The sequence below is a fragment of the Salmonella sp. SAL00653 genome (assembly GCF_046552515.1).
GTDB classification, from domain to species: domain Bacteria; phylum Pseudomonadota; class Gammaproteobacteria; order Enterobacterales; family Enterobacteriaceae; genus Salmonella; species Salmonella enterica.
Genome location: NZ_JBGDTY010000005.1, coordinates 1 through 56762 on the forward strand (window position 1 = coordinate 1; position 56762 = coordinate 56762).

61 protein-coding genes and 1 pseudogene (1 of these 62 running past the window's edge) are annotated in these 56762 nt (G+C 51.8%); 52 read left to right on the plus strand and 10 right to left on the minus strand.

The features are described from left to right. From ACLJRU_RS07745 to ACLJRU_RS07860, 24 genes are all read left to right on the plus strand, one after another. On the plus strand, positions 1–221 hold a 221-nt coding region (locus tag ACLJRU_RS07745), incomplete at its 5' end, for a lysozyme (RefSeq protein ID WP_269042260.1). Between the two features lie 17 nt (positions 222–238). Continuing rightward, positions 239–688, plus strand: a complete 450-nt coding sequence (locus ACLJRU_RS07750) for a lysis protein (protein WP_001540671.1) — start codon at positions 239–241, stop codon at positions 686–688. 217 nt (positions 689–905) lie between these two features. Then, positions 906–1430: a Rha family transcriptional regulator gene (locus ACLJRU_RS07755; RefSeq protein WP_001064345.1), complete on the plus strand. Its 525-nt coding sequence runs from the start codon at positions 906–908 to the stop codon at positions 1428–1430. 62 nt (positions 1431–1492) lie between these two features. Further along, positions 1493–2122, plus strand: a complete 630-nt coding sequence (locus ACLJRU_RS07760) for a hypothetical protein (protein ID WP_023235155.1) — start codon at positions 1493–1495, stop codon at positions 2120–2122. Positions 2123–2124: 2 nt separating this feature from the next. Then, positions 2125–3747, plus strand: a complete 1623-nt coding sequence (locus tag ACLJRU_RS07765) for a hypothetical protein (protein WP_001130808.1) — start codon at positions 2125–2127, stop codon at positions 3745–3747. Next, complete coding sequence (locus tag ACLJRU_RS07770) at positions 3747–5216, plus strand: DUF1073 domain-containing protein (protein WP_000113509.1); 1470 nt, start codon at positions 3747–3749, stop codon at positions 5214–5216. Before ACLJRU_RS07765 ends, ACLJRU_RS07770 begins: the two co-directional genes overlap by 1 nt. A gap of 13 nt (positions 5217–5229) precedes the next feature. Beyond that, entirely contained in the window at positions 5230–5838 is a 609-nt protein-coding gene (locus tag ACLJRU_RS07775; RefSeq protein ID WP_001540665.1) for a phage head morphogenesis protein, read from the plus strand. Positions 5839–5852: 14 nt separating this feature from the next. Further along, positions 5853–7085 (plus strand): DUF2213 domain-containing protein, encoded by a 1233-nt coding sequence (locus tag ACLJRU_RS07780; protein WP_001540664.1) that lies wholly within the window; start codon positions 5853–5855, stop codon positions 7083–7085. 4 nt (positions 7086–7089) lie between these two features. Continuing rightward, positions 7090–7587, plus strand: coding sequence for a hypothetical protein (locus ACLJRU_RS07785; protein WP_011264354.1), 498 nt, complete (start codon positions 7090–7092; stop codon positions 7585–7587). 11 nt (positions 7588–7598) lie between these two features. Next, positions 7599–8540 (plus strand): DUF2184 domain-containing protein, encoded by a 942-nt coding sequence (locus ACLJRU_RS07790; protein ID WP_001540662.1) that lies wholly within the window; start codon positions 7599–7601, stop codon positions 8538–8540. Between the two features lie 41 nt (positions 8541–8581). Further along, entirely contained in the window at positions 8582–8950 is a 369-nt protein-coding gene (locus ACLJRU_RS07795; RefSeq protein ID WP_001040692.1) for an STY1053 family phage-associated protein, read from the plus strand. Then, on the plus strand, positions 8916–9323 hold the full coding sequence (locus ACLJRU_RS07800; RefSeq protein WP_001125676.1) for a DUF4054 domain-containing protein: 408 nt from the start codon (positions 8916–8918) through the stop codon (positions 9321–9323). The genes ACLJRU_RS07795 and ACLJRU_RS07800 overlap by 35 nt, the downstream gene beginning before the upstream one ends. Then, the gene (locus ACLJRU_RS07805) at positions 9320–9874 is read left to right on the plus strand and encodes a hypothetical protein (RefSeq protein WP_000008736.1); all 555 of its coding nucleotides are present in this window, start codon (positions 9320–9322) and stop codon (positions 9872–9874) included. The genes ACLJRU_RS07800 and ACLJRU_RS07805 overlap by 4 nt, the downstream gene beginning before the upstream one ends. After that, positions 9861–10250, plus strand: coding sequence for a hypothetical protein (locus ACLJRU_RS07810; protein ID WP_001540659.1), 390 nt, complete (start codon positions 9861–9863; stop codon positions 10248–10250). The genes ACLJRU_RS07805 and ACLJRU_RS07810 overlap by 14 nt, the downstream gene beginning before the upstream one ends. Next, positions 10225–10788 carry a hypothetical protein gene (locus ACLJRU_RS07815; protein WP_000389380.1) on the plus strand — a complete coding sequence of 188 codons (564 nt, stop codon included), beginning with the start codon at positions 10225–10227 and terminating at the stop codon, positions 10786–10788. Before ACLJRU_RS07810 ends, ACLJRU_RS07815 begins: the two co-directional genes overlap by 26 nt. Positions 10789–10791: 3 nt before the next feature. After that, entirely contained in the window at positions 10792–11937 is a 1146-nt protein-coding gene (locus tag ACLJRU_RS07820; RefSeq protein WP_001540658.1) for a DUF3383 family protein, read from the plus strand. Positions 11938–11949: 12 nt separating this feature from the next. Next, a complete protein-coding gene (locus ACLJRU_RS07825) occupies positions 11950–12393 on the plus strand; it encodes a DUF3277 family protein (RefSeq protein ID WP_000535993.1) in 444 nt (147 codons plus the stop codon). Positions 12394–12396: 3 nt separating this feature from the next. Beyond that, on the plus strand, positions 12397–12849 hold the full coding sequence (locus ACLJRU_RS07830) for a phage tail assembly chaperone (protein ID WP_001540657.1): 453 nt from the start codon (positions 12397–12399) through the stop codon (positions 12847–12849). A 104-nt stretch (positions 12850–12953) separates the two neighbouring features. Next, a complete protein-coding gene (locus ACLJRU_RS07835) occupies positions 12954–13037 on the plus strand; it encodes a DUF6889 family protein (protein ID WP_374215427.1) in 84 nt (27 codons plus the stop codon). Beyond that, the gene (locus tag ACLJRU_RS07840) at positions 13027–14979 is read left to right on the plus strand and encodes a hypothetical protein (protein ID WP_001540656.1); all 1953 of its coding nucleotides are present in this window, start codon (positions 13027–13029) and stop codon (positions 14977–14979) included. The genes ACLJRU_RS07835 and ACLJRU_RS07840 overlap by 11 nt, the downstream gene beginning before the upstream one ends. Further along, entirely contained in the window at positions 14979–15629 is a 651-nt protein-coding gene (locus ACLJRU_RS07845) for a phage baseplate protein (protein WP_000346977.1), read from the plus strand. The genes ACLJRU_RS07840 and ACLJRU_RS07845 overlap by 1 nt, the downstream gene beginning before the upstream one ends. Before the next feature lie 3 nt (positions 15630–15632). Then, positions 15633–15935, plus strand: a complete 303-nt coding sequence (locus tag ACLJRU_RS07850) for a phage baseplate plug protein (RefSeq protein WP_000388505.1) — start codon at positions 15633–15635, stop codon at positions 15933–15935. Positions 15936–15937: 2 nt separating this feature from the next. Continuing rightward, positions 15938–16969, plus strand: a complete 1032-nt coding sequence (locus ACLJRU_RS07855; protein ID WP_000042299.1) for a baseplate hub protein — start codon at positions 15938–15940, stop codon at positions 16967–16969. Continuing rightward, positions 16966–17301, plus strand: coding sequence for a hypothetical protein (locus ACLJRU_RS07860; protein ID WP_000826019.1), 336 nt, complete (start codon positions 16966–16968; stop codon positions 17299–17301). Before ACLJRU_RS07855 ends, ACLJRU_RS07860 begins: the two co-directional genes overlap by 4 nt. A 6-nt stretch (positions 17302–17307) precedes the next feature. Here ACLJRU_RS07860 and ACLJRU_RS07865 read toward each other — a convergent pair whose 3' ends face one another. After that, a complete protein-coding gene (locus ACLJRU_RS07865; protein WP_000818611.1) occupies positions 17308–17685 on the minus strand; it encodes an Arc family DNA-binding protein in 378 nt (125 codons plus the stop codon). A gap of 100 nt (positions 17686–17785) precedes the next feature. Here ACLJRU_RS07865 and ACLJRU_RS07870 point away from each other — a divergent pair, with 100 nt between their 5' ends. The 10 genes and pseudogenes from ACLJRU_RS07870 to ACLJRU_RS07915 all read left to right on the plus strand — a co-directional run. Further along, the gene (locus ACLJRU_RS07870) at positions 17786–17944 is read left to right on the plus strand and encodes an Arc family DNA-binding protein (RefSeq protein WP_000414162.1); all 159 of its coding nucleotides are present in this window, start codon (positions 17786–17788) and stop codon (positions 17942–17944) included. 73 nt (positions 17945–18017) lie between these two features. Further along, positions 18018–18581: a Bro-N domain-containing protein gene (locus tag ACLJRU_RS07875; protein WP_001028071.1), complete on the plus strand. Its 564-nt coding sequence runs from the start codon at positions 18018–18020 to the stop codon at positions 18579–18581. Positions 18582–18645: 64 nt separating this feature from the next. Then, entirely contained in the window at positions 18646–19431 is a 786-nt protein-coding gene (locus ACLJRU_RS07880) for a phage repressor protein (protein ID WP_001540655.1), read from the plus strand. 63 nt (positions 19432–19494) lie between these two features. Beyond that, positions 19495–20250 (plus strand): Gp138 family membrane-puncturing spike protein, encoded by a 756-nt coding sequence (locus ACLJRU_RS07885; RefSeq protein WP_001540654.1) that lies wholly within the window; start codon positions 19495–19497, stop codon positions 20248–20250. A gap of 135 nt (positions 20251–20385) precedes the next feature. Next, positions 20386–20739 (plus strand): bacteriophage protein, encoded by a 354-nt coding sequence (locus ACLJRU_RS07890; RefSeq protein WP_023235152.1) that lies wholly within the window; start codon positions 20386–20388, stop codon positions 20737–20739. After that, positions 20740–21939, plus strand: coding sequence for a baseplate J/gp47 family protein (locus ACLJRU_RS07895; RefSeq protein ID WP_023235151.1), 1200 nt, complete (start codon positions 20740–20742; stop codon positions 21937–21939). Continuing rightward, entirely contained in the window at positions 21936–22616 is a 681-nt protein-coding gene (locus ACLJRU_RS07900; protein ID WP_023235150.1) for a DUF2612 domain-containing protein, read from the plus strand. Before ACLJRU_RS07895 ends, ACLJRU_RS07900 begins: the two co-directional genes overlap by 4 nt. A 389-nt stretch (positions 22617–23005) precedes the next feature. Further along, positions 23006–24028: a gp53-like domain-containing protein gene (locus tag ACLJRU_RS07905; protein ID WP_223557568.1), complete on the plus strand. Its 1023-nt coding sequence runs from the start codon at positions 23006–23008 to the stop codon at positions 24026–24028. 6 nt (positions 24029–24034) lie between these two features. Continuing rightward, the gene (locus tag ACLJRU_RS07910; RefSeq protein WP_001540650.1) at positions 24035–24451 is read left to right on the plus strand and encodes a tail fiber assembly protein; all 417 of its coding nucleotides are present in this window, start codon (positions 24035–24037) and stop codon (positions 24449–24451) included. Positions 24452–24839: 388 nt separating this feature from the next. Continuing rightward, a pseudogene (locus ACLJRU_RS07915) lies at positions 24840–24998 on the plus strand (hypothetical protein); the annotation flags it as partial. Between the two features lie 270 nt (positions 24999–25268). Here the strand turns inward: ACLJRU_RS07915 and gogB are convergent. After that, a complete protein-coding gene (gene gogB / locus ACLJRU_RS07920; RefSeq protein ID WP_071813888.1) occupies positions 25269–26759 on the minus strand; it encodes a type III secretion effector GogB in 1491 nt (496 codons plus the stop codon). Positions 26760–27163: 404 nt separating this feature from the next. Here gogB and lepA point away from each other — a divergent pair, with 404 nt between their 5' ends. The 7 genes from lepA to acpS all read left to right on the plus strand — a co-directional run bounded on the left by lepA (position 27164) and on the right by acpS (position 33673). Next, complete coding sequence (gene lepA, locus ACLJRU_RS07925) at positions 27164–28963, plus strand: translation elongation factor 4 (RefSeq protein ID WP_000790154.1); 1800 nt, start codon at positions 27164–27166, stop codon at positions 28961–28963. 16 nt (positions 28964–28979) lie between these two features. After that, a complete protein-coding gene (gene lepB, locus ACLJRU_RS07930) occupies positions 28980–29954 on the plus strand; it encodes a signal peptidase I (RefSeq protein ID WP_000002559.1) in 975 nt (324 codons plus the stop codon). Between the two features lie 273 nt (positions 29955–30227). Beyond that, the gene (gene rnc, locus ACLJRU_RS07935; protein ID WP_024131346.1) at positions 30228–30908 is read left to right on the plus strand and encodes a ribonuclease III; all 681 of its coding nucleotides are present in this window, start codon (positions 30228–30230) and stop codon (positions 30906–30908) included. Next, positions 30905–31810, plus strand: a complete 906-nt coding sequence (gene era / locus ACLJRU_RS07940; RefSeq protein ID WP_000102230.1) for a GTPase Era — start codon at positions 30905–30907, stop codon at positions 31808–31810. The genes rnc and era overlap by 4 nt, the downstream gene beginning before the upstream one ends. A gap of 11 nt (positions 31811–31821) precedes the next feature. Continuing rightward, on the plus strand, positions 31822–32550 hold the full coding sequence (recO, locus tag ACLJRU_RS07945) for a DNA repair protein RecO (protein WP_000399380.1): 729 nt from the start codon (positions 31822–31824) through the stop codon (positions 32548–32550). 11 nt (positions 32551–32561) lie between these two features. Then, positions 32562–33293: a pyridoxine 5'-phosphate synthase gene (pdxJ, locus tag ACLJRU_RS07950; protein WP_000818964.1), complete on the plus strand. Its 732-nt coding sequence runs from the start codon at positions 32562–32564 to the stop codon at positions 33291–33293. Beyond that, on the plus strand, positions 33293–33673 hold the full coding sequence (gene acpS, locus ACLJRU_RS07955) for a holo-ACP synthase (RefSeq protein WP_000986041.1): 381 nt from the start codon (positions 33293–33295) through the stop codon (positions 33671–33673). Before pdxJ ends, acpS begins: the two co-directional genes overlap by 1 nt. A gap of 111 nt (positions 33674–33784) precedes the next feature. On the opposite strand, the gene ACLJRU_RS07960 is transcribed toward acpS, so the two are convergent. Further along, positions 33785–34045, minus strand: coding sequence for a YfhL family 4Fe-4S dicluster ferredoxin (locus tag ACLJRU_RS07960; RefSeq protein ID WP_001196290.1), 261 nt, complete (start codon positions 34043–34045; stop codon positions 33785–33787). A gap of 37 nt (positions 34046–34082) precedes the next feature. Beyond that, entirely contained in the window at positions 34083–35009 is a 927-nt protein-coding gene (locus tag ACLJRU_RS07965; RefSeq protein ID WP_001540642.1) for a LysR family transcriptional regulator, read from the minus strand. Between the two features lie 115 nt (positions 35010–35124). On the opposite strand from ACLJRU_RS07965, the gene ACLJRU_RS07970 reads away from it, so the two are divergent. Both ACLJRU_RS07970 and ACLJRU_RS07975 read left to right on the plus strand, forming a co-directional pair. Beyond that, positions 35125–36321, plus strand: a complete 1197-nt coding sequence (locus ACLJRU_RS07970; RefSeq protein ID WP_023235149.1) for an OFA family MFS transporter — start codon at positions 35125–35127, stop codon at positions 36319–36321. Positions 36322–36342: 21 nt separating this feature from the next. Next, the gene (locus ACLJRU_RS07975) at positions 36343–37260 is read left to right on the plus strand and encodes an oxidoreductase (protein WP_001540640.1); all 918 of its coding nucleotides are present in this window, start codon (positions 36343–36345) and stop codon (positions 37258–37260) included. 38 nt (positions 37261–37298) lie between these two features. Here the strand turns inward: ACLJRU_RS07975 and ACLJRU_RS07980 are convergent, their stop codons facing one another. Beyond that, positions 37299–38147, minus strand: a complete 849-nt coding sequence (locus ACLJRU_RS07980; protein WP_000995694.1) for a MurR/RpiR family transcriptional regulator — start codon at positions 38145–38147, stop codon at positions 37299–37301. Between the two features lie 115 nt (positions 38148–38262). Here ACLJRU_RS07980 and murQ point away from each other — a divergent pair, with 115 nt between their 5' ends. From murQ to tadA, 4 genes are read left to right on the plus strand one after another with little or no spacing between them, the layout of a single operon-like run. Next, complete coding sequence (gene murQ / locus ACLJRU_RS07985; protein WP_023235148.1) at positions 38263–39156, plus strand: N-acetylmuramic acid 6-phosphate etherase; 894 nt, start codon at positions 38263–38265, stop codon at positions 39154–39156. A 10-nt stretch (positions 39157–39166) separates the two neighbouring features. Next, a complete protein-coding gene (locus ACLJRU_RS07990) occupies positions 39167–40528 on the plus strand; it encodes a PTS transporter subunit EIIC (protein WP_038394031.1) in 1362 nt (453 codons plus the stop codon). Positions 40529–40531: 3 nt separating this feature from the next. After that, positions 40532–41167 carry a phosphatidylglycerophosphatase C gene (yfhb, locus tag ACLJRU_RS07995; protein WP_000253558.1) on the plus strand — a complete coding sequence of 212 codons (636 nt, stop codon included), beginning with the start codon at positions 40532–40534 and terminating at the stop codon, positions 41165–41167. Between the two features lie 24 nt (positions 41168–41191). Beyond that, a complete protein-coding gene (tadA, locus tag ACLJRU_RS08000; protein WP_001134566.1) occupies positions 41192–41743 on the plus strand; it encodes a tRNA adenosine(34) deaminase TadA in 552 nt (183 codons plus the stop codon). Positions 41744–41793: 50 nt separating this feature from the next. Here the strand turns inward: tadA and mltF are convergent, their stop codons facing one another. Together mltF and ACLJRU_RS08010 are read right to left on the minus strand one after the other, a co-directional pair. Beyond that, on the minus strand, positions 41794–43338 hold the full coding sequence (gene mltF / locus ACLJRU_RS08005; protein ID WP_023235146.1) for a membrane-bound lytic murein transglycosylase MltF: 1545 nt from the start codon (positions 43336–43338) through the stop codon (positions 41794–41796). Continuing rightward, a complete protein-coding gene (locus tag ACLJRU_RS08010) occupies positions 43339–43569 on the minus strand; it encodes a hypothetical protein (protein WP_001667158.1) in 231 nt (76 codons plus the stop codon). 24 nt (positions 43570–43593) lie between these two features. Between ACLJRU_RS08010 and purL the strand changes: the two genes are divergently transcribed. The 5 genes from purL (at position 43594) to glnB (ending at position 51931) form a co-directional block, all read left to right on the plus strand. After that, positions 43594–47481 carry a phosphoribosylformylglycinamidine synthase gene (purL, locus tag ACLJRU_RS08015; RefSeq protein ID WP_000970037.1) on the plus strand — a complete coding sequence of 1296 codons (3888 nt, stop codon included), beginning with the start codon at positions 43594–43596 and terminating at the stop codon, positions 47479–47481. 504 nt (positions 47482–47985) lie between these two features. Continuing rightward, positions 47986–49416 (plus strand): two component system sensor histidine kinase QseE/GlrK, encoded by a 1431-nt coding sequence (gene qseE, locus ACLJRU_RS08020; protein ID WP_001670672.1) that lies wholly within the window; start codon positions 47986–47988, stop codon positions 49414–49416. 1 nt (position 49417) lies between these two features. After that, positions 49418–50182: a two-component system QseEF-associated lipoprotein QseG gene (qseG, locus tag ACLJRU_RS08025; RefSeq protein WP_001054243.1), complete on the plus strand. Its 765-nt coding sequence runs from the start codon at positions 49418–49420 to the stop codon at positions 50180–50182. Further along, the gene (gene glrR, locus ACLJRU_RS08030; RefSeq protein WP_024131115.1) at positions 50182–51516 is read left to right on the plus strand and encodes a two-component system response regulator GlrR; all 1335 of its coding nucleotides are present in this window, start codon (positions 50182–50184) and stop codon (positions 51514–51516) included. The genes qseG and glrR overlap by 1 nt, the downstream gene beginning before the upstream one ends. 76 nt (positions 51517–51592) lie before the next feature. Next, positions 51593–51931, plus strand: a complete 339-nt coding sequence (gene glnB, locus ACLJRU_RS08035) for a nitrogen regulatory protein P-II (RefSeq protein ID WP_000717694.1) — start codon at positions 51593–51595, stop codon at positions 51929–51931. Positions 51932–51979: 48 nt separating this feature from the next. On the opposite strand, the gene dtpD is transcribed toward glnB, so the two are convergent. The 3 genes from dtpD to cadB all read right to left on the minus strand — a co-directional run. Continuing rightward, on the minus strand, positions 51980–53440 hold the full coding sequence (gene dtpD, locus ACLJRU_RS08040) for a dipeptide permease DtpD (RefSeq protein WP_000856793.1): 1461 nt from the start codon (positions 53438–53440) through the stop codon (positions 51980–51982). 55 nt (positions 53441–53495) lie between these two features. Next, positions 53496–55640 carry a lysine decarboxylase CadA gene (gene cadA, locus ACLJRU_RS08045; RefSeq protein WP_023235145.1) on the minus strand — a complete coding sequence of 715 codons (2145 nt, stop codon included), beginning with the start codon at positions 55638–55640 and terminating at the stop codon, positions 53496–53498. Between the two features lie 82 nt (positions 55641–55722). Then, on the minus strand, positions 55723–56762 hold the 3' portion of the coding sequence (gene cadB, locus ACLJRU_RS08050; protein WP_000100008.1) for a cadaverine/lysine antiporter. The gene runs 292 nt beyond the window's last position; the window shows 1040 of its 1332 coding nt (coding positions 293–1332); the start codon falls outside the window, past its right edge; it ends in the stop codon at positions 55723–55725.

A 56762-nucleotide genomic window follows, 5' to 3' on the forward strand; every position in this document is an offset into this window, starting at 1 on the left:
TTAAGGTCAAGTTGACGCAAGGCCAGTTTGATGCGCTGGTGTCGTTCGCGTACAACCTCGGCGCCCGGACATTATCCTCATCAACTCTGCTGCGGAAGCTAAACGCTGGTGATTACGCTGGCGCCGCTGATGAGTTCCTGCGCTGGAATAAGGCTGGTGGCAAAGTACTGAACGGGCTTACCCGTCGGCGTGAGGCGGAGCGTGCTCTGTTCCTGTCATGATGTTCAACTGGAAAACGATGTTTGTTGGCCTGTTGCTCGTCTCGCTAATTGTTGCCGGTCGGCTGGCAAATCACTACCGCAATAACGCTATCACTTACAAGTACCAGCGTGATACTGCTACTCACAACCTGAAGCTGGCGAACGAGACAATTACCGACATGACGAAGCGCCAGCGTGACGTTGCCGCCCTCGATGCAAAATACACAAAGGAATTAGCTGATGCGAAATCTGAGAATGATGCTCTTCGGCGCAAGCTTGATAATGGTGGTCGGGTGCTCGTCAAAGGAAAATGCCCTGTGCCATCCTCAGCCGAAACCTCCAGCGCCTCCGGCATGGGCAATGATGCCACCGTCAAACTCTCTCCAGTTGCTGGACGAAACGTTCTCGGTATCCGGGACGGAATCATCAGTGACCAAACAGCACTGAGAACGCTTCAGGAGTACATCAGGACGCAATGCCTGAAATAATTTCCATCACATAGAAATTTGACAAGTGACTTTCATGAAAATGCCTCGCGATGCGGGGCGTTTTTGTATCGGTATTTCACCGCGCACCGCAGCGCACAATAACCACCGAACCAGACCCTTTGGAATGAGCCGTTGAGGATGTCAGTTAGTGCTGGCGAGCCTCGGTGGGCTGACTTCCTGTGCGGCAACGGTTCATTTCAAAGAGTAGGTACACGCTATGAATAATCCGTCAGTTATTCCGGCCTTCGACTTCCGCGAAATGGTGCAAGCCAAAAACGGAGAGGTCGTAACAACGTCCAGAAAAGTTGCTGAATACTTTGGCAAGAGACATGGGGACGTTCTCAGGAAAATAGAACAGGTGAAAGCTGATTGCTCCAACGAATTTAGCCAACGCAATTTTGCGTCGGCTGATTATATCGATGAGCAAGGTAAGCTTCGCCCAATGTATAGCCTTACTAAAGATGGCTGGATCATGGTTGTGATGGGCTTTACTGGTAAAGCGGCTGCGGCCATCAAAGAAAGCTACATTTCTGCATTCAACTGGATGTCTGATCAACTTAGCCGTCGACTGGCTATGGGCGAAGAAATGCAGCACCGCTACGCCATCAAAGAAACTCGGTCAAAGCTGAAAGGCACGATCGGTAGCAGGCTGATGAATGAACGGAAGAAGGAAAAGCGCGTTCTGGCTCTTGAGCACGAACACATCATGCAAGTGACGCAGCCTGAACTCCTGATGGGCTGATTAATACATTACAGAAGCTCTTCACCGAGGGGCTTCGATAATGTCAATTTGAGGAAACAGATATGGCAAAACCGGACTGGGAGGCCATCGAGACGGCATACCGGGCCGGAGTGATGTCACTCTGTGAAATTGCGTCACATCATGGTATTAGTGAAGGTGCTATCCGCAAGCGCGCAAAGCGTGATGACTGGTCCCGTGATCTTAACGCCAGGATTCAGCAAAAGGCTGACGATCTGGTACGCAAACAGGAAGTACGCAAAACGGTACGCACCAAAACTGAACTTACAGAACGTGTACTGATAGAAGCCACAGCGGAGGTAATAGCCTCGGTACGCATGGAGCACCGGGGCGATATCCGCCGGGCCCGGGAACTCACAAACACGCTTTTTGATGAACTTGGTGCGCAGTGTGCTGATGTGGGGGCGCTGGAGCAGCTGGGTGACATCATGTTCGCTCCTGACGATAAAGGCCGTGACCGGCTCAACGAAACTTATCAAAAAGTCATCAGTCTGCCTTCCCGTGTGAAATCTCTGAAAGACCTGAGCGACAGCCTGAAAACGTTGATCGGCCTGGAGAGAGAAGCATGGAGTATAGGTACTGCCAGTGAACCAGAAAAAACGCCTCTACCAGGAAAAAATACTGATCTGACAACTGATCAGGCAGCGGAGCTATACAAAAAAATGATGGGTTAATTATGCCGTTACCATTCTCCTTCGATTTCAAACATCCAGATTACCAGATGGTGTTTGAATGGCGGATGGAACGCTTACAGCGCATTCGCCAGCATCCTGAGATGCTGCCCGCGTTGAAGCAGTTTTATCGTACTAACCCGGCTCAGTTCATCATCGACTGGGGCATGACGACGGACCCGCGTAATATCGATTATGGCCTGCCGGTTACCATCCCTTTTCTGCTATTCCCGAAACAGGAAGAGTGGATTCACTGGATTATGGAACGCTGGGGCAAGCGGGAGAATGGTATCACCGAAAAATCCCGTGAAATGGGGCTGAGCTGGACGGCGATCGGGATGGCCTGTTCGCTTTGCCTGTTTAACAAAGAGATGGTCATCGGCTTCGGTTCCCGTAAAGAGGAATATGTCGACAGTACTGGTGACCCTAAGGCACTGTTCTGGAAGGCGCGCAAGTTTGTAGAGACGTTGCCCGTCGAGTTTCGTGGGTCGTGGAATGAGAAGAAGCATGCACCGTACATGCGTGTTGAATTTCCTGAGACAGGCGCGGTCATCAAGGGCGAGGCTGGTGACAATATTGGACGTGGTGACCGAACCACACTCTATCTGGTGGATGAGGCTGCATTTCTGCAACGCCCGCTACTGATTGATGCGGCGTTATCGCAAACCACCCGTTGCCGTATTGACCTGAGTTCGGTCAACGGCATGGCGAACCCTTTTGCGCAGAAACGACACGGTGGAAAGATACCGGTATTCACATTCCACTGGCGCAGCGACCCCCGTAAGGATGATGAGTGGTATCGCAGGGAATGCGAGAAAATCGACAATCCGGTGGTAGTGGCGCAGGAGCTTGACCTGAACTACAGCGCATCAGCGGAAGGTGTCCTGATCCCCTCAGACTGGGTACAGGCTGCTGTTGATGCACATATCAGGCTGGGCATCCAGCCAACTGGCAAACGACTGGGGGCGATGGACGTCGCCGACGAAGGTCGGGACAAAAACGCCTTTTCAACCCGTCACGGTTTCCTTCTGGAGAATGTGCGGGAATGGTCCGGCGTGGGCAGCGACATTTACCAGTCTGTTGAGAAGGTCTTCGGCTTTTGTGAACAGGATAATCTCGAAGAGTTTCGCTTCGACGAGGACGGTCTGGGGGCTGGCGTTCGCGGCGATGCGCGTGCCATTAACGAATTACGCAAAGCCGCCCGCAGGCCGCCAATACTTGCCACACCGTTTCGTGGTAGCGGCGCGGTATTCGATCCTGATGACGAAGCCGTACGGGGCGACAATGGGCAGGCTGCACGCCTGAACAAGGATTTCTTCGCCAACGCCAAGGCACAGAGCTGGTGGTACTTACGCAAGCTCTTCCGGAATACCTACCGCGCCGTTGTTGAAGGTATGGCCTACAACCCGGACGAAATTATCTCCATCAGCAGCACGATGGAGAGCAAAGACAAACTCATCATCGAGCTTTCGCAGCCAACCTACTCCATTAACGGCGTGGGGAAAATCGTTGTGGATAAACAGCCTGACGGTACCAGGTCGCCGAACCTCGCCGACTCGGTGATGATCAGCTACGCGCCAATGAATTCAGCCCTCAATATCTGGGAGCTGCTAGGGAGACAGGCCTGATGGCACGAAACAAACAAGCCTCGCGACGAACGGTGCAGGCCACGGCCGACGGCTACGAGAACTTTGTCGCCCGCGTGGGGATGCAGACGCCTAACCAGCACTCCGCATCGACCTACCGGGCGAACTTCACCAGCCGCAACCGTATGCTGGTGGAATGGTCCTATCGCTCATCCTGGCTCATCGGTGAAGCGGTAGATGCTATCCCCGACGACATGACCCGCAAAGGCATTCGTATCACTTCTGAGATTGACGCAAAAGACCGTGGCACTCTCGAAGCGCAGCTGGATCAGTTGCAAATCTGGGATGCGCTGAACGACGTACTGAAATGGTCTCGTCTCTACGGCGGCGCGGTGGGCTTCATCATGATAGAAGGTCAGGCGCCCATGACCCCGCTACGGCTCGAAACCATTGGTGAAGGCAAGTTTAAGGGGATTCTTCCGCTTGACCGCTGGATGATTAACCCGGTACTGACCCGCCGCATTAAAGAAATGGGGCCGAATCTCGGCAAGCCTGAGCTTTATGATGTGGTGACCACCGCAACGGGCATCCCCGCCTGGCGTATTCACCATAGCCGCCTGATTCGCTTCGATGGGGTGACGCTGCCATTCCAGCAGAAGATGACCGAGAACGAATGGGGAATGTCGGTTGTAGAGCGGATCTGGGATCGGCTTACTGCGTTCGACAGCGCCACTGTCGGTGCGGCGCAGCTGGTCTACAAAGCGCATCTGCGGACCTACAAAGTGGAAAAACTCCGTGAGCTTATTGCACTGGGCGGCCCGGCATTCGAGGCGTTGCTGAAAAACATTGATCTGATCCGCCAGTTTCAGAGCAATGAAGGCATGACGCTAATGGATGCCAAGGATACCTTCGAAACCCACCAGTACAGTTTCAGCGGTCTGGATGACATTCTTTCGCAGTTCGCCGAGCAGATTAGCGGTGCTGTTGGCATTCCATTGGTGCGCCTCTTCGGGCAGTCCCCTAAAGGTTTCTCAACGGGTGACGCAGACCTTGCCAACTATTATGACCGGGTCAGTTCATTGCAGGAGCGTCGCTTACGCCTGCCAGTGCGCCGGGTGCTGGACATTATGCATCGTTCGGAGCTCGGTAAGCCGCTGCCGGACGATTTCACGTTTGAGTTTAACCCGCTATGGCAGATGTCAGATGTGGACCGCTCAACGGTGGCTGTGAATACCACCACGGCGATTGTCAATGCGCTGGATGCAGGGCTGATGACAACCAAAGCCGCTATGACCGACCTGCGTGAGAACTCCGATGTTACTGGCATCGGGGCATCCATTACCGACGAGGATATCGAGAATGCCGAAGACGAAGCGCCACCAGGCATCGGCGAACTTGTCGACAAACCGCCAGAGCCGACAGGCGGAGATCCGATATCGAACGAGCCTACGGCAGATAGCGCGGGCGGTCGGGGATATCGTAAATGGGCACTACGATGGTTCAAACGATAGCGTCACCGAAATCATGGAGGCCCTGGAGCGCTACAGCGAAATTATAACGCCGTGGGCGACGAAGGTTGCTGAGAACTTTACCGCTGACATTGTGCGCAAGAATGATGAGCAGTGGCGGAAACACAGCAAAACCATCAGTCGTGAACTACGCAATCTGGTGAGCAATGCCCCGCCAGGGCAGGTGATGAAATCCATCGTTGCCGAACAGGTTAAGTACATTAAATCGCTACCCCTCGAGGCTGCTGACAGGGTATACGACATCCAGAATCGGGCGATTGAAGCTGTTGTGACCGGTGGGAGAGCGGAGCATTTTGCTAAAGAAATTGCAGCATCGGGTGATATAGCAAAGTCCAGGGCTGACCTTATCGCCCGTACCGAACTTGGACGTGCAACCGGCGCGCTCGATCAGGCGCGAGCGCTGTCAATCGGCTCGAATGGTTATATCTGGCGTACAGCCGAAGATGGCGACGTCCGGCATTCTCATCGGGAGATGGAAGGGAAGTTTGTCGAATGGGGACGACCCCCAACGCTTGACGGCATGACCGGTCACGCTGGCGAGCTCCCGAACTGCCGCTGTTATAAAGAAATCGTCTTCCCCAACCATCATTCTTATCTCGCCTGAATCGCAGGTAAAACATGAAATATTTTTTCAATACCCGGCTGGGGGAAACCCGCTATCAGCTGGCTGACGGCTCGCTGCTGTGTAGAGACGTGCCGATAGGTCGAACGGGTAAGCAGCTTTACGGCGCTGCTGATCTGCCAAACCTCAAGCCTGACAAGTTCGGTGAGATAGTCGTAACGCGCTCTCCTGAGCAGGTATTCCATCCGGCCACGCTTGCCTCCTTCGAAGGGATGAGCATCACGATCCTGCATCCGGAGGATGAAAACGGGAACGTCCGGCTGGTCAATCCCGAGAACTGGAAAGAGCTTGCGGTCGGTCATTTTCAGAATGTCCGGCGCGGGACTGGTGAGCAGTCTGATTTGATGCTGGCTGACCTTATCGTCAAAGACGAAAGCGCCATTCAGCTTATCGAAGATGGTCTGCGCGAAGTGTCGTGTGGCTATGACGCGGAATATGAACAGGCTGAGCCGGGTAAGGCTGAGCAGGTCGATATTACCGGAAACCATGTGGCTCTTGTCCCCAAAGGCAGAGCCGGAAATCGTTGTACAATTGGAGACAGAGACACAATGGCAAATCAAAAGAAAAGCTGGTGGACCCGCATGCGCACGGCCATCAAAACAGGTGACTCGGACACCATGAACGAACTGCTGGACTCAGCGCCAGCGGCTGTAACGGGGGATGAAGGTGATCTGCCGGGCGGCGTCAATCTCAACATTAACCTTTCACCACAACAACCATTGCCGGACAAAAAGCCTGAGATGGGCGGAGATGTGACCGGCGACGGCGAGGACGATATCAAAACCCTGCTCAAGGCCCTGCTGGCTAAGCTGGAAGGAACGGCAACAGGCGATAATGCTGACACCCCTGATGATAAAGATAAGAAAGACCCGACCGGCGACGGCGAGGACAACGAAGAGGAAACCACGATTACTGGTGATTCTGCCTATCGCGCTGAAGTCATTATCCCGGGTATCGATCTGAGCCGTAAGGTGAAACCGACCGCATTTAAACGTGATGTGCTGGCGGCCGCAGACAAAACACTGGTTCGCCAGGTTGTCGGTGACGCTGATATCCGCAAATTACCTAAACAATCGGTTGATATGGCGTTTAACGCCGTATCTGAGATTGCCAAAGGGAGAAACACCCGCAGCACCACGGGCGATGCACAACGTCCAGGCATGGGCATGACCAGCATCGCTTCCCTGAACAAACAAAACGCCGACTTCTGGTCTAACCGCAAAGGATAATCCAATGACTGCATATCTGTACCGGATGCCTGTTGGCATTGCCAGGGCTATCTCTCGCCCGCAGGACTTAACCGTCGAACCGGTGATCCTTAAATCCGATAACGCCTTCGCAGCGTATGGTCTGGCTGGCAAATACGACGCTGACGGCTTTTTCGTGCCGCTGGCGGAGGGTGACACCGTCGACAAGGTGAAGGGTATCTACGTTCGTCCGTATCCGACCACATCGCAGCCAGACATGGTTCGCCAGGTGGGTACTGATAAGAATTTCCCGGGCGACGCCATGAAGCGTGGGTACATGACGGTAAACGTGGGTGCTGATGCTTCGTCCGTTAAAAAAGGGGGCGTGGTGTACATCGTGGTATCAGCCGATGCTTCCATCCCGGTTCCGCTTGGTGGGATCACGGCGGCAGAGGTGACAGGCAAAACAGCCGCGTTACCTGATGCTTTTTTTACGGGGGCCGGTGACGCTAACGGCAACGCAGAAATCTCCTGGAAGATTTAAGGAACAGACGAATGATTACTTTTGATCAGGCAACCGTTGATAGCTCCGGTGCCTTTCTCATCGGGGAGCTGGAGCGACTCGACCAGGGGCTGAATCTGCCACTGGTGGGTTATACCTGGACACGTGATATCCAGTTGCGCGAAGACGTCTCTATCGCAGATGACATTTCCAGCTGGACGAATACCAGTTTTGGCGTGGCGGGTTCTGGCGCTAATCCGAATGGTAAAAACTGGGTAGGCAAAGATTCAACTGCCATTGCTGGCGTTAATGTTGATATCAGTAAAGACGGCAATCCGCTGAACCTTTGGGGGATGGAGCTGGGATGGACTGTTGTTGAGCTGGCTGCGGCACAGCAGGTAGGCCGTCCGATCGACACTCAGAAGTACGACGGGATGCAGCTTAAATGGCAGATGGATAACGACGAACAGGTTTACGTCGGAGACGAAGCGCTTGGTTTGAAAGGTCTGACGAATCTCGTTGGTGTGATGCTGAACAACGCGACGAAGACCTGGGCTAACTCCACCAACGATGAGATCCTCGACAGCGTAAACAGCATTCTGTCGAATTCATGGGCAGCATCCGGTTATTCCGTCGTGCCTTCTGATCTGCGCATTCCGCCAGAGCAGTATTCATTGCTGGCGAGCCGTAAGGTTTCCGAAGCGGGTAACCAGTCACTGCTGACCTATCTGGCTGTGAACACTATCGCTTTCCACCAGAACGGCGTTCCGCTGGAAATCAAAGCGGTCAAATGGCTGAAAGGGCGCAGGGTTGGCGGTAAAGACCGTATGGTCGCCTACACCAACGATAAGAAATACGTCCGCTATCCACTGGTTCCGCTGCAAAGCGTTCCTGTTCAGTATCGTGGTCTGTACCAGATTGCGACCTACTACGGCAAGCTCGGTGCGGTTGAGCCAGTGTACAAAGAAACCCTGTCCTACGTGGACGGTATCTGATAACCAGAACGGCCCCGAAAGGGGCCAGAAGGAAACTGAAAATGGCGAAAGAAAAGCTGGTTACCATCCATGTTCACACCCCGTTTACGCTGACGCTCGGAGATCTCTCAAAACAGGAGTTTGGGCGGGGACGGCATAACGTACCAGAAGAGGTCGCGTCGCACTGGTTTACCCGGGCGCACGCTGAGCTTTCCGAAAGCGGATCGAATGAAACTGATGACCAGCAACCCGTTATTGACAGCCTTCAGGCGCAGATTGCCGATAAAGATAAACTGATTGCCGATCTGAAAGATGCTCTGCTCAAGCTGCAGGAGCAGAACGACAGCCTGCAGGCGCAGATTACTTCCGCCCGGACTGGCGGTAATGGGGTGAAAGATGCCAAAGAATCAAAGCCTGCCAACAGTAAGTGATTTTCGCCGCGACTTCCCGCAGTTTGCTGACCCTGCCAGATATCCCGAAGCACAAATCCAGTTTCGTCTGAATCTGGCCGATGTGCTGCTGAGCGAAAACGCCACCGGCAAAAAGTTGTTTCCGTACTTTGCCGAGTTGTTCGTTGCGCACTATATGACGCTCTGGGCGGCAGATAGCCGGGCGATGCTGGTTGGCGGTCCGGGCGGTTCAACCAATGGTGTTCAGTCCTCTAAGTCCGTTGACAAGGTAAGCGTCAGCTATGACACCAGCGCGACGCTAAACCCTGACGCAGGCTTCTGGAATAACACCCGGTATGGCGCTGAATTTTATCAGCTGATCACGATGTTCGGTGCGGGGGGACGCCAGCTATGAGTTTCAAAAGCGGTGTAACAACGAGGGTTGATAACGCTCAGGCAATACTGGATGCGCTAAAGTCGCTAACCAAAAAGGATGTGCTGGTCGGTATCCCTGCGGAAGACAGCGATCGGGATGATGTGCCGTTCGGTAATGCCGGGATTGGGTATATCAACGAATACGGTTCACCTGCACAAAACATCCCACCACGTCCGCATCTTGTACCCGGCGTTAAATCAGTTGAAGACCAGACGATGCCGCAGCTCAAAGCAGCGGCGCAGGCTGCGCTTGATGGTAATGCGGCGGGAGCGGAAAGAGCACTCAACCGCGCGGGTACAGTGGCTGCAAGAGGGGTGAAAAATCACATCAAAGCTGCCAATTTTACTCCGCTTGCAGATAGCACCGTTGAAGCGCGTGCGCGCCGTGGGCGTAAAGGTGCGAAAGCGGAACTTGCGCGGCGTGCTGCTGGTGAATCTCCGGGCACCACTTTGGCTAAGCCTCTTTACGATACTGGCAAATATCTCGCCTCAATAACCCATGTAGTGAGGGATAAAGATGCCGACTCTTGATGTAACCGATGTTCTTTTCGACCCGGATTTTTGTGACTTCAACCTTTGGGTAACGCGTCGGGTACAGACAGTGGACGAAGACGGGATTGGTAGCGACAGCGAAGTTAAAACGCAGTTTGCCGGGGTTGTTACCGTTGACCGTTCACTGGAAAACCGCCGCATGCAGTCCGGGCAGGTTATCAGTGGAGCAATCCTTATCGTGACGATTGAGCGACTCACGCAGGGGCAGACTGGCCGTGATGCCGATATCGTGACGTATCAGAACCGTGATTACCGTGTGACATTCTTCGACCCGTACACCGCATATGGCGCCGGCTTTGTACAGGCGCATTGCGAGCTGCTGCCGTTCGATGGAGGATTTCCCGTTGAGCAATAATTCCAGTACGGAGCCGGGATGGCTTACACCTGTCAGCGGCGATCCGGATTATGACGAGGCGCTCGACAGGCTGTTAAGCCAGTGGGTACGCAACGTTTCCGGTTTGCCGACTGGAATGGTTCGCCCCCGATGGCAGAAAGATCAGCCGCCACTGCTGCCAGTTGAAACGAACTGGTGCGCGTTTGGCGTTACCGGATTGCCCATAGATAACAGTCCCGCATTCACTAACCAGACTGAAGAGGGCGCTCAGCTCTGGCGACATGAAACCTTTGAGTGCATGGCGTCATTTTATGGCCCGGCGGGCATGACGTTTGCGTCACGTTTTCGCGATGGTATTTCTGTTGCGCAAAACAACGCCGAACTGAACTCACTTGGCCTGTCCATGGGGGACTACACCGGTCTGACCCCTTTCCCAGAACTTATCAACCAGCAGTGGGTTCGCCGTTACGACATTACTGTGCGCCTTCGTCGCAAGGTGGTGCGCGACTACGGCATTAAATCGCTGGTGGATGCACCAGTTTCATTTTTCGGAGACTAAATTATGCCGCAGGGATTACCTGTATCAAACGTCGTTAATGTCGACGTGATCATTGGGCCGCGCGCGGCTACTGGTCGAAATTTTGGTTCGCTGCTTATTCTCGGGACATCCACGGTCATTCCGGTGAAAGAGCGCCTTCGCCTCTACTCCTCAAAGGAGGACATCGGATCTGATTTCGGCGTGGACAGCCCCGAATATGAAGCAGCAACAGTCTATTTCTCCCAGTCACCACGACCTAAAGAGGTGTATGTAGGTCGCTGGGCTAAAACACTGGCAACGGGTGAGGCGGGTGCTGCTGAAAATCTGATGGATGCGGTTAACGCCGTAATGGGCTACACCAACTGGTATGGTCTCGGTATTGCAGACAAAGAGGATATTGCAGATGACGACTGGCTGAAAGTTGCTGCAGCCGTAGAAGCTTCGGGCGTCAGCCGCATTCTGGCAATTACCACCAGCGATCCCGCCACCGTTGACGCCACTTCAACCGGGGATCTGGCCTACAAGCTGAAGGCGGCAAAATACAGGCGCACGTTCGTACAGTATCCCTCCAGCAGCAAGTACGCTGCGCTGTCTGCATTTGGCCGCGCGTTTACGGTGAATTTCAACGGCAGCAATACCACCATTATCCTGAAATTTAAACAGGAGCCGGGGATCACTTACGAAACTCTGACGACTGATCAGGCGGCGGCGCTGGATGCCAAAAAATGCAACGTGTTTGTGTATTACCAGAACGATACGGCAATCCTGCAGCAGGGCGTCATGTCCAGCGGAGATTTCTTCGACGAACGCCACGGGCTCGACTGGCTGCAGAACTACGTACAGACCAACCTATATAACCTGCTCTACACCAGCACAACCAAAGTACCGCAGACCGATGCGGGTGTGACGCGTCTACTGTCCAATGTTGAGCAGTCTATGGATCAGTCCGTGACGAACGGGCTGGTGGCTGCTGGCGTATGGAACGGTGGCCCGATTGGGCAGCTGGATTCCGGCGATACGCTGACCAAAGGCTATTACGTCTACGCGCAGCCGATTTCCGAGCAGGCGCAGACAGACCGCGAAGCCCGTAAGGCACCGGTTATTCAGGTTGCCTGTAAGCTGGCTGGCGCAGTGCATTTCGCTGACGTACAGATCAACGTCGTTCGCTAAGGGGAAATAAATATGGGTTCAACTTACAGTTTTATGGACGTCACGGCGTCCCTCTCCGGCCCGACTGGCGAGATTGACCTGGGCTACGGTTCCGCCAGTTCAGAGGAGGGGATCACCGTTGCAATGGGCGGCCCCAAAAACACCATGACCATCGGTGCTGACGGCGAAGTGATGCACAGCCTGCACGCGGATAAAAGCGGTACGGTAACTGTCAATCTGCTGAAGACCTCGCCGACAAACAAAAAACTGTCACTGGCGTATAACGCACAGAGTCAGTCCTCAGGTACCTGGGGAAACAACGTCATTGTGATCCGAAATAAGGTGAGCGGAGACATCATCACGGCGCGCAGTGTGGCGTTCCAGAAACAGCCGGATAACGCCAACGCTAAAGCCGGTAATACGATGCCCTGGGTATTTGACTGCGGCAAAATCGACCAGATCCTCGGAGAGTTTTAACAGATGGAATGTTCAGTCAAAGGCCACGATTACCGAGTGGCAAAACTCAGCGTTTTTGATCAGCTGAAAGTGACCCGCAAACTGCTGCCGGTGCTGGCGGGCATGATGTCAGATTTCGGGAGCATTCGCTCCCTTCTGCCTGCAGATGGCAAAATCGACAGCGCTAAGTTTGATGCGCTTAAGCCGGTGTTTGAAACCCTGCTGCCGCGTATCGCTGAGGAACTGTCTTCCCTGACCGAAGAAGATACCAACGCGATTATTCATCCTTGCCTGGCTGTGGTATCACGCAAACATATGGGGGGATGGGCCCCGGTGTTTAACAGCGGTCAGTTGATGTTTGACGATATCGACCTGCTGACCATGCTGCAGCTGGTGGCGCGGGTGGTCGCCGATTCTCTGGGAAATTTTTTGCAAGGACTCCCTACCAACGGGACGCCCACCCCGCCAGCGGAATAACCTTCAACAGCCTGCCGGGCGGTGAAGATTTTATTCTTCGCCCGGTTCTCGCCTTCCATATTGACCAGAAAGACCTTAACAGCGGCGCGGTAGATCTCTGCCGCATCGCGCTTCTCAATGACTACCTCGACATGCGCGAGGATAACGATGCTCGGGTAGATAAATGGAGAGAGGCTAATGAACGCTGAGACTATTAAAGATTTTCTCGTCTCCCTTGGATTTGGCATTGATGAAGCCGGATACGAGAAATTTGAATCTGTTCTTGCTGGCGTCACCGCAAATGCCATAAAAACAGGGCTGGCGGTGGAAGGTGCGGCGCTGTCCGTTGTTGCGTTTACGGCGAAAATTGCCTCCGGTCTGGATAATCTCTACTGGGCATCTCAACGCACCGGCGCGACGGTTCAGGGGATTCAGTCGATTGGCTACGCAGTTTCGCAGGTGGGCGGTAGTGTGGACGCGGCGCGGACTTCGCTGGAAAGCCTCTCCCGGTTTGTGCGTAATAATCCCGGCGCGGAAGGCTTTCTGAACCGCCTGGGCGTACAGACCCGGGACGCCAGCGGGAATATGCGCGATATGGCCGCCATTTTTACGGGCGTCGGCCAGAAGCTCAGCAGCATGCCGTATTACCGGGCTAACCAGTATGCGCAGATGCTGGGCATTGATGAAAATACCCTTATGGCGATGCGGCGCGGGATCGGGCAATTTAGCGCTCAGTATTCTGAAATGACAAAGGCGATTGGCTTCAATGCGGATCAGGCCGCTGTGTCGTCAAATCGGTTTATGACTTCACTGAAAGCATTCGGTGAAATGGCCGGAATGGCCCGAGACAAAATCGGTTCCAACCTTGCTGAAGGAATGGCTGGTTCGATTGATAATCTTCGCAAACGCATACTCGAAAATTTCCCCAAAATTGAAAGCACTATCACAAAGATTGTGAAGGGGATTCTTTGGCTGGGGGATATCGTCGGTCGCGTGGCGTTTCGAATTGTTGAAGGTGTAGGGGATATTATCGACTGGTGGGGAAAACTGGATAAAGAAACGAAAACCCTGATAGAGGTTATCGGTGGTCTGGTTGTCGCCATGCGGATACTTAACTCTACTTTCTGGATGTCACCTGTAGGGCTGATTACTGGTCTGATCGTGGCGTTCGGTCTCTTGTGGGAAGACTACAAAACATGGAAAGAAGGCGGTAACAGTCTTATTGACTGGGAAAAATGGCAGCCAGCGATAGACAAAGCTAAAGATGCGATGGTCTGGCTCCGTGATCACCTGCTCGAACTTAAGGACTCTATTGGCGGCTGGAAAACGTCACTGGAACTGCTGGCGACCTTTATCGCCGGTGCGTGGATTAGCAAGGTAACGGGCGCATTTGCCAGACTGGCAGGTATACCGATGCCGCCGTGGTTAAAAGGCTGGATGGCCTACGCGGCTTACCTGTATGACGATCGGGAGAATATCGTCGCCAGTGCGCAATCGTCTATCGATTATGCCAAACAAAACATTGGCGATGGAATGCGTGCACTGGGGATTGATACCGATTTTGGCCGCAATCCCCACACCGTCAAAGGCGCTAATATTCAGCCGGATATTCTTGGCGCAGAACCTGTACAGCATGCACAATCTGCGAAGCGCACTTCAGCCGACAGGAACAACAATCCGGGTAACATTCGCCCGGTGGGCGGTAACGGCTTCCGGTTCTTCGAGTCCGCCCTTCAGGGCTGGGAGGCGATGAAAAACCAGCTTATGCGCTACTTTACAGGGAAAACAACCGGGCGGGCATTACAGACCATTCAGGATATTGTCAGTACCTGGGCGCCGGCTGGTGACAACAACGACCCGAAAATGTATGCGCAGGATGTTGCAAAATGGATGGGCGTTTTACCGAACACTGTGTTGAACCTCGCCAACCCGGAAACTATGGCCGCGCTGATGCAGTCGATGGCGCGCAAAGAAGGGTATTCAAACTGGAACAGCCCGCTGGCGTATCAGGCCGCTGGTGGTAGCCTTAACCAGCAGACTGTTATAAATGTCCACGGCGTGAACAATCCTCAGGAAGCGGCTAATCTGATCGCTGACAAGCAGGGTGCTGTCAATGCCAGGGCGGTACAGCAATTGAAAGGACCTGCGTAATGGATTTTTTATCTGTTTTGCTGCAGCAGCGAACCCGCTCGATAGGAATAATTATTCCTGATGTGGTTATTACCGAAAAGCATACTGACACTCTGGAAATTACGGAACATCCGGTTGAACAACCCACGAATGCTGGTGCCAGTGGTGAGGGCGCTGGTTACATATCAGAACACGCATTCAGGCGACCTTCAGAAGTTGTGATGGAAACCGGATTTTCCGGAGGCGGATCGCTGCTTGATTTTGCTGATACTTCCGCTATTGGTCTTTCACTGGGGCTGAGCCCGAAAGAACTGTATCAGGAGCTGCTTAACCAGCAGCGGGATCGTATTCCTTTCGATGTGACAACCGGCAAGCGTATTTACAACAATATGTTGATAAAAACGCTGGAGGTGACGACTGACAAGAGCAGTGAGAATGTGCTTCTGGCGACCCTTACCCTCAGGGAGGTGATTATTACCTCCACGCAGTCAATCAGGGTTGCCTCGAAAAACAATATGACCGAGGGAGTAGGGACGTCTGCTGTACAGAATACAGGTACCAAAACAACGGTACCGCCGAATAATTCCATTCTGAAATCGCTGCCACAGATGGCGCAAAAAGGTGTCACCACTGTCGATGGGTATCTGAGCAATTTATTTCTGGGAAGGTGATGCATGGAGGCCGTAGAAATCCCACTGGTCGCTGATAATCAGACTTTTGCCACCACAATTAACGGTACGGTTTATCACCTGTCTGTCATCTGGCGCGGAGAGTACTGGGTTCTGGATCTTGCTGACAGCAATGGTTCCGCCATTATCTCAGGTATGCCGATGATTACGGGGGCTGACCTGCTGGCGCAGTATCGATATATGAATCTCGGGTTTTCGCTGGTGGTACTCTGCGACGTGGCAGGACAGGAAAACCCGACGCAATTCGATCTCGGAACGTTCTCACACCTCTATGTCTTCACGGAGTAACAATGTCAAAAAACTGGATGCGTCACTTTGAATTATTGCTGGTTGACGATAAGGGCGACGGGATAAAAATTTCTGAGCTTAAAGTCACTTTCAATATTCAGAAAATGCCTGCGACCATATTTAATGGATTCGTTGGAAATTTTAAGGTTTATAACCTGTCCCCTACCACTCAGAACCGGATTATGCAGAAGGAATTCTCGCGTATACAGGTTATAGCCGGATATAAGGGACAACCGGATGCAACGGGTAATTATCCCGATGAAAACGTTGGTATGATATTCAACGGAGATATCCGTTTTACTGTCACCGGGAAAGATAATGCGACAGACAGTTGGATCATGTTGCAGTGTATCGACAGTTGGGAAGGCCACCTGAACGCCAGTGTGAAAACCACAGTGGCTGCCGGCTGGAAGTACAGTGATCTTTTCAGCCTGGGCATGAAATCATTCGGGCCTTATGGTATCGAGTCAGGTGCAGTTCCTGACATGCCTGAGACGGTCTTCCCCCGTGGGCGGGTTGTCTATCAGAGCACAGCCAGGCTGATGAATCATATCGCCGGACAGTGTAACGCTTACTGGTGGTATGAGAACAATCAGGTCAACATTGTGCCGGAAGATAACTATATCGGTGTCGCTACGGTGCTGAATGCCAATACAGGGCTAATCGGTATGCCTCAGCAAACAATGGGTGCAGGCGTAAACGTCAGGTGCCTGATTAATCCAAACATTAAGCTGGGTGGGCTTATTCGTCTGGATCAGGCATCTGTCTACCGGACCTCTTTGAGTAATGACCAGATAGCGCAATCTCCAGCACGGCTGGATGAATCGGAAAGCGACGGTAATCTCTACGTTAACGGCCTGCCCGGCATGTCACAGCCTGCCAGCATTAATACTGACGGTGATTACATTGTGGGCAGCATCGATTATACTGGCGACACTCGCGGGCAGGCGTGGTATATGGACCTGCTTTGCCTGGCTAAAGATGGCAAAGAATTGCTTAACTCGAAAGGGATTGATGCGGCGAAATACACATGAAAAGACTATTGTTGGCAGCTTTACTTGTCTGTATCTCCTTCACTTCCTTTGCTGATACCGGGTGTGGACCATTCACGATCAACTGGAAAGCGCAAGACGGACTTGCAAGGATTAATGGACAGAAACCGGAGACACAGAAAATCACCTTTCTCAAACAAAAAGGGGATTATGACAATGTGAACATCCAATGGATGGTTCCGGGTAATGGACGTTGGTTAGGGATGGACTTTGTGGCCAGAAATGGCAAGCCGATCCTCAATGTTGAAGTTATCCGCAAAAATATGGACGAGCCGCGAGAGTTCTGGACGTATGACTGCCGGAAGGTGAAGTGAGCCCACTTAGGTGGGCTTTTTGCTCTTTGGCACGAAATCATATTTCGACGATAAAGAGTCGAATGCAGCTTCAGCCATTTTTATAGCCATGTGCTCAGCCGTTGCTTCTATGGCCTCCTGAACAGCGGTATCGACCTTCTCGAGTAATTGACTTTTTGAAATTACGATTCTGTCATCATCCACGCCCTGCTCAGCGAAAAGATCTATGTTCATTTCGCTCTGAACCTTAACAGGACGATTTTCAAGTGCGTCCTCGAGTATCTGAACAATTTCTGAGTTCATAGATCTTCCATTCTGCTTGGCGCGCTCAGCTATCGCATCACGCATCCCATCAGGGAAGCGTACAACAAACTTTTCGTAATCTTTAACCTGCTTTTCAGCCATAACATCACCTCAAAAAAAGTGATGATGGCATATTGCTATTTATATTCAATGGTGGCATTCTGCTTTCAAGGCATAATGCCATTATAAAGGAGAATGACTTGTGGAAAAAAATGAAGCAAAAACAACTCTGCGTTACCCGCAGAAAGTGAAAGAAGAGTTTAAGCGCATCGCTGAAGAAGAGGGGCTATCTGAAAACGCTGCGCTGGTTCAGGCGCTGGTTTGGGCTTTGAAATTCAGAGGGCAAATGCATGTCCAGTAAAAACAGCGAAGCCCAGCAGTGCGCTAACACTAACTGGGCCTCTATGTCGGAAACCGTATGCAAGGAAACCAACATGAATATTGTAGCAAAATCAGTTTATAACTTCCACGGCGTGAATCTTATACCAGTGAAAGATGTTGCTGGTATATGGCTGACATCTGCTGATATAGCCAAGGCTCTTGGTTATAAAAGTACCAAATCAATTTCCAACTTATTTACGCAGTATGAAGATGAGTTTTCCCAAGGGATGACAATGGTCATCGAATCAGTGACCAATGGGATTAACGGTTCTACTCGTCGTATGAAGGTGCGTGTTTTCTCGCTTCGTGGTGCTCACCTAATCGCAATGTTCGCCCGTACCCCAGTTGCCAAAGAATTTCGTCGCTGGGTACTGGACATTCTGGATCGGGAAGTAGATTCCTCAGGTGCCGATCGTCTACCGACTAAATTTCATCAGAGGGTAATGCTTTACCTTGATACCAAAGGGGGCGTCATCAATACGTACCCATTGAATAAAGATCAGGTAGTCATGTCATTTGATGCATTTGTCAGCTATTTCAGGAAAAAGGGATGGATAGTGGCCCCAAGGGATGAGGTTGCAAAAGGAATAATGGGGGCAATACAAGTTTTATCGTAGCAAAAAAGAAAAACCGCCAGTTGCTGCTGGCGGCCATCATTAACTTACATAGAAGGCAAACTCTATGGATTCGATTATCAAACATTTCGAGTTTAAGTCAAGTGAAGGTATGGCTGTAAGTATTGATGCGGCCCGCTTCAAAGGAAAACCGGTATTCCTTGCCGTGCCACTTGCAAAGGCTTTGGGTTATACCAACCCGGCTGATGCATTGAAAAAACATTGTAAGTCACTGATTAAGCTTAATTATAGCGAATCGCGAGAATTGGGTTTCGGTGACAACCCGCGGGGTATCCAACTTGTTGGTCAGGCAGACGTTTTTCGCCTTATTATGCGCAGCTCCCTCCCATCAGCAGAACGTGTTCAGGATTGGGTTTGCGAAGAAGTTCTCCCTGCGTTAATGGATACCGGAACTTACAGTATCAGAAAGGAAAAAACATCATCTGGCCTCCCTGAATACCGTCTTGCAAAGGCCGAACAGTTGAAGGCGCTGGCGCTGGAAAAAAATATCGCATCCGCTCGTGAGTTGATGGTGATGCTGCCCCGTCTTGACCCTATGTCCCACCAGACGCTGGCGGCTTCGCTGATTAATCCGATTATCGGTTATGACGCGATCCCCTTGCCGGTGATTGAAGAGCATTACTACACCGCAGCAGAAGCGGGTGAGAAAATAGGTGTCAGCGCCAATAAAATCGGTCGCATCGCTAACGCAAACAACCTTAAAACTGAGCAGTACGGCAAGTTCTTCCTTGATAAATCCGCTCACTCCAGTAAACAGGTCGAAGCGTTTCGCTATAACGCTGAGGGCGTAAAAGCCTTACGCCATCTTATTCATGGTGCTGACGTAGCTTAATTGCCAACAGATAATTAATACCAAGCCCGCCGATGAGCGGGTTTTTTTATGTCTGGAGAAAATATGCCAGTTTCACTTTCCTCTCAACTCGGCAGTAAAGAACAGGCTGATACAAGGCTTGCCAGCTCTATCATGTCTGCGTTGCGAGTTTCAATGCCTGGCATCGTCCAGTCATTTGATCCCGACACCGTAACCGCAGTTGTTCAACCCGCTATCAAAGGCTATGAGCCGGATTCGAATGGCGTTAGCCAGTCGACGACATTACCGCTGCTGGTGGATGTGCCCGTGGTATTTCCTCGCGGCGGTGGCTGCACGCTAACGTTCCCGGTTAAAGCTGGTGATGAGTGTCTGGTGATTTTTGCCGATCGCTGCATCGATTTCTGGTGGCAGAACGGCGGGGTACAGGAGCCTGTCGACGATCGGGTGCATGATTTATCGGATGCGGTCTGTATCGTCGGGCCGCAGTCGCAGGCGCAGAAAATAAGCGGAATCAGCACCAGCGCCGCACAATTGCGTACCGATGATGGGGCTGCTTTTGTGGAAGTGGCCGCAGGCCATAACGTTACTGTTAAAACCCCCGGCGCGCTGACTGCTACTGCAGAAGGCGGAACCACGATCACATCACCCATCATTACGCTAAACGGTGACGTAACCATTAACGGCAATCTGTCGCAGGGGATGGGTGAGGGCGGAGGTAGCGCAACGATGCTCGGTCCTGTCACGGTGACTAATGATGTGAAGGCGGGCGGTAAGAGCCTTATGACGCACACTCATGGCGGCGTGCAGACAGGTGGCGGGAATACCGGCGCGCCTAATTAACTGATAATGGAGTTGCGAGTTATGGGCGAAAAATTACCCAACTGGAAATTCCTGCTTATATGGATTGTATTTTTCCTTTTCGGGCTTTCGAGCCTGATTGGTGCCGTCCGATGGTGGTGAATAAGGAGGTCAGACATGCGATACCGACGCGAAGATACCGAAGGTGATTACACTTTTGGTAGTGGCGATGATACCTGGCTGATTAACTCGCCAGAAGCTGTCGCGCAGGCGGTAAAAACACGATTCGCATTGTGGTACGGGCAGTGGCTCCTCGATAAGACAGAGGGAACACCGTGGATTCAGTCTGTGCTCGGTAAGCAAAAGCCGGAAACCTACAATCTGGCGATCCGCAAGCGCATCCTCGAAACGCGGGGCGTGAAATCCATCCTCTCTTTCAATACCACAGTGAACACGACGACGCGCCGCGTCCAGTTCTTCGCTGAAATCGACACTATCTACGGAACAACGACAGTAACCAACGAGGCATAAATGGCCCTCAATTTGGACACACTCGGCTTATCGGCAACGGTAACCGCTGAGGGGATCAGTGCGCCTGATTACCAGACGATACTCGATACCCTGACGAGCTATTTCCAGCAGATTTATGGTAGTGACGCTTATCTGGAGCCGGACAGCAAAGACGGCCAGATGGTGGCGCTGGTGGCGCTAGCTATTCACGATGCCAATAACACAGCCATTTCCGTCTATAACTGCTTCTCACCTGCTACAGGTTACGGCGCAGCGCTGACCAGTAACGTAAAAATTAACGGTATCGCGCGCAAAGGTGCAACGAACTCTACCGTGGATTTACTGCTCACTGGCACCGCAGGAACAACCATTACGAACGGCACAGTGAAAGACACTAATAATGTGATATGGCGTCTTCCTGCTTCAGTGGTGATTGGGGTTGATGGTGCCGTGACGTTAACTGCTATCTGTTCAAGCAGCGGAGCGGTTGCGGCCCTGGCCGGGACTATCACCACCATCAATACACCGACCCGTGGCTGGACGTCAGTAACCAACCCGGCAGCGGCCACCGTTGGCGCACCTGCAGAAACGGACGCAGAACTGCGCATCAGGCAGGGGCAGAGTGTCGCGATACCATCCATCACACCATTTGAAGGTGTGGACGGGGCGATCGCTAATATTGCTGGTGTGACGCGCCACAAGCTCTATGAAAATGATACAGGAAAGACTGACGGTAACGGGCTTCCTCCGCATTCCATCTCGGCCATTGTTGATGGTGGCGATGTTACCGAAATAGCCAGGACCATCCGGGGAAATAAAGGGCAGGGGGTCCGGACCTGGGGAAAAACATCCGTAACCGTACCGGATAAATATGGCAATCCTCACATAATCAGTTTTTCGCGACCAACTGATGTCCCTGTTTACGGAAAAATCACCTTAAAAGTTTTTGCCGGGTACACCTCTCAGATAGGTGTGCAGATTCAGCAGGCTGTTGCGGATTACATTAACAGACTGATGATTGGTGATCAGGTACTGCTGAGCCGGATTTATTCTCCTGCTAACCTTGGGGTCGTCAGTGGTGGAAATGCGCGCTATTACGATATTCAGGAGCTACTGATCGGCAAATCTCCGGAAGCTGTTGCTGCGGCGAATATTAATATTGCTTACGACGAATCTGCCTCCTGTAAGCCGGAAAATATTATTATTACGGTGGCAGCATGAGCAAATATACGGACTTAATTACTAACTATCATGCGACAAAACCTAAATTCTTTGAACACATCGATTTAGTGACCAGGCCGTTAGCTGAAACCTCAGCCGCAATAAATGGGCTAATAAACGCTTTTGATATTGATCATGCGACAGGAATACAACTCGATATTCTCGGCCAATGGATAGGGTTAAGCCGGATTGTAAGCCAGCCAATAAGCGGTGTCTATTTCAGCTGGGACACTGACGGACTCGGATATGACCAGGGCGTCTGGCAGGGGCCATATGATCCGGATTCGGGTTATACCTCGGTGAGCGATGAAACCTATCGCATCGTTCTAAAAACGAAGATAGCAATTAACAACTGGGACGGAAGAAACGACTCTCTGCCTCCCATTCTTGACGCTGCACTGGACGGGGCCGGTCTGAAGATGCAGATCGTCGATAACCAGGACATGACCATAGGTATCTGGGTTTTTCCTGAAATAGATATTTCATCGGTCTCTCTCGAACTTATTGCTGCGATACGACAAGGGTATCTGACGGTAAAGGCCGCTGGTGTATGGGGCGGAAGTATTGAAATTCCTTCGGTGGAAACGCCTTCTGAAGGAAACAGGTTTTTTGGGTTTGATATGGATAACGAATATATCAGCGGGTTTGATGCCGGTTCATGGGGGACATTACTCTGATGGCTAAAAATGATTTTAAACCGTTTGCGACGGGCAAGGGTGCTAATGTTACATCGCAGCCTGACTGGGAGGCGCTGCCGGCGCTCCTGTCTGGTTTTACTGCGGGCAAGGCATCAAGTGCACAGGTAAATAAAGCGCTGCGTCAGGCAAGCTTCATCGCTGCAACACTGGCACAGTACACAGCCAGCAAGAGCGGGCAGGATGTACTCGATGATGGTGACCTGAGCGGCTTTATCGCCAAAATGTCCGCTGCGTTCGGTAAGGATTTTCAGACTCTTGATGCCACGCTGACGGCGCTCGCTGGTCTTGCTACCGGTGCAGATAAACTCCCGTATTTTACGGGTAATGATACCGCCGGACAGACAGATCTTACTTCTGTTGGGCGCGACATCATCGGAAAAGCCAGCATTGCGGATATTCTCACATACCTCGGTTTGGGAGAAACAGCAAAGCAAGCTGCTGGCGCAGTCCAGAAAACCGGCGATGAGATGAACGGGAAGTTAACCCTGCCACAGACATCTTCCTTCGGCGTGAATACTAATAACACACTGGGCGGTAGTTCCATCGCTATCGGTGATAACGATACCGGGCTCAAAGGGAACGGCGACGGTAATCTGGCATTTATGGCTAACAACGTGCTGGCAGGATATTTTAATGAAAATGAATTGCAGCACAGTAAAAAGATGCTGACTAAAAATTTTCAGGCTCTTGTTGATAATAACTGGCCGGAGGGGGCGGGGGGATTTTCTGGTCAGTTAAGCAGTGAAGCACCGTTTAGTGTACCAATGGTTCGCCGTCAGAATAATGATAATAATTTTTTCCCGCTCCTGAAAGGAAAGGTCTCACTGGAGTCTGGCTATCCTGTAGCCGCCTCTTTCGGAATATTAACCAGTGGAAATACTAATTTCCCACAAATTGCAATTCATGCGAAAACAGACTTTGATGTTAACGATAAAATATGGATATTTGATGTCGCAACCGGGGAATTTCGCGCGCCGGGCAGGATTACGGCTACAGAAATTTTATTGAGCGGTAAAAGCCGTGTTGCTCCTGATGGTAATTTATATGGTGATGTGTGGGGCGGCTGGCTGAATGACTTCCTTAATAACAATTACAACCGCAAAAATACTGCCAGTCTGGGTGATTATGGATGGGTTCGTGACGAAAGCACCGGTTTTATAATGCAATGGGGAACGCTTGGTAGCTCAAACGGAACCTACAACTTTCCGCGAGAGTTTCCGGTATCCTGCTTTGCTGTATTTGTCACCAACACTAATCAGCAGGGAGGTTCAGTGGATAATGCGTTTGGATACCCGGTGAGTAAAAGCCAGTTTTTTGCCGCAACTAAAGCATCAACAGACGGAAATGTCGTAAATGGCTATCCTGTAGCCTGGTTTGCGATCGGGAGATAAGTATCAATGAGCGATTATTATTACAGCTTTAAAGAGAAAGGTTTTTTCTACAAGCCGGATACCGAATCGGGAGATTGCCCGACTGATCTAATTCCTCTGACTGATGAACATTACCATGAACTTATGCAGGGTCAGGTGGACGGAAAATATATTGAGCACAGGAAAGGAGGCCCGGTACTGGTTGAACATCGCGAATATACACATGAAGAGTTGATTGCACAGGCTGAAGCCAGAAAAGCGGAACTTCTTGCTGAAGCTGAGTCAGTTATTGCGCCACTGGCGCGGGCGGTAAAATTGAACATTGCTACAGATGAGGAAATAAAGCGGATGGAGGCATGGGAACTCTACAGCGTACTGGTAAACCGGGTGGATACCTCAAATCCTGACTGGCCGGATAAGCCAGCCAGTAATATAATGTTGTAAAAAAAAACAGGCTGACGTTAATAAAACACGCCAGCCTGAAGTAATATTCAGCTCATCAGGAACTGATAAACATAATAACCAGATATACCATCAGTACTGATATGGTTGTTACAGCCTTCTGTAACAAATTAACAACCACAAATCTGACACCACTCCGGTGGCTTAAGAATATCTGGTGGCCAGTTGTCACACCAGGGGGGACGAATAAATGGGGCGGGTATTGGCGGCAGTCCACTGGAGGCGGATTTTGTATTATCTGGTGGGAGTTTTGTATCACTGGCGGCTATCGCCGATGCCGAAAAGGCTGTAGCCGACAACACCAGAAGCAATGGGCAAAATATACGATGTCTCATAATATCACCCGTGAATATTCAGACTATCCTTACTGTTGACTTCCTTCATTTCCAGCATAGTTCACGCTTCATCGTCATTGAATAAACAATTAAGTTTGTTGAGCGAAAATTTACTTAAAGAAAAAATAATAAGCATCGATATTTTTCTTTTTTGCAGGTTTTCAACGCATGCCCGAATAAACGTGCGCAGATGGTGAAAAATCTGGTTGGCCATAAAAAGGTTTAAAGATAAATGCAAGTGCTTATCTGTTGCGATATCAATTAAATTAATCTTGTTTTTTTATTCATACCCTTGCCAAACAGATATGTAGCAAGAAAATATGATACTAAGTAAAGTTGGCATGTAGTCTAGAGTTAGGGGTAGTATATATTCTTAACTCCAATAGGACTGCTCTATATATAAATATATTAATTGCATATTTTATTTTTAAAGTCAACGATTTCTATGAATCACACGTTAAATATCACACTCCATTTTTAGGCTTATATTTATCCCAACCAACTAATGAAAAAACATCTTCGTGTGAAATAGCCTCACCATTAAGAAAAAATTTAACATTTTGTTTTACCAGATCATCATGTCGATTCCGATATACCCATCTTAGCTCATGTGCTGTAATAGAATTACCATGCTTTCCTGTTTTATTTGCGATATCACTTATAGCATCAACTAAATTGTCAATGACAAAAATAACTGACCGTTCCCTTAATCGTGTTTGGAATTCAAGACCGGCTTTACTTGTTTTTATCCAGCACTCCTCATTGGATAAGTCTGAATATTTATCTTCGGTAATATTGTATTTTTTATGTTGAGATAAAAATTCTCTAAAAAAAGTCCCTCTCTGAACATCATTCAATCTTTCTGCTATCTTCTCATCTTTATTAAACACGGCTCTATTCTTCCTGTCCCAGACCGCATCTGTTAATGTATTTTGAATAATAATATCTTTTTTTGAAAAATAATATAACGAATTAACTAAAGTATTTACTCGATCTCTTGCCTTACATAAACCATAAACCACATCTCCAGGCTGAAAACTTAACGCATCTCCTGCAGGTTTGTTACTAAAGGTAATATCACTCCTGGTAAGAAATTCAGGATTAAGCTTAACATAACCATCGGTACTAATATCTATATGTGCAGGCAGATTGCAGGTTGGTATTTCCCATACAATAGGGGTCCTTGAGGATAAATTGATAGACTTTAAATTAACAGGAAGCTTAACTGGAAGTTTAATATTATCACAAAAGTTGATACTTAATTTTTTTAGCTTATCAGGCAAAATATCATCTATAACAGTACCGGGAACTGTTTGTATAAGTTCAATACTTAGTTCTTTTAACCCCTCAGGTAACATTTTCATTAATGGCAAGAAAGGGCAATTTTGTAAGTCTAATTTATCTAATTTATATGGTAACTCAGCACATGATATTTCAGGGAAATTTTGCAATGACAAAGAAGATAGATGCGGAGGAAGGGGAGGCAAAAATTTACCATAGCACGCAGTAAAACTCTTTAATCCATAAGGTAATGCGGGGAAAGTATAATTTTCTTCATATGCCTGCATATCTATAGATAGTGACTCTAAGCTATCTGGGAAATATGAAATTTTAATGGTCTGATTTCCAGATATAGTTAAACTTTTTAACCCATCAGGAAGATTTGGAATAGACTCCAGTGTATAGCATGAAGATAAATTCAACTCGGATAAATTATCAGGAAATACCGGAATAGAGGTAACATGATGAGCAGTAATTGATAAGCTCCCGGTATGATTTGCTTCTATTATTTTGTCGTAAATACTATTACGCTCCTCCTTCTCAATATCTGGGGATTCTATTCTCCATTTATTTAATAACTCAAGGTTTGATGTCGCCTCGTTACTTGTATATGCATATTGCAATATGGCTGGTTGGAATCCTATTTTCATGCGCTTTTTCAATCTATATGTCAATACCAAGCTATCATTATTACATTTATTTTCATTCAGGCAAGATTTAGAACCTAGCCTAATACCGATCGTTTAAGAAGCTGTTAGCCGATTCAGCAACATGGAGAATTTGAAGACAATCCGGTGGGATGGATTACCGCAGTCACGTTGTCTGCAAGAACGTGACTGCGGTAGGCCGGCTGCTGTTTAGTCAGGACTGACTGTAACCGTGTTTATAGGTTTATAGATCGTATAGACCTCTATTGTGATGTAACATCGTATGTTGATCAGCAGATCGTATGCTGACGATTTCAAAGCTACAGTGTAATATGCACGCCAGTCGTTGATGGGGTAGTTATTGTGGAATGTCCACCGCTGTGTCCATCAAGAAAAATTTATCAGCATAGCGAGTTGAAAAATTCATATTTATGAAAAACATAAGAAATTTCTCCATCATTGCTCACATTGACCACGGTAAATCGACGCTGTCTGACCGTATTATCCAAATCTGCGGTGGCCTGTCTGACCGTGAAATGGAAGCTCAGGTACTTGATTCGATGGATCTTGAGCGTGAGCGCGGTATTACTATTAAAGCCCAGAGTGTGACGCTGGATTTTAAAGCGTCTGATGGTGAAACTTATCAACTGAACTTTATCGACACGCCGGGACACGTTGACTTTTCCTATGAAGTTTCCCGTTCGTTAGCCGCCTGCGAGGGCGCGCTGCTGGTGGTGGATGCCGGCCAGGGCGTAGAAGCGCAAACGTTGGCGAACTGCTACACCGCGATGGAAATGGATCTTGAAGTGGTGCCGGTGCTTAACAAGATTGACCTGCCGGCCGCCGATCCGGAGCGTGTGGCGGAAGAAATCGAAGACATTGTCGGTATCGATGCGACGGACGCGGTACGCTGCTCCGCCAAAACGGGTGTCGGCGTGACGGATGTTCTGGAACGCCTGGTGCGCGATATCCCGCCGCCGCAAGGCGATCCGGACGGCCCGCTGCAGGCGCTGATTATTGACTCCTGGTTCGATAACTACCTGGGCGTGGTATCGCTGGTGCGTATTAAAAACGGCACCATGCGTAAAGGCGACAAAATTAAAGTGATGAGTACCGGGCAGACCTACAACGCTGACCGCCTGGGGATTTTCACGCCGAAGCAGGTTGATCGTACCGAGCTGAAGTGCGGCGAAGTAGGCTGGCTGGTCTGCGCCATTAAAGATATCCTCGGCGCGCCGGTTGGCGATACCTTAACCTCAGCGCGTAACCCAGCGGAAAAAGCATTGCCGGGCTTTAAAAAGGTGAAACCGCAGGTCTATGCAGGTCTGTTCCCGGTCAGCTCCGACGATTATGAAAGTTTCCGCGACGCGCTCGGCAAGCTGAGCCTGAACGATGCCTCACTGTTTTATGAACCGGAAAGCTCCTCGGCGCTGGGCTTTGGTTTCCGCTGCGGCTTCCTCGGCCTGTTGCACATGGAGATCATTCAGGAGCGTCTGGAACGCGAATACGATCTGGATCTGATCACCACTGCGCCGACCGTGGTTTATGAAGTAGAAACAACGGCGAAAGAGACTATCTATGTTGATAGCCCCTCCAAGCTGCCGCCGTTGAATAACATTTATGAACTGCGCGAGCCTATCGCCGAATGTCATATGCTGTTACCACAAGCCTATTTAGGTAACGTTATTACGCTGTGTATTGAGAAACGCGGCGTACAAACTAACATGGTGTATCACGGTAACCAGGTCGCGTTGACCTATGAAATCCCAATGGCGGAAGTGGTGCTCGACTTCTTTGACCGTCTGAAATCAACGTCGCGCGGCTATGCGTCTCTGGATTATAACTTCAAGCGCTTCCAGGCTTCCGATATGGTGCGTGTTGATGTGTTAATCAACAACGAGCGTGTCGATGCGCTGGCGCTGATCACGCACCGTGATAACTCGCAAAGCCGTGGTCGCGAGCTGGTGGAGAAAATGAAAGATTTGATTCCACGCCAGCAGTTTGATATCGCGATTCAGGCGGCGATTGGTACGCATATTATTGCCCGTTCGACGGTAAAACAGTTACGTAAAAACGTGCTGGCGAAGTGCTACGGCGGCGATATCAGTCGTAAGAAAAAACTGCTGCAGAAACAGAAAGAAGGTAAGAAACGCATGAAGCAGATCGGTAACGTCGAGCTGCCTCAGGAGGCGTTCCTCGCCATTCTGCATGTCGGTAAAGACAATAAATAATCCCTAAGGAGTTGGCATGGCGAACATGTTTGCCCTGATTCTGGTGATAGCCACACTGGTGACGGGCATTTTATGGTGCGTTGATAAGTTTGTTTTCGCGCCAAAACGTCGGGCGCGCCAGGCTGCCGCGCAAACGGCGTCGGGAGATGCGCTGGATAACGCTACGCTCAATAAAGTGGCGCCTAAGCCGGGCTGGCTGGAGACCGGGGCGTCGGTTTTCCCGGTTCTGGCGATCGTTCTGATCGTTCGTTCATTTCTTTATGAACCCTTTCAGATCCCGTCAGGCTCAATGATGCCGACACTGCTTATCGGCGATTTTATTCTGGTGGAAAAATTTGCCTACGGCATTAAAGATCCGATCTACCAGAAAACCCTGATTGAAACCGGTCATCCAAAGCGCGGGGATATTGTGGTATTTAAATATCCGGAAGATCCTAAGTTAGATTACATCAAACGCGCCGTCGGTTTGCCGGGCGATAAAATCACTTATGATCCGGTTGCAAAAGAGGTGACGATTCAGCCTGGCTGTAGCTCCGGTCAGGCGTGCGAAAATGCGCTGCCGGTTACCTACTCTAACGTTGAGCCGAGCGATTTTGTACAGACCTTTGCCCGCCGTAACGGCGGAGAAGCGACCAGCGGTTTCTTTGAGGTTCCGCTAAACGAGACAAAAGAAAACGGCATTCGCCTGACCGAACGTAAAGAGACGTTAGGCGATGTGACCCACCGCATCCTGATGGTGCCGATAGCTCAGGATCAGTTGGGCATGTATTACCAACAGCCAGGACAACCGCTGGCGACCTGGGTTGTACCGCCGGGGCAATATTTCATGATGGGCGACAACCGCGATAACAGCGCGGATAGCCGTTACTGGGGATTTGTTCCGGAAGCGAATCTGGTCGGTAAAGCTGTCGCTATCTGGATGAGCTTTGACAAGCAGGAAGGGGAGTGGCCGACAGGCGTACGCCTGAGTCGTATCGGCGGTATTCACTAACTGTGACGAAATGATCGTTCACGCTGCCGTCTTTTTAGCGGCAGCGTGAATTATTTCCTGGATAAATTCCCTCAGACTAACGACATCCCCTGTCGTTGTGTATAGAATATTCCCCCGAAGTTTTAGGTTGGCGCCGTTTGGTCGCCACGGCACACGAAACAGCGTTGGTTATAGACAACCTTCTTTCCGCTGCAGCGATGCGGCAGGACAGATGACGTGTATCAGGTCTGTTTCGTGTGCTGGATTGTTGACGCATTCATTTATTGGTATCGCATGAACCCCATCGTAATTAATCGGCTTCAACGGAAGCTGGGCTACACTTTTAATCATCAGGAGCTGTTGCAGCAGGCATTAACTCACCGCAGCGCCAGCAGTAAACATAACGAACGCCTGGAGTTTTTAGGCGATTCAATCCTGAGCTTCGTTATCGCTAACGCGCTTTATCACCGTTTTCCACGGGTGGATGAGGGAGATATGAGCCGTATGCGCGCCACGTTGGTACGTGGTAATACGCTGGCGGAATTAGCCCGTGAATTTGATTTAGGCGAGTGCCTGCGTTTAGGGCCGGGCGAATTAAAAAGCGGCGGATTTCGTCGGGAGTCCATTCTGGCGGACACCATGGAAGCGTTAATCGGCGGAGTATTTCTCGATAGCAATATCCAGACCGTCGAGCAGTTAATCCTTAACTGGTATAAAACCCGTCTGGATGAGATAAGCCCGGGCGATAAACAAAAAGATCCTAAAACGCGCTTGCAGGAGTATTTGCAGGGTCGCCATCTGCCGTTGCCATCTTACCTGGTTGTGCAGGTACGCGGCGAGGCGCACGATCAGGAATTTACTATCCACTGCCAGGTCAGCGGCCTGAGCGAACCGGTGGTTGGCACGGGTTCCAGCCGTCGTAAGGCGGAGCAGGCTGCCGCCGAACAGGTGCTGAAAAAACTGGAGTTGGAATGAGCACTGACAAAACTTACTGCGGATTTATTGCCATCGTCGGACGTCCGAACGTTGGCAAATCTACCTTGCTGAACAAACTGCTTGGGCAGAAGATTTCAATCACTTCCCGTAAAGCGCAGACCACGCGCCACCGCATTGTCGGTATTCATACCGAAGGCCCGTATCAGGCAATTTATGTCGATACCCCGGGACTGCATATGGAAGAAAAGCGCGCCATTAACCGTTTGATGAATAAGGCGGCGAGCAGTTCGATTGGCGACGTTGAGCTGGTGATTTTCGTTGTGGAAGGCACCCGTTGGACGCCGGACGACGAAATGGTCCTGAACAAACTGCGCGATGGCAAAGCGCCGGTTATTCTCGCCGTTAACAAGGTGGATAACGTGCAGGAAAAAGCCGATTTGCTGCCGCACCTCCAGTTCCTGGCAAGCCAGATGAACTTTCTTGATATCGTACCCATCTCTGCTGAAACGGGTATGAACGTCGATACCATTGCCGGTATCGTGCGTAAACATTTACCGGAAGCGATTCATCACTTCCCGGAAGATTACATCACCGATCGCTCTCAGCGCTTTATGGCGTCTGAAATCATTCGTGAAAAGCTGATGCGTTTTCTCGGCGCCGAGCTGCCGTATTCCGTTACCGTTGAGATTGAACGTTTTGTTACCAACGAACGCGGCGGCTATGATATCAACGGGCTGATCCTCGTCGAGCGCGAAGGGCAGAAGAAGATGGTGATTGGCAACAAAGGCGCCAAAATCAAAACCATTGGTATTGAAGCGCGTAAAGACATGCAGGAGATGTTCGAAGCGCCGGTACACTTGGAACTGTGGGTGAAAGTGAAATCCGGCTGGGCCGATGACGAACGCGCTCTGCGCAGTCTCGGTTACGTAGACGATCTGTGAGTTAACACAGCGTGGAAGGGTGGCAGCGCGCATTTGTCCTGCACAGTCGCCCCTGGAGCGAAACCAGCCTGATGCTGGACGTCTTCACGGAAGAATCGGGGCGCGTGCGCCTTGTCGCCAAAGGCGCGCGATCTAAACGTTCCAATCTGAAAGGCGCGTTGCAGCCTTTTACGCCGTTATTGTTACGCTACAGCGGACGCGGCGAGGTGAAAACCCTGCGCAGCGCCGAGGCAGTTTCTTTGGCGCTGCCGTTAAGCGGTATTACGCTCTATAGCGGCCTGTACATCAACGAGCTCCTCTCTCGCGTACTGGAATATGAAACGCGCTTCTCCGAACTCTTTTTTGATTATCTGAACTGTATTCAGGCGCTGGCGGGAACCACCGGCTCGCCTGAACCGGCGTTGCGACGTTTCGAACTGGCGTTGCTGGGTCATCTGGGGTATGGCGTCAATTTCACCCACTGTGCAGGCAGCGGCGAACGGGTGGATGACACCATGACCTACCGTTACCGCGAAGAAAAAGGCTTTTTCGCCAGCGTCGTCATCGATAACAACACCTTTACCGGACGGCACCTGAAAGCGCTGGAGGCGCGGGAATTTCCGGATGTAGATACCCTGCGTGCCGCTAAACGCTTTACCCGTATGGCATTAAAGCCGTATCTTGGGGGAAAACCGTTAAAAAGCCGGGAGCTGTTCCGGCAATTTATGCCCAAACGCACAGTAAAAACGAAAAAAGATTAACGAGGATTGTCATGGCTGAATTACTGTTAGGCGTCAATATTGACCACATTGCCACGTTACGTAATGCGCGCGGCACCGACTATCCGGATCCGGTACAGGCGGCGTTTATTGCTGAACAGGCAGGCGCGGACGGCATTACCGTACACCTGCGTGAAGATCGTCGCCACATTACCGATCGCGATGTGCGCATTCTGCGTCAGACGCTGCATACGCGTATGAATCTGGAGATGGCGGTGACCGAAGAGATGCTGGCGATCGCCGTAGAAACCAGGCCGCATTTCTGTTGTCTGGTGCCGGAAAAACGCCAGGAAGTCACCACCGAAGGCGGTCTGGATGTGGCCGGACAGCGCGATAAAATGCGTGATGCCTGTGCGCGCCTGGCGGCGGCTGGCATCCAGGTTTCGCTCTTTATCGATGCCGATGAAGCGCAAATCAACGCGGCGGCGGAAGTCGGCGCGCCGTTTATCGAAATCCATACCGGCTGCTACGCCAACGCAGAAACCGATGCGGAACAGGCAAAAGAGCTGGCGCGTATTGCCAGCGCCGCGACCCTGGCGGCCCGTCTGGGGCTAAAAGTAAATGCGGGTCATGGCCTGACCTACCATAACGTCAAAGCTATTGCCGCGCTGCCGGAAATGCACGAGCTCAATATCGGTCATGCCATTATTGGTCGGGCGGTGATGACGGGGCTGAAAGAGGCGGTGGCTGAAATGAAACGTTTGATGCTGGAAGCGCGCGGCTAATGGCGATTCTCGGCCTGGGAACGGACATTGTAGAGATTGCCCGCATTGAGGCAGTGATCTCCCGTTCCGGCGAACGTCTGGCAAGGCGTGTGCTCAGTGACAACGAGTGGGCTATCTGGGAGTCGCATCAGCAGCCGGTGCGTTTTCTCGCCAAGCGTTTTGCGGTCAAAGAGGCGGCAGCGAAAGCTTTTGGCACCGGCATCCGCAACGGTCTGGCGTTTAATCAGTTCGAAGTGTTTAACGATGAGCTGGGAAAACCACGTTTGCGGCTGTGGGGCGAGGCGTTAACGCTGGCGGAAAAACTCGGTGTGGCGCACATGCATGTCACGTTGGCCGATGAACGCCATTACGCCTGCGCTACGGTCATTCTGGAAAGTTAGATTTGCCGGATGGCGGCGTAAACACGTTACCTGACCTACAGGCCGATATATTGTCGGCCTGATAAGCATAGCGCCATCAGGCATTGTTGCGTTGGAAGTGCGTTAACCCGCTTACAGTTTATCTGCGTGATGCATCAGAACAAACTTATCCCACAACTGTTCTTCGCTTTCGACATGGGCGGGATCCTGCAAAATCGTATTGGGGATCGGGCAGACTTTCTGACAGGTCGGCGTTTCGTAATGGCCTACACACTCGGTGCATTTATCGCTGTTAATTTCATAAATGCTATCACCCATGGATATCGCCTCATTCGGGCACTCTGGCTCGCACATATCGCAGTTGATGCATTTTTTGGTGATTAACAGCGCCATCAGGAAATTCTCAGAAACAACATAAATCGGGCGGGCATTATACGCCTATTTTCTGCTCGGGCCAGCTCTTTTCTGGCGCTGATTTGTTATCTACAGTGTAAAAATTTTTGATCTGCTTGAGCAGGCAGATGGTTGCGTTATCCAGTGAAAGGTCATTACTGTGCACCAGCATGACAGGAATAAAGAATGCGGGGATGCCCAGTGAAAACAGGCGAACATTTTTGGGTGTCGATAAATGGGTTAGCGAGCGGGTAATAAATGCGATGCCAATCTGCGCTTCGGCATACTCAAGGCATGAGTAGTGGTTATCCAGTTCGCAGATGACGTTAGGAACGACTTTGCGGTTATTAAATTCTGTGGTGATGATCCCTCTTAATAGCAGAGAGTCATTAAGCACGATAATGGGCTGGTCGTTTAAATCTTTTAGATGCAGACGTTCGCGTGTCGCCAGAGGATGAGAAAGTGGGATTGCAGCGATAATTTCATCTTCAAACAGCATGGTCGAGCTTAGCTGGGCAGGGAGCGCTGTTCGATAAACAATGCCAATATCAACGGCGCTATCCGTCAGCTTTTTAATGGTTTGCTCAGTTGAGAACTCTTTAACATTTAAAGATATTTCCGGATGGTGCGCCATAAAGTTGCGAAAAGCGGGCAGGACCAGATAACTGCCTGACACCCCGATTGAAATAGTATCGCGCTGTTGGTCCTGATAGGGAAGAAGTTCATTTTCGGCATTTTTTAAATCCAGCATTATTTTGTTAGCGTGTCGTTGCAAAATAATGCCTGCTTTTGTTAATTTAATTCCTCTACCTTTTCGCTTAAATAATATTGTTTTAAGTGATGACTCAAGTTGTTTGATTTGCTGACTTAATGATGGCTGAGTGATAAACAGGCGACTGGCTGCCCGACCATAATGTAATTCATCACACAATATCAGGAAGGAGTGTAGTTGTTTGATATTCATTAAAATTTAATGCCAATCGATTGGGTTTTGTTATAACGATTATAAAAAATACCAAATTGTTTGCCTATTTTGCTTTTTTTAAACTGTGATCAGTGCATTTTAAAAAGGGAAAATTATGTCGGCATCAATCAACCGCTGGGGAATGCTTGCCGCTCACGTGTGCATCAATTTTGTGCTCGGGGGCGTCTACGCATTTAGCTATTTCAAAACACCACTCATGGCGCAATATCACTGGGATCCGGCTACGCTGGCGTTAGCATTCTCTATCAATATGGGGATCATTCCTTTACCGATGATTTGGGGCGGGAGAATGATCGACAATGGTAAAGGAAAGCAGGCGATAGTTATCGGTGGTATCCTGTTTTCTTTAGGTTTTATCTTGTCCGGGTTTGTGGATAATTTGCCCATGCTGTTTTTAACCTACGGCGTCATTGCCGGGTTGGGATCGGGCCTGGCTTTTACGGGTAATCTTAATAATATTCTGAAATTTTTCCCTGACCGTCGCAGTCTTGCCAGCGGTATCGTACTGGCGGGTGTTGGCGTCGGGACGCTACTTTGCACCCGCCTGGCCGAATATTTTATGGCGCAAACTCACGATGTTAGTCGGGCGTTGTTATATCTGGGTATTGTTTATCTGGTGGTTATTTTTATCGTCCAGTTCTTTATTCGTAGCGCGCCAGCAAAAGATAGTGGAGGAATTAAAGCGTCGCCACTGGATAAAGACTATCGGCACATGCTGAAAGATCTGCGCTTCTGGCTGCTGTTTATGATTCTGGCGCTGGGCGTGTTCTCTGGGATGGTAATTAGCTCAAGCTCTGCGCAAATTGGTATGACGCAGTACGGTTTACTGTCCGGTGCATTAGTCGTTAGCCTGGTCTCGATATTTAACTCAATTGGTCGCCTGTTCTGGGGAGGGTTAACCGATAAATTAGGCGGCTATAATACACTGGTTATTGTTTACCTCTTTACTTGCTTGTGTATGCTGCTGTTATTTTTCTTCAATGGCAATACTTCGGTATTTTATTTCAGCGCTCTGGGCGTGGGCTTTGCTTATGCCGGTATATTAGTTATCTTCCCTGGCTTGACCAGTCAGAATTTTGGCATGCGCAACCAGGGACTAAACTACGGCTTTATGTATTTTGGTTTTGCCGTCGGTGCGGTTATTGCTCCTTACGTCACGTCCGCTATTGCAAAATATACCGGAAGCTACAATACAGTATTTATTTTGACAACGGTGCTATTGCTTATTGGAGTCGTGTTGACCCTGATAACGAAAAAATATGTCGCAACGGTTTTAGCCAAAATTCATTAATCAGATAATAAGGAAATAAAAATGAAAATTGCAATCGCAGGTGCAGGCGCTATGGGGTGTCGTTTTGGCTATATGCTGCTGGAGGCCGGGCACGACGTGACGCTTATCGATAGCTGGCAGGAGCATGTCGACGCTATTCGTAGCAAGGGGTTGTTTGTCGAAACGGAAACGACTCAGAAGTATTACCCCATCCCTGCTATGTTGGCTGATGAATCCCAGGGGGAGTTTGAGCTGGTTATTCTGTTTACCAAAGCCATGCAGCTGGATAGCATGTTACTGCGTATTAAGCCGCTGCTGCCAGCCGCGAAGGTGGTGATGATTTTATCTAACGGCCTGGGAAATATTGAAACGCTGGAGAAATATGTCGATCGGCAGAAAATCTATGCGGGTGTGACGTTATGGTCCAGCGAACTGGAGGGGGCTGGGCATATTATGGCCACCGGTACCGGAACGATTGAACTGCAGCCGATTGCCAGCCAGGATTCGGCTCAAGAGGCTAAGGTCATTGCCACTCTTAATAGCGCGGGATTGAATGCTGAAATAAGCCCTGACGTATTATTATCGATCTGGAAGAAAGCAGCCTTTAATAGCGTAATGAACACCTATTGCGCGCTACTGGATTGTAATGTCGGCGGATTTGGTCAGCGGCCTGGTGCTTTAGATTTAGCGCAAGCGGTAGTTGATGAGTTTGTATTGGTTGCTGCCAGCCAGAATATTCCGTTGACTGAGCAAATGGTGATGAATACGGTGAAGAAAGTGTTCGATCCGCGTGAGAGCGGCCACCACTATCCTTCTATACATCAGGATTTACATAAAGGCCGACTGACTGAAATCGACTATTTAAATGGTGCGATTGCGCGAATCGGCGCTCAGAACAATATTGCCGTACCGGTTAACACACTCCTGACGCAATTGATTCACGCTAAAGAAGCGCAATAAACTTGATGGCTCTTCTGCATGAGGCGGAAGAGCCATTTTCAAACCAGTTTTTTTACCAGCGCCTCGCTATGGCGAATACGCTCCGGCGCCCGCTCTAAATCCTGCTGTACCAGCGCCATAAACAGTAAGTCGGTCAACATCATTTGCGCATGTGTCGAGGAGATAGCGGCGCTGCGCGTCGCCTGCTCTTCAGCAATCGTATACAGACAGCGGGTGGCGCGCTGCTGCAAGGCGTTGGGAGAAAAACCGGTAATGGCCAGGATTTTCGCGCCTGCGCGTAATGTTTCGTCCGCCGCCAGGTTCAGCTCGCGCCGCTCCCCGGAATAAGAGATCGCCAGCAGCAGATCCTCCGGCGCCAGCGCCTGCACCGTCGCCAGCAGGGCGTGCATATCGCGCTCAACCACCGCGTTAATGCCAATCTTCAGTAGCTTCCAGGCAAAATTTTGCGCCACCAGCCCAGAGGCGCCAATCCCTGTGATCACAATACGGCGGGCGTGGCGCAGCATCGTGACGCTTTCTAACAGCTTTTCTTCACTGTTAACGTCCAGCGTGGCGTGCATCGCCGCTACATTCTCTTTAATTAATTTTTCCCCGACCAGGCGCATCGGATCGTCGCCGCGAATCTGGTTATGAACGGGAACGGAATGCGGATTAGGATTGCTGGCCAACGCTTCGCTGATAGCCAGTTTCAATGCAGGAAACCCTTTAAACCCCAGTTTTTGCGCGAATTTGACTACGCTGGATTGGCTGACGCCCGCTTCGGCCGCCAGTTGCTGCGAGCTCAGATGTCGCGCCGTATCCGGTTGCGCGAGCAGATAATCCGCCAGTTTCCTGTCGCTTTGCGCGAGATCCGGATAACGCTGGCGAATACGAATCAAACAGTTCATGGGCAGCTCCTGCGAAACGTGATGGCGACGACAAAACGAAATTTCACTCGCCTGGGGGAATATTCTATTCCATCATGGACGCTTATTATGAATTAAAAATTCCAGAGGGACAAAAATGAATCTTGGTACCTTAGTGTCTGAAACCCGTAACCCGCAAACGATGGATCTGGATGCGTTGCCTACTCCTGAATTAGTTAAGCGTTTTAATGAACAGGATACGCGGGTAGCGGAAGCAGTAAAAGCCACTCTGCCTGACGTTGCGCGTGCGGTGGATGCCGCTGCGGCGGCGCTGAAGTCTGGCGGACGTATCATCTATATGGGCGCGGGCACCAGTGGTCGGCTTGGCGTACTGGATGCCTCAGAATGCCCCCCGACGTTTGGCGTTCCGCACGGTCTGGTCGTCGGACTGATTGCCGGCGGGCCGGGCGCGTTGTTGAAAGCGGTCGAAGGCGCGGAAGACAGCCAACAGGCAGGCGAAGACGATCTTGTCGCACTAAATCTGCAAGAACAGGATCTGGTCGTGGGGCTCGCGGCGTCGGGTCGTACGCCCTATGTGATTGGCGGCCTGCGCTATGCGCGACAGTCCGGTTGTACCACTGTTGCCGTCTCCTGTAATCCAGATTCGCCGATTGCGCGGGAGGCTAATATCGCTATTTCTCCCGTTGTCGGGCCGGAAGCGCTTATCGGCTCCACGCGGCTGAAATCCGGCACCGCGCAGAAAATGGTGCTCAATATGATTTCTACCGGCGCGATGGTGAAATTCGGCAAGGTCTATCAAAACCTGATGGTGGATATGAAAGCCACCAACGTCAAACTGGTCGATCGCGCGTGTCGGATGGTCGTTGAAGCGACCGGGATAGGTCGTGAAGAAGCAGAAGCGTTGCTGAAACAGACCGATTTTGAGGTTAAGCCCGCCATTTTGATGGCGCTTACGGGGCTGGATGCTGCAGCCGCCAGGGAAAAACTCGCCGCTCATCAGGGCTTTTTAAGGGCGGCGTTAGAACACTAAAGAGGTGTGTATGGATCAGACGGCAGCGCTCGCCAGCGACATTTTACGTGGTATTGGCGGAGAGCAAAATATTCTGCGCCTGGAAAACTGTATGACGCGAGTCAGGGTGGAGGTACAGGACGACAGCCAACTGGATATTCCGCGCTTAAAAGCGTTGCCTGGCGTCAGTGGATACGTAAAGCAAGGGGAGCAACATCAGCTGATCGTTGGGCCGGGGAAGGCTGCGCAGGTGGTTGATGCGATGCGCGTGCAGATTGCCGCAGGTGGTGTAAAGCCGGACGATGCTATGGCGCGTACCAAATCCGAGGCGAAAGCGAAGTATAAAGCGCCGATGAGCGATGCGTTGCGTAAGCTGGCGAATGTTTTTATACCGCTTATCCCCACCTTTATCGCATCCGGCTTGATTACCGGCATTATCAACATTCTTAAACGTCCGGATATCGTCGGCGATGTTGCCGTCCACTATCCTAACCTGCTGGGCCTGATGGGGATATTTGGTAGCGCGGTATTCGCTATCATGAACATTCTTGTTGGCGTCAATACCGCGAAAGTCTTTGGCGGATCGCAGGCGTTAGGCGGCGTGATGGCGGGGATCCTTTCCAGCCCGCAACTGGCGCAGATTACGCTCTTTGGCGAGGTGCTTCAGCCGGGACGGGGCGGCGTTATCGCCGTCCTGCTGGTGGTGGCGTTAATGTGCTGGATTGAGCGCCAGTTCCGTAAGCTGCTGCCGGGGTCGCTGGAGTTAATTCTTAACCCTTTATTGACGACTGTTATCACCGGCGCGGTAGCGATTGTCGCTCTGCAACCGCTTGGCGGCTGGATTTCAGACGCTATCGCTCACGGCGCGTCCTGGGCTATCGATCGCGGCGGTTTTCTGGTGGGCGCGGTGTTAGCCGGAACCTTCCTGCCGTTGGTACTGACCGGGCTGCATCAGGGGCTGGTGCCTATTCATGTGGAGCTGGTGCAAGCGCACGGCTATAACGCGCTGTTTCCCATCCTGGCGATGGCGGGCGTTGGTCAGATAGGCGCGGCCATTGCCGTACTGATGAAAACCCGCAATGCGCGACTCAAAAAGGTAATTAAAGGCGCGCTTCCGGTCGGACTGCTGGGGATTGGCGAGCCGCTGATTTTTGGCGTCACGCTGCCATTGGGTAAGCCATTTATTGGCGCTTGCCTCGGCGGCGCGGTAGGCGGGGCGTTGATCAGCTACTGGAAAGTGGCGACGGTAATTACCTTTGGTATTTCCGGTTTGCCGCTGGCATTAACAATTGTTGCCGGAAAAGTCCTGTTCTATCTGTTAGGCTATTTAATAGCGGTAATTGCCGGGTTTATTTTTACCTGGCTGCTGGGGTTCAATGATCCAGAGGAGTAAGGTTTGGTCAGCCACGAGCGTCGTGTCGTCTTTTTTGATTTGGATGGAACGTTACATCAACAGGATATGTTCGGCAGTTTTCTGCGTTATTTGCTGCGCCGTCAGCCGCTAAATGCGCTGCTCGTACTGCCGTTGTTGCCCATTATCGGTATCGGTTTACTGGTAAAAGGGCGTGCGGCCCGCTGGCCGATGAGTCTGTTGTTGTGGGGCTGTACTTTTGGCCATAGCGAAACGCGTTTGCAGGCGCATCAGGCGGATTTTGTCCGTTGGTTTCGCGCTAACGTCACGGCGTTTCCGGTCGTACAGGAGCGTCTGACCACCTATCTATTGAGCTCTGACGCGGATATCTGGCTTATTACCGGTTCTCCGCAATCATTGGTAGAGCAAGTCTATTTTGATACGCCGTGGTTGCCGCGTGTTAACCTCATCGCCAGCCAGATGGCGCGACGGTATGGCGGCTGGGTATTAACCGTGCGCTGTCTGGGCCATGAAAAAGTCGCGCAACTGGAACGTAAAATCGGTACGCCGTTGCGTCTTTATAGCGGCTACAGCGACAGCAAACAGGATAACCCGCTGCTTTATTTTTGCCAGCATCGCTGGCGGGTGACGCCGCACGGCGAGTTGCAGCAGCTCGAATAGTGAAACGCATAGCGTCTGTGTATAATGCCGCCCGCTTTCATTACCGGAGTTACCTCTTTGTCTGATGTCGAATTAGATCACGAATACTGGATGCGCCACGCGCTGACGCTGGCGAAACGCGCCTGGGACGAACGCGAGGTTCCGGTTGGCGCGGTATTGGTGCATAACCATCGCGTCATTGGCGAAGGCTGGAATCGACCCATTGGCCGCCACGATCCTACTGCGCATGCTGAAATAATGGCGCTGCGTCAGGGCGGTCTGGTATTGCAGAATTATCGGTTACTGGATACCACGCTGTATGTCACGCTGGAACCCTGTGTGATGTGCGCAGGCGCTATGGTGCATAGCCGCATTGGACGCGTTGTCTTTGGCGCGCGCGATGCAAAAACTGGCGCGGCCGGATCGCTAATTGACGTGCTGCACCATCCGGGAATGAATCACCGGGTCGAGATTATTGAAGGGGTGTTGCGCGATGAATGTGCGACGCTGCTCAGTGATTTTTTCCGTATGCGTCGTCAGGAAATTAAAGCTCTGAAGAAAGCCGACCGTGCGGAAGGCGCGGGGCCGGCAGTATAGCGCAATGCCGGATAAGACGTTGCGCGTCGCCATCCGATAAGACCACCGCGCTATTTTTCTTCTTTCTTCTGCGGCGTAAACAGTAAAGACGGCGAATGCGTCAGGTAGCCTGATGACTGCGATAAAAACGACAGGAGGGGGAAGGGCGCTTTATTCAGCTCCTCCGGCGACACCGCCGGGTAATCCTGCGCCAGTTTCATGGCTTCCGCTTCCTGCTTTTCTTTTTCCTGCAAATACCCCACCAAGCTTATCTGGTATTTACGGATATTTTCCACATAAGCATAAGCCTCATGTCCACGCGCGTAACCGTAGGTTAGCTTACTGTAATACGGTTTTTGGCTTAACAGAGGCAAACGCTGCTTCACATCGGTCCAGCTATCCGGATTGCCTTTGGTTTTTACCGTCAGCGATCTGGCATCGAGCATGTGCGCATAACCCATATTGTAGGCGGCTAAGGCAAACCAGATACGCTCGTCTTCCGGAACGGTTTCGGGAACTTTAGCCATCATATCTTCAAGATAGCGAGCGCCGCCGCTGATGCTTTGCTCCGCGTCGGTACGGTCGGTCAGCCCCAGACTTTGGGCGGTATTTTTAGTCAGCATCATCAGGCCGCGCACGCCGGTTGACGAGGTCGCCAGCGGGTCCCAGTGTGATTCCTGATAAGAAATCGCCGCCAGCAGGCGCCAGTCTATCTCTTTGGCATATTTTTTAAATAACGGTTCCAGCTCCGGCAGGACGTTATCCACCGCTCGCAGGAAAGAGCGGGTATCAACGTAGTCGAAATCATCGCCATGTCCCAGATATTTCTCTTCGATCCGCGCCAGAGAACCGTCTTCATTGATCGAATTGAAAAAATCGAGCAGCGCGGCGGAGAGCGTATTATCGTCGTCCAGTCGGCTAAACCAGGTCACGGGCTGTTCATCCGTGACATCCAGCGCCACGGCCAGCTCGGGATGAACGCGCTGAAACAGACTGATCGCCACTGAATCGGCAATGGTGTAATCCAGTTTGCCGCTGATGACCTCTTCCAGCAGCGTCGTCGAGCCTTTTTTATCATCCACTTTCCAGCTCAGGTCGGGAAACTTTGTCTCTTTTAAACGCTGTAAGTCATTGACCACGACGTGCCCTGGCGCAATGGTAAGCTGATTCTCGTTAACGGTCGCCAGCGAACGTGGGCGATATTGTCCGACCCGGTAGACGAGCTGTTGCGAAACCGAATAATACATGGGACCAGGCTGATAGTTTTTAACGCGCGCGCTGTCGTAGACCAGCCCTGCCGCGAGCAGGTCGGCATTGCCGTTATCGAGATCGTCAAACAACTGGCTGATATTCTGGCGCACCGTCACTTTCAGCTTCACGCCGAGATAGTTGGCGAACTGCTGCGCCAGTTCATAGTCCAGACCATATTTTTTACCGTTGATAACGGAATAGGTTAATGGCGAGTCGATCGTACTGACGCGCAGTACCCCCCGGGCTTGAATCGCGGCGATATGGTTTTCGGTTTTACCGAACCAGGGGATTGAGGGCCAAAGGGCTGCTGCCAGCAGCAGCGTCAATATGCCGATGAACAGATAATTAATCTTTAATTTTTTCAATTAGTTAATTCTCTGGATCGTGCGTTGCCTCGGGCTGAAAAAGATGTTTTGCTGCAATAGATAAGTCATTAATGAGCGGCATTTTGCGTAACAATGCGCCAGTTGGCAACTTATTCGCAACGATAGCCGCACCGTATGACAAGAAAAAGCGGTGATTTTATTTCTACGCAAACGGTTTCGTCGGCGCGTCAGATTCTTTATAATGACGGCCGTTTCCCCCCTTGCGCACACCGAAGCTTAGAAGACGAGAGACTTATGATGGAAATTCTGCGTGGTTCGCCTGCACTGTCTGCATTCCGTATCAATAAACTGCTGGCGCGCTTTCAGGCTGCCAACCTCCAGGTCCACAATATATACGCTGAGTATGTCCATTTTGCTGACCTGAACGCCCCGTTAAATGATAGCGAGCAGGCGCAGCTTACCCGTCTGCTGCAATACGGCCCGGCGCTTAGCAGCCATACGCCGGCGGGTAAACTCCTGTTGGTCACACCGCGTCCTGGTACCATCTCCCCCTGGTCTTCAAAAGCAACGGATATCGCCCACAACTGCGGCCTGCAACAGGTTGATCGTCTGGAGCGTGGCGTAGCGTACTATATCGAGGCTTCGACGTTGACGGCGGAACAGTGGCGACAAGTGGCCGCAGAGCTGCACGACCGTATGATGGAGACGGTGTTCCCTTCTTTAACCGATGCGGAAAAACTGTTTATCCACCATCAGCCTGCGCCGGTTTCCAGTGTCGATCTGCTGGGAGAAGGCCGTCAGGCGTTAATTGACGCCAACCTGCGTCTCGGTCTGGCGCTGGCGGAAGATGAAATCGACTATTTGCAGGAGGCGTTTACCAAACTGGGGCGCAACCCGAACGATATCGAACTGTACATGTTCGCCCAGGCGAACTCCGAGCACTGCCGCCACAAGATTTTTAACGCCGACTGGATTATCGACGGTAAACCGCAGCCGAAGTCGCTGTTTAAAATGATTAAAAACACCTTCGAAACCACGCCGGACTATGTGCTCTCTGCCTATAAAGACAATGCCGCGGTGATGGAAGGATCTGCGGTGGGGCGCTACTTCGCCGACCACAATACTGGCCGTTACGATTTTCATCAGGAGCCCGCGCACATTCTGATGAAGGTCGAAACGCATAACCACCCAACCGCCATCTCTCCGTGGCCGGGGGCGGCGACCGGTTCCGGCGGCGAAATTCGTGATGAAGGCGCCACCGGGCGTGGCGCGAAACCAAAAGCCGGGCTGGTAGGCTTCTCCGTTTCCAACCTGCGTATTCCGGGCTTTGAACAGCCGTGGGAAGAGGATTTTGGCAAGCCGGAACGTATTGTCACCGCGCTGGATATCATGACCGAAGGTCCGCTGGGCGGCGCGGCGTTTAACAACGAATTTGGTCGCCCGGCGCTGACCGGTTACTTCCGTACTTATGAAGAGAAAGTGAACAGCCACAACGGCGAAGAGCTGCGCGGCTACCATAAGCCGATCATGCTGGCGGGCGGGATCGGTAATATCCGCGCCGATCACGTGCAGAAAGGCGAGATCGTCGTCGGCGCGAAGCTGATCGTCCTTGGCGGCCCGGCGATGAATATCGGCCTCGGCGGCGGCGCGGCATCGTCAATGGCTTCCGGCCAGTCTGATGCGGATCTCGATTTTGCCTCTGTTCAGCGCGATAACCCGGAAATGGAGCGTCGTTGCCAGGAGGTGATCGACCGCTGCTGGCAGTTGGGCGACGCCAACCCAATCTTGTTTATCCATGATGTGGGCGCGGGCGGTCTCTCCAATGCGATGCCGGAGCTGGTAAGCGACGGCGGGCGCGGCGGGAAATTCGAACTGCGCGACATTCTTAGCGACGAGCCGGGCATGAGCCCGCTGGAAATCTGGTGTAACGAATCCCAGGAGCGCTATGTGCTGGCGGTCGCGGCTGACCAGTTGCCGCTGTTCGATGAACTGTGTAAGCGCGAACGCGCGCCGTATGCGGTCATTGGCGACGCTACCGAAGAACAGCATCTCTCGTTGCATGATAACCATTTCGACAATCAGCCGATCGACCTGCCGCTGGATGTCCTGCTGGGCAAAACGCCGAAAATGACCCGCGATGTGCAAACATTGAAGGCGAAAGGCGATGCGCTGAACCGCGCGGATATCACGATTGCCGACGCGGTAAATCGTGTTCTGCATCTGCCGACCGTGGCGGAAAAAACCTTCCTTGTCACTATTGGCGACCGTACCGTCACCGGTATGGTGGCGCGTGACCAGATGGTTGGCCCGTGGCAGGTCCCGGTAGCTGACTGCGCGGTCACTACCGCCAGCCTCGACAGCTACTACGGCGAAGCGATGTCGATTGGCGAGCGCGCGCCGGTGGCGCTGCTGGACTTTGCCGCCTCCGCCCGTCTGGCCGTCGGTGAGGCGTTGACTAACATTGCCGCGACGCAGATTGGCGATATCAAGCGCATTAAGCTTTCCGCTAACTGGATGGCGGCAGCCGGTCATCCTGGTGAAGATGCCGGTTTGTATGACGCGGTTAAAGCGGTGGGAGAGGAACTCTGTCCGCAGCTTGGTCTGACCATTCCGGTGGGTAAAGATTCGATGTCGATGAAAACCCGCTGGCAGGAAGGCAACGAACAGCGCGAAATGACCTCGCCGCTGTCGCTGGTGATTTCCGCGTTTGCCCGCGTGGAAGACGTGCGTCACACCCTTACGCCGCAGCTGTCAACGGAAGATAACGCCTTGCTGCTGATCGATCTTGGTAAGGGCCACAACGCGCTGGGCGCAACGGCGCTGGCGCAGGTCTATCGTCAGCTTGGCGACAAACCCGCGGACGTGCGTGACGTCGCGCAACTGAAAGGCTTCTATGACGCCATGCAGGCGCTGGTCGCTGCGCGTAAATTACTGGCCTGGCACGACCGTTCCGACGGCGGTCTGCTGGTGACGCTGGCCGAGATGGCCTTTGCCGGCCACTGCGGCGTGCAGGTCGATATCGCCGCGCTGGGCGATGACCATCTGGCCGCACTGTTCAACGAGGAGCTGGGCGGCGTGATTCAGGTACGCGCTGAAGACAGAGACGCGGTCGAAGCGCTGTTGGCGCAGTACGGCCTTGCTGACTGCGTCCACTACCTTGGTCAGGCCCTGGCTGGCGATCGCTTTGTGATTACCGCTAATGACCAGACGGTATTCAGCGAAAGCCGCACTACGCTGCGTGTCTGGTGGGCGGAAACCACCTGGCAGATGCAGCGTCTGCGCGACAATCCGCAATGTGCTGACCAGGAACATGAGGCGAAAGCGAATGATGCCGATCCGGGCCTCAACGTGAAGCTGTCGTTTGATATTAATGAAGATATCGCCGCGCCGTACATTGCGACAGGCGCACGACCGAAAGTCGCTGTACTGCGCGAGCAGGGGGGGAACTCTCACGTGGAGATGGCGGCGGCGTTCCATCGTGCGGGCTTTGACGCGATTGACGTCCATATGAGCGACCTGCTGGGCGGTCGTATCGGTCTGGGCAACTTCCATGCGCTGGTGGCTTGCGGCGGCTTTTCCTACGGCGACGTGCTGGGGGCGGGCGAAGGTTGGGCGAAATCCATTCTGTTTAACCCTCGGGTGCGCGACGAATTCGAAACCTTTTTCCATCGTCCGCAGACGCTGGCGCTTGGGGTGTGCAACGGTTGCCAGATGATGTCGAATCTGCGCGAGCTGATCCCGGGCAGCGAACTGTGGCCGCGTTTTGTACGTAACCATTCTGACCGCTTCGAAGCCCGCTTCAGCCTGGTAGAAGTGACGCAAAGCCCATCGCTGCTGCTGCAAGGAATGGTAGGCTCACAGATGCCGATTGCGGTTTCCCATGGGGAAGGGCGCGTTGAGGTGCGGGACGATGCGCATCTTGCCGCGCTTGAGAGCAAAGGCCTGGTCGCCCTGCGCTACGTTGATAACTTTGGTAAGGTGACCGAAACCTATCCGGCTAACCCGAACGGTTCGCCGAACGGCATCACGGCGGTGACGACCGAAAATGGTCGGGTGACGATTATGATGCCGCATCCGGAACGCGTATTCCGCACCGTCGCCAACTCCTGGCACCCGGAAAACTGGGGCGAGGATAGCCCGTGGATGCGTATCTTCCGTAATGCGCGTAAGCAGCTAGGGTAGTTCCATTCGTCGCCGTCCCGTATTTGGGTGGTGTCGCGAAATGCCGACATCACCCTAAATACAGTGTCGCTAAAAGGTGACACTTAACTCATTGTTTTTCGATTAATATTAAGGTGATGGTGTTTAGTGTTGCCTTTTGGCGACATATTGCTTAAGTTTTGCTCGTTAGCGCCAGAGTGAGGTTAAGTTATAAAATATATTAAAATCATCATGTTAATTAATTGTTTTGCAACCTGGCACAATTACTGCATAATGATAACCAGTGGCTCATTCACCTTCTTATGTCAGCCCCTTAGGGACGCGCTACATAAACTTCGAATGACGCACAACAAGGTGCCTGCCGTCCAACTTCTGATAATAGCGTAGCTTTATCAACCTCCGGGCGAAACGTCGAGTTAGGCACCGCCTTATTCCATAACAAAGCCGGGTTTAGCCCGGCTTTGTTGTATCTGGCGCTTCCCTCGGTTAGCATCTTTTTTATTCTTCTTTTATGTGAGCGACACGTTGAAGCGCTGGTCTGTTTTCCCCCGTTCTTTACGACAATTGGTCATGCTGGCCTTTTTGCTGATCCTGCTGCCGTTGCTGGTTCTGGCCTGGCAGGCGTGGCAAAGCCTTAACGCGTTAAGCGATCAGGCTGCGGTGACTAACCGCAGCACGCTTATTGACGCCCGGCGCAGCGAGGCGATGACCAACGTCGCGCTGGAGATGGAGCGAAGCTACCGACAGTATTGCGTGCTTGACGATCCGACGCTGGCAAAAGTGTATCAAAGCCAGCGTAAGCGCTATAGCGATATGCTGGACGCCCATGCCGGCGTCTTGCCGGATGATAAGTTGTATCAGGCGTTACGCCAGGATTTAAACGCGCTGGCGCAATTGCAGTGTAAAGATAGCGGCCCGGAAGCGGCAGCGGCCGCGCGTCTGGAGGCCTTTGCCAACGCGAATACGGAAATGGTGCAGGCGACGCGTACTGTGGTTTATTCGCGTGGGCAACAGTTACAACAAGAAATCGCCGAGCGCGGACAATTTTTCGGCTGGCAGGCGCTGGTGCTATTTCTGGTGAGCCTGGCGATGGTGCTACTTTTTACCCGCATGATTATCGGGCCGGTGAAAGGAATTGAACGGATGATTAATCGCCTGGGCGAAGGCCGTTCTTTAGGGAATACCGTCACCTTTACCGGTCCGCGTGAATTACGATCGGTGGGGCAGCGCATTATCTGGCTGAGTGAGCGTCTGGCGTGGCTGGAATCCCAGCGCCATCAGTTTCTACGTCACTTGTCCCATGAGCTGAAAACCCCGCTGGCCAGTATGCGCGAGGGGACAGAGCTGCTGGCCGATCAGGTGGTTGGGCCGCTGACGCCGGAGCAAAAAGAGGTGGTCGATATTCTGGATGACAGCAGTCGTAATTTACAAAAATTGATTGAGCAATTGCTTGATTACAACCGGAAACTGGTAGACAGTGCCACAGAGCTGGAAGCGGTCGATATCGCGCCGCTTGTGGATATGGTGGTTTCCGCCCACAGTTTGCCTGCCCGCGCTAAAATGATGCATACCGATGTCGACCTGGAGGCCGAACGCTGCATAGCAGAGCCCATGTTGCTGATGAGCGTGCTGGATAATCTCTATTCCAACGCGGTGCACTATGGCGCTGAATCCGGTAACATTTGTATCCGTAGTCGCTCTCAGGGCTCCACGGTTTATATCGATGTGGTTAATAGCGGCGAACCGATTCCGCAAACCGAAAGAGAAATGATTTTTGAGCCTTTTTTCCAGGGAAGCCACCAGCGAAAAGGGGCGGTAAAAGGCAGTGGGTTAGGGCTGAGTATCGCCAGAGATTGTATTCGTCGAATGCAGGGAGAGATCCAACTGGTGGATGACAACGCGCAGGAAGTTTGTTTTCGCATCTCGCTGCCATTGCCTGCATCTGACAAACACTAATATGAATTTAAGCCTGGTGCGTATGTCACACGTTTTCGTCCAAACTATTAAACGATGCCTTTTGCGGTGGGGAATACCGGTGGGCATATCGTGTCTGGCGCTGACCGCATGTGTTCCCCATGCTTCACAGCAACTGCCCGGTAGCGCAGCGCAGGACACGCTCCCCCATTATCAACTGGCGGATTATCTCCCGACGGCGTGCGCGGATATCTGGTCGCTACGCGGGCAGGCGGTGGAGACGAATCCGCTGTACTGGCTACGCACGATTGACTGCGCCGATCGTCTGATGCCGGTTCAGTCGCGCGCAGAGGCGCGCGCGTTGACGGATGATAACTGGCAAAATGCTTTCAGGCGCGGGATTTTACTGGCGGATGCAAAAATTACGCCGCCGGAGCGGCGCGCCATAGTGACCCGTCTGGAGGCGTTAAGCGCGCAAATACCGGCTCAGGTACGGCCCGTCTACCGAATCTGGCATGACGGTCAGGCGCTGCAATTAGCACTTTCTGCCGAACGTCAGCGTTATAGCAAGCTCCAGCAAACGTCAGATAGTGAGCTTGATGCGCTGCGCCAGCAGCAACAGGCCTTGCAAACGCAGCTCGATCTTACCACCCGTAAGCTGGAGAGTTTAACCGATATTGAGCGCCAGCTTTCGACACGAAAACCGGCAGGGAATTACAACGCCGATACGCCGCATACGAATGACAAACCCGCGACGTCTGAAGATGGCGCGGCGCCGTCGCCGTCACAAGATGAGGTAACGCCATGATAAGCCGTAAACCGGCGCACCTGCTGCTGGTCGATGACGATCCCGGATTACTGAAATTGCTCGGTATGCGCCTGACCAGTGAAGGATACAGCGTCGTGACCGCAGAGAGCGGCCAGGAAGGACTGCGGGTACTGCATCGGGAAAAAGTGGATCTGGTAATAAGCGACCTGCGCATGGACGAAATGGATGGTATGCAACTGTTCACAGAAATTCAGAAAGTACAGCCGGGAATGCCGGTTATCATTCTGACGGCGCATGGTTCTATTCCGGATGCGGTGGCCGCTACCCAGAAGGGCGTATTCAGCTTTTTGACGAAGCCGATCGACAGAGACGCGTTATATAAAGCGATAGATGAAGCGCTGGAGCAGTCCGCTCCCGCGACGGACGATAGCTGGCGCAACGCTATCGTTACCCGTAGCCCGCTGATGCTGCGACTGCTTGAACAGGCGCGCATGGTCGCGCAGTCGGATGTCAGCGTATTGATTAACGGACAAAGCGGCACCGGGAAAGAAATTTTCGCACAGGCGATTCATAATGCCAGCCCGCGCAGTAACAAGCCGTTTGTCGCCATTAACTGCGGCGCGTTACCGGAACAGTTGCTGGAGTCCGAATTATTCGGCCATGCGCGCGGCGCCTTTACCGGCGCAGTGAGCAATCGTGAAGGGTTGTTCCAGGCGGCGGAAGGCGGCACGCTGTTTCTGGATGAAATTGGCGATATGCCCGCGCCGTTACAGGTGAAGCTGCTGCGGGTGTTACAGGAGCGCAAAGTCAGGCCGCTGGGCAGCAATCGCGATATTGATATCGACGTGCGAATTATTTCCGCGACGCACCGCGATCTGCCGAAGGCGATGGCGCGGGGCGAATTTCGTGAAGATTTGTACTACCGGCTGAATGTCGTGAGCCTGAAAATTCCGGCGCTGGCGGAGCGTACCGAGGATATTCCGCTGCTGGCTAATCATCTGCTCAGACAGTCGGCACAGCGGCATAAACCGTTTGTTCGCGCCTTTTCTACTGATGCAATGAAACGGCTGATGACGGCAAGCTGGCCGGGCAACGTGCGCCAACTGGTCAACGTCATTGAACAATGCGTGGCGTTAACTTCTTCGCCGGTGATCAGCGATGCGTTGGTCGAGCAGGCGCTGGAAGGCGAAAACACCGCGCTGCCAACTTTTGCCGAAGCGCGAAACCAATTTGAACTGAACTATCTGCGCAAGTTACTGCAAATTACCAAAGGTAACGTGACGCACGCGGCAAGGATGGCGGGGCGCAACCGCACGGAATTCTATAAGCTACTCTCCCGTCACGAACTGGATGCGAATGATTTCAAAGAGTAGTTTTCATGCCGTAAAGTAGTGCGAAATATGTTACGTTTAACCGATCAAAACACAGGCGACCTTTTCAAGGAATAGCATGAAAAAGATTGATGCGATTATTAAACCCTTCAAGCTGGACGATGTCCGTGAAGCGCTGGCCGAGGTAGGTATTACCGGCATGACGGTCACTGAAGTCAAAGGTTTTGGCCGTCAAAAAGGCCACACCGAGCTGTATCGCGGCGCGGAATATATGGTGGATTTTCTGCCGAAGGTAAAAATTGAAATCGTTGTGCCTGACGACATCGTGGATACCTGTGTTGATACCATCATTCGTACCGCGCAGACGGGGAAAATCGGCGACGGTAAGATCTTTGTCTTTGATGTCGCCCGCGTTATTCGTATCCGTACTGGCGAAGAAGACGACGCGGCTATCTGATGTGCCGATTCGCTGCCCGTCTCCTCCTTGTGGGCAGCGAACCACCGTTTAATCGCCCTGCGGTAGCGCCGATGTAGTCCGGGTGCAAACCCATCTCAGGCCGACAATGGCGACGATCAGCGCCACGCAACTTAGCGTCCACTCGCCCATTTGCGAGAAAAAGTGTCCGTAGGCGGCTACCGCCGTATCACTAATTTGCGATTCCGTGGTTTGTTGCGCGACGACGCCAGCCAGCCAGTTAGCGACCGCGCCGGTCGCCAGCATATAAATACCGGTCAGCACGCCCGTGACGCCAGGCAGGTTGAGGCGGGTAATTTGCGCCATCGCGACCGGATCAATAAACAGCTCTGCAAAGCCCATCAGTGCCAGCCCTGCGATCATCATTCCCATTGATGCCTGCCCGTCTAACCGGGCCTGATGCGCGTTTAGCGCCAGCAGCATAAAACCGCCGCCCATTAATACCAGTCCCACGGCAAATTTAAGCCAGACGCGCAGCACCGAGCGGGCGCTCTCTTTCGGGCTGCTCAGCCACGCCAGCACCACGCCCGCCGCCATCACCGCAATCGCATTGACCGACTGGAACAATGCGGTGGGGACGGTCATGTTCAGCCAGTGGCGGTTGACAAAACGGTCGATGAATAAACTGATCGAACTTCCGCCCTGCTGCGCCAGAACCCAGAAGAGAGTGCCGGTGATCATTAACAGAACGATTTGCCACAAGGCGCGACGGTGTTCGGGAAATTTAACCATAATACGGGCGATAAGTTGCGCCGCGAAGACGCAGACAATGGCCAGCACATAGCCAGACCAGTTATTTTCCAGCAGGAGGGTGAAGAATACCGGTGCGATACACAGCATTAATACCAGCCAACCCCAGGTTGGAAGGGCGAATTTAACCGCCCGCAGCGCGGGGCGATTAACACCGCGCGTCTGCTGAAAGTGGCGATGACCGCTTAAAAAGATGAGCAGGCCGATGAACATTCCCACGCCCGCCAGCGCAAAGCCGACATGCCAGCCATACCACTGCGCCGCCAGACCACAGGCGATCGGCGCGGCTATCGATCCAATATTCCCGGCGGCGTAGAGCAGCGAGAATCCCCCGTCGCGGCGGTTGTCATCAGGGGCGTAAAGTTCGCCCAGCAGACAGCTAATATTGGATTTAAACAAGCCGTAGCCGCAGATAATAATGGCCAGCGCCGCATATAAACTCAGCGTTGAATCAGATTCTAAGCCCAATACCACATGACCCAGCGTCATCAATAAGGCGCCGGTGATAACCGCCACGCGGTTGCCAAGCAGGCGGTCGGCAAGCCAGCCGCCAAGAATAGGGGTAACGTAAACTAAAGAGGCGTAGGCGCTGAAGAGGTTGATCGCGTGGCTGTCATTAAAACCAAGCTGGTGGGTAAGATAAAGGATGAGTAAGGCACGCATGCCGTAAAAGCTGAAGTATTCCCAAATTTGAATCGCCACGATGTAAAAAATCGCGCGCGGTTGTGAGGGTGTTTTCATAAAGTCTCCTTGCTGCGTGAAAAAAGGGAAGTAGCAAGCCACTTCCCTTTGGTACTTATTTCGTATTTTCTTTCAGCACCTTAACGGTGTAACGTCCGTCTGCCTGACGATAGGCGCCGTGGATATCGGTTTCGAAGCCCGGATAGTGGGCGCCGATTTCGCACAGCATTTGCAGGAATTCCAGTACCGGACAGCTTTCCTCGGTGATCATTTCACCAGGCATCACCAGCGGCACTCCCGGAGGGTAAGGAAGGATCATGTTGGCGTTGACGCGACCAACCATCTCTTCAAGATACACCTCTTCCGTTTCGCCATGCAGCTCTTTCTGGAACGCAGTATACGGCGTCATCACCATTTTCGGCAGCACTTCAAACGCACGGTACATTAAGTCCGGCAGATTATGATGTTCGACCAGTTTATGAATATTCTGCGCCAGTTCCTGGATGCGCATATTTTCATAAAACTCAGGCGCTTCGCGGTACAGTGCCGGCAGAATGTTTTTGACGCGCAGGTTCAGGTCAAAGGCGCGTTTAAATTCAGTGAGCGCGCGCAGCAGGCTCAGAGCTTTGGTTTTGTCGATACCAATGCTGAACAGGAACAGCAGGTTGTATGGACCGGTTTTTTCTACGATGATGCCACGTTCATCGAGATATTTGGCGACCAGACTTGCCGGAATACCGAACTCATCCATCGTACCGTCTTTCTTCATCCCCGGCGTCAGGATAGTGACTTTGATCGGGTCGAGGTACATGTGTTCGTTATCGATATTTTTGAAGCCATGCCATGCGCTATCTGAACGCAGCGGCCAGCACTCAGCTCCATCGATATGTTCCGGCTGCCATACGTCAAAGAACCAGCCGTCAGATTCGCTTTTCAGGCGTTTAATTTCTTTACGGAATTTAATCGCACGTTCAATAGAGCCGTTAATCAGGCGTTTACCCGCATTACCTTTCATCATCGCCGCTGCGGTTTCAGTAGATGCTACGATACCGTAGTGCGGAGAAGTGGTGGTATGCATCATGTAGGCTTCGTTAAAGGTTTCTTCGTTAATGTCGCCTTTAACATGAATCATGGATGCCTGTGAAAACGCCGCCAGCAGTTTATGCGTGGACTGGGTTTCATAAATGATTTTGCCTTCTACACGGTCGCCGCTCATACCGCATTTACCCTGATAAATAGGGGAGAAATTGGTATAAGGCACCCAGGCGGAGTCAAAATGAATGGACTTCACATCCAGAGTTTTCTTGATGTAGTCAGTGTTATACAACAGACCGTCATAGGTTGAGTTAGTAATAACAGCATGGACCGGCCAGGTTGCGTTAGGCGTCTCTTTTACCCGTTTAGCGATAGTGGCGTGCTGGAACTCGCTTTGCGGGATACCGCCAAGAATACCGTAGGCGTTACGGGTTGGGCGGAAATAAATCGGCGTAATGTCGCTCATCATCATCAGATGGGTCAGCGATTTATGGCAGTTACGGTCAATCAGTACCGTGCTGCCTGCCGGCGCGGAGTACATACCGACGATTTTGTTCGCCGTAGAGGTGCCGTTCGTCACCATGTAGCTACGTTCGGCGTTAAAGACGCGGGCGATATACTCTTCCGCTTCTTTATGCGGGCCGGAGTGGTCCAGCAGTGAACCCAGTTCAGAAACGGAAATCGAAATATCGGATTTCATCGTGTTCGGGCCGAAGAAATCATAAAAGATGCTGCCGACAGGGCTTTTCTGGAAAGCGGTCCCGCCCATGTGGCCAGGCGTACAGAAAGTATATTTCCCTTCGCGCACATATTTGAACAGCGCTTTTGTCAGCGGCGGCAGAATATTGTCGATGTATTCATCGGTATTCTGGCGAATTTTCGCCGCGATATCGGTTGCGGCGCCTAAAGCATATTCAAAGAAGCGAACCTGCATTCTCAGATCGTTGAGGCTGACGTCCAGCGTAGAGTAGCTGTTGGCGAAGGCGTACAGCGGCATATACTCGTTCAGCTTGCTAATCTCTTCGCAAAGCTCAAGATTATATTTATCCCAGTCGAAAATGACGCCGCAAAGGCGGGAGTTATTTTCAATCAGCTTCAGCAGGTCTTCTCGGTCGTTTGGATAGACGATACGGAAATTTAAACCTTCCAGTGCACGATGCAGTTCACGAATAGGCTCTTCTTTAAAGTAGACGCCCATGTGGTTCATGATAGCAATAACGTTCATAGTCTTGTTCCTGGTAAAGTGGGCCCCTCCCGCTACGCTATAGCAGGTGACGAAAGGGGCTTTGAGAAAAAGGAGTTAGCGGTTAAAGCGCTTCAGCCGTATTGTTGTCGCTGTCGTTGTTCTGGCGCTGGTGCATTTTGCGACCGTAGAACATCAGGATGATCAGACTGACGATAAAGGTGCCGGAGAGTTCGAAGGAGCTGGCGCCCATCAGTGCGATGAAGCAAAATGCGCAGCCCAGTACAGAACAAATCAGGCTTACCGAGTTACGGATGTTGAACCCTTCGAAGCGAATCAGGTCAACACAGGAGTAGAAGTACGGCAGCATGGTAAGCAGTACGGCAATCCCGGTCAGTTCGCCGAACAGGTCGGACGCTTTACCGCCGCTGGAGTTCATGATGGTGATCAGAATCATCAGCGCCGTCATTTTCACCGCAGCCAACAGCAGACCTTTTTTCGGAATACCGTTTTTATCCATTTCACCGTAAATTTTCGGGAAGTTGCCGTCGTTGGCGGCGCGAACCCCAGCCTGGCCGACCAGCATCATCCAGGAGCCCAGAGACGTCAGGCAGGCGAAAGCGGTAAAGGCGGAAACCAGCGGCGCAGCCCAGCCACCCAGAATCGTGGAGGTACTGATAGCGAACGGCGCGCCGGAAGAGGCCATAACGGAAGCTGGGAACATCCCGGCGATAACCTGAGTCGCGGCGATATAGATGATGCCTGCCAGCGCGGTACCCAGCATGGTTGCCAGCGGTACGGTGCGTTTCGGGTTTTTCACCATGCCGGTGCTGACGGCGGCAGACTCAACGCCAACGAACGCCCACAGGCAGAGCAGAATACTTTTAACAATGGCGTGAGAGTCGGTCGTCGTAGACGTGTTCCAGTTCGCGTGATAGGTCGCGATATCGAACCAATGCCAGCCGGCGACTGCGGTCAAGACTACCGGGATCAGCACCAGGAATAGGCCAATCGTTGTCAAACGGCTGACCCAGGCCCCGCCCAGCATATTAATAAAGGTGAACAGCCAGACGATAGCAATACAGGCAATACCTGCCGGTATTGGATTATTTAATGCCGGGAAGAACGTAGAAAGATAAGAAACAGCGGTAATGCCGATGGCTA

What these genes read in the sequence shown, in the direction of transcription:
- ACLJRU_RS07895 (WP_023235151.1), top strand. Translation starts at nt 20,740, where the DNA reads ATGGCCCTCAATTTGGACACACTCGGCTTATCGGCAACGGTAACCGCT.
- ACLJRU_RS07800 (WP_001125676.1), top strand. Translation starts at nt 8,916, where the DNA reads ATGCCAAAGAATCAAAGCCTGCCAACAGTAAGTGATTTTCGCCGCGAC.
- ACLJRU_RS07820 (WP_001540658.1), top strand. Translation starts at nt 10,792, where the DNA reads ATGCCGCAGGGATTACCTGTATCAAACGTCGTTAATGTCGACGTGATC.
- ACLJRU_RS07900 (WP_023235150.1), top strand. Translation starts at nt 21,936, where the DNA reads ATGAGCAAATATACGGACTTAATTACTAACTATCATGCGACAAAACCT.
- ACLJRU_RS07805 (WP_000008736.1), top strand. Translation starts at nt 9,320, where the DNA reads ATGAGTTTCAAAAGCGGTGTAACAACGAGGGTTGATAACGCTCAGGCA.
- ACLJRU_RS07775 (WP_001540665.1), top strand. Translation starts at nt 5,230, where the DNA reads ATGGAGGCCCTGGAGCGCTACAGCGAAATTATAACGCCGTGGGCGACG.
- ACLJRU_RS07780 (WP_001540664.1), top strand. Translation starts at nt 5,853, where the DNA reads ATGAAATATTTTTTCAATACCCGGCTGGGGGAAACCCGCTATCAGCTG.
- ACLJRU_RS07855 (WP_000042299.1), top strand. Translation starts at nt 15,938, where the DNA reads ATGTCAAAAAACTGGATGCGTCACTTTGAATTATTGCTGGTTGACGAT.
- ACLJRU_RS07750 (WP_001540671.1), top strand. Translation starts at nt 239, where the DNA reads ATGTTTGTTGGCCTGTTGCTCGTCTCGCTAATTGTTGCCGGTCGGCTG.
- ACLJRU_RS07755 (WP_001064345.1), top strand. Translation starts at nt 906, where the DNA reads ATGAATAATCCGTCAGTTATTCCGGCCTTCGACTTCCGCGAAATGGTG.
- lepB (WP_000002559.1), top strand. Translation starts at nt 28,980, where the DNA reads ATGGCGAACATGTTTGCCCTGATTCTGGTGATAGCCACACTGGTGACG.
- ACLJRU_RS07960 (WP_001196290.1), bottom strand. Translation starts at nt 34,045, where the DNA reads ATGGCGCTGTTAATCACCAAAAAATGCATCAACTGCGATATGTGCGAG.
- ACLJRU_RS07965 (WP_001540642.1), bottom strand. Translation starts at nt 35,009, where the DNA reads ATGAATATCAAACAACTACACTCCTTCCTGATATTGTGTGATGAATTA.
- ACLJRU_RS07980 (WP_000995694.1), bottom strand. Translation starts at nt 38,147, where the DNA reads ATGAACTGTTTGATTCGTATTCGCCAGCGTTATCCGGATCTCGCGCAA.
- ACLJRU_RS07850 (WP_000388505.1), top strand. Translation starts at nt 15,633, where the DNA reads ATGGAGGCCGTAGAAATCCCACTGGTCGCTGATAATCAGACTTTTGCC.
- ACLJRU_RS07790 (WP_001540662.1), top strand. Translation starts at nt 7,599, where the DNA reads ATGATTACTTTTGATCAGGCAACCGTTGATAGCTCCGGTGCCTTTCTC.
- glnB (WP_000717694.1), top strand. Translation starts at nt 51,593, where the DNA reads ATGAAAAAGATTGATGCGATTATTAAACCCTTCAAGCTGGACGATGTC.
- qseG (WP_001054243.1), top strand. Translation starts at nt 49,418, where the DNA reads ATGAATTTAAGCCTGGTGCGTATGTCACACGTTTTCGTCCAAACTATT.
- cadA (WP_023235145.1), bottom strand. Translation starts at nt 55,640, where the DNA reads ATGAACGTTATTGCTATCATGAACCACATGGGCGTCTACTTTAAAGAA.
- ACLJRU_RS07865 (WP_000818611.1), bottom strand. Translation starts at nt 17,685, where the DNA reads ATGGCTGAAAAGCAGGTTAAAGATTACGAAAAGTTTGTTGTACGCTTC.
- ACLJRU_RS07990 (WP_038394031.1), top strand. Translation starts at nt 39,167, where the DNA reads ATGGATCAGACGGCAGCGCTCGCCAGCGACATTTTACGTGGTATTGGC.
- acpS (WP_000986041.1), top strand. Translation starts at nt 33,293, where the DNA reads ATGGCGATTCTCGGCCTGGGAACGGACATTGTAGAGATTGCCCGCATT.
- tadA (WP_001134566.1), top strand. Translation starts at nt 41,192, where the DNA reads ATGCCGCCCGCTTTCATTACCGGAGTTACCTCTTTGTCTGATGTCGAA.
- ACLJRU_RS07910 (WP_001540650.1), top strand. Translation starts at nt 24,035, where the DNA reads ATGAGCGATTATTATTACAGCTTTAAAGAGAAAGGTTTTTTCTACAAG.
- ACLJRU_RS07770 (WP_000113509.1), top strand. Translation starts at nt 3,747, where the DNA reads ATGGCACGAAACAAACAAGCCTCGCGACGAACGGTGCAGGCCACGGCC.
- ACLJRU_RS07765 (WP_001130808.1), top strand. Translation starts at nt 2,125, where the DNA reads ATGCCGTTACCATTCTCCTTCGATTTCAAACATCCAGATTACCAGATG.
- ACLJRU_RS07795 (WP_001040692.1), top strand. Translation starts at nt 8,582, where the DNA reads ATGGCGAAAGAAAAGCTGGTTACCATCCATGTTCACACCCCGTTTACG.
- lepA (WP_000790154.1), top strand. Translation starts at nt 27,164, where the DNA reads ATGAAAAACATAAGAAATTTCTCCATCATTGCTCACATTGACCACGGT.
- ACLJRU_RS07880 (WP_001540655.1), top strand. Translation starts at nt 18,646, where the DNA reads ATGGATTCGATTATCAAACATTTCGAGTTTAAGTCAAGTGAAGGTATG.
- ACLJRU_RS07840 (WP_001540656.1), top strand. Translation starts at nt 13,027, where the DNA reads ATGAACGCTGAGACTATTAAAGATTTTCTCGTCTCCCTTGGATTTGGC.
- ACLJRU_RS07845 (WP_000346977.1), top strand. Translation starts at nt 14,979, where the DNA reads ATGGATTTTTTATCTGTTTTGCTGCAGCAGCGAACCCGCTCGATAGGA.
- murQ (WP_023235148.1), top strand. Translation starts at nt 38,263, where the DNA reads ATGAATCTTGGTACCTTAGTGTCTGAAACCCGTAACCCGCAAACGATG.
- ACLJRU_RS07810 (WP_001540659.1), top strand. Translation starts at nt 9,861, where the DNA reads ATGCCGACTCTTGATGTAACCGATGTTCTTTTCGACCCGGATTTTTGT.
- pdxJ (WP_000818964.1), top strand. Translation starts at nt 32,562, where the DNA reads ATGGCTGAATTACTGTTAGGCGTCAATATTGACCACATTGCCACGTTA.
- ACLJRU_RS07830 (WP_001540657.1), top strand. Translation starts at nt 12,397, where the DNA reads ATGGAATGTTCAGTCAAAGGCCACGATTACCGAGTGGCAAAACTCAGC.
- ACLJRU_RS07860 (WP_000826019.1), top strand. Translation starts at nt 16,966, where the DNA reads ATGAAAAGACTATTGTTGGCAGCTTTACTTGTCTGTATCTCCTTCACT.
- ACLJRU_RS07825 (WP_000535993.1), top strand. Translation starts at nt 11,950, where the DNA reads ATGGGTTCAACTTACAGTTTTATGGACGTCACGGCGTCCCTCTCCGGC.
- rnc (WP_024131346.1), top strand. Translation starts at nt 30,228, where the DNA reads ATGAACCCCATCGTAATTAATCGGCTTCAACGGAAGCTGGGCTACACT.
- ACLJRU_RS07875 (WP_001028071.1), top strand. Translation starts at nt 18,018, where the DNA reads ATGAATATTGTAGCAAAATCAGTTTATAACTTCCACGGCGTGAATCTT.
- ACLJRU_RS07975 (WP_001540640.1), top strand. Translation starts at nt 36,343, where the DNA reads ATGAAAATTGCAATCGCAGGTGCAGGCGCTATGGGGTGTCGTTTTGGC.
- dtpD (WP_000856793.1), bottom strand. Translation starts at nt 53,440, where the DNA reads ATGAAAACACCCTCACAACCGCGCGCGATTTTTTACATCGTGGCGATT.
- ACLJRU_RS07885 (WP_001540654.1), top strand. Translation starts at nt 19,495, where the DNA reads ATGCCAGTTTCACTTTCCTCTCAACTCGGCAGTAAAGAACAGGCTGAT.
- purL (WP_000970037.1), top strand. Translation starts at nt 43,594, where the DNA reads ATGATGGAAATTCTGCGTGGTTCGCCTGCACTGTCTGCATTCCGTATC.
- era (WP_000102230.1), top strand. Translation starts at nt 30,905, where the DNA reads ATGAGCACTGACAAAACTTACTGCGGATTTATTGCCATCGTCGGACGT.
- ACLJRU_RS07785 (WP_011264354.1), top strand. Translation starts at nt 7,090, where the DNA reads ATGACTGCATATCTGTACCGGATGCCTGTTGGCATTGCCAGGGCTATC.
- ACLJRU_RS07890 (WP_023235152.1), top strand. Translation starts at nt 20,386, where the DNA reads ATGCGATACCGACGCGAAGATACCGAAGGTGATTACACTTTTGGTAGT.
- ACLJRU_RS07815 (WP_000389380.1), top strand. Translation starts at nt 10,225, where the DNA reads ATGGAGGATTTCCCGTTGAGCAATAATTCCAGTACGGAGCCGGGATGG.
- ACLJRU_RS07970 (WP_023235149.1), top strand. Translation starts at nt 35,125, where the DNA reads ATGTCGGCATCAATCAACCGCTGGGGAATGCTTGCCGCTCACGTGTGC.
- ACLJRU_RS07760 (WP_023235155.1), top strand. Translation starts at nt 1,493, where the DNA reads ATGGCAAAACCGGACTGGGAGGCCATCGAGACGGCATACCGGGCCGGA.